General features: G+C 68.3%; 57 protein-coding genes (2 of these 57 running past the window's edge). 22 read left to right on the top strand and 35 right to left on the bottom strand.

Annotated elements, in window-relative coordinates:
• Positions 1–47: the start of an S-(hydroxymethyl)mycothiol dehydrogenase gene (locus EV646_RS26085; RefSeq protein ID WP_132152966.1), read on the bottom strand. Its footprint begins 1,048 nt before the window's first position; the window shows 47 of its 1,095 coding nt (coding positions 1–47); the start codon lies at positions 45–47; its stop codon lies off the left edge, out of view.
• A gap of 131 nt (positions 48–178) precedes the next feature.
• Between EV646_RS26085 and EV646_RS26080 the strand changes: the two genes are divergently transcribed.
• From EV646_RS26080 to EV646_RS26065, 4 genes are read left to right on the top strand one after another with little or no spacing between them, the layout of a single operon-like run.
• A complete protein-coding gene (locus EV646_RS26080; RefSeq protein ID WP_132152964.1) occupies positions 179–1,069 on the top strand; it encodes an ABC transporter ATP-binding protein in 891 nt (296 codons plus the stop codon).
• Positions 1,066–1,887 (top strand): ABC transporter permease, encoded by an 822-nt coding sequence (locus tag EV646_RS26075; RefSeq protein WP_132152962.1) that lies wholly within the window; start codon positions 1,066–1,068, stop codon positions 1,885–1,887. The genes EV646_RS26080 and EV646_RS26075 overlap by 4 nt, the downstream gene beginning before the upstream one ends.
• A gap of 35 nt (positions 1,888–1,922) precedes the next feature.
• A complete protein-coding gene (locus EV646_RS26070; protein ID WP_241996326.1) occupies positions 1,923–3,137 on the top strand; it encodes a sensor histidine kinase in 1,215 nt (404 codons plus the stop codon).
• Positions 3,134–3,775: a response regulator gene (locus EV646_RS26065; RefSeq protein WP_132152958.1), complete on the top strand. Its 642-nt coding sequence runs from the start codon at positions 3,134–3,136 to the stop codon at positions 3,773–3,775. Before EV646_RS26070 ends, EV646_RS26065 begins: the two co-directional genes overlap by 4 nt.
• On the opposite strand, the gene EV646_RS26060 is transcribed toward EV646_RS26065, so the two are convergent.
• Complete coding sequence (locus tag EV646_RS26060; RefSeq protein WP_132152956.1) at positions 3,759–4,598, bottom strand: isoprenyl transferase; 840 nt, start codon at positions 4,596–4,598, stop codon at positions 3,759–3,761. The two genes, EV646_RS26065 and EV646_RS26060, sit on opposite strands and share 17 nt — an antisense overlap.
• A gap of 67 nt (positions 4,599–4,665) precedes the next feature.
• Between EV646_RS26060 and EV646_RS26055 the strand changes: the two genes are divergently transcribed.
• Both EV646_RS26055 and EV646_RS26050 read left to right on the top strand, forming a co-directional pair.
• The gene (locus EV646_RS26055; RefSeq protein ID WP_132152954.1) at positions 4,666–5,094 is read left to right on the top strand and encodes a hypothetical protein; all 429 of its coding nucleotides are present in this window, start codon (positions 4,666–4,668) and stop codon (positions 5,092–5,094) included.
• Positions 5,091–5,846, top strand: a complete 756-nt coding sequence (locus tag EV646_RS26050) for a PIN domain-containing protein (RefSeq protein ID WP_132152952.1) — start codon at positions 5,091–5,093, stop codon at positions 5,844–5,846. Before EV646_RS26055 ends, EV646_RS26050 begins: the two co-directional genes overlap by 4 nt.
• Here the strand turns inward: EV646_RS26050 and recO are convergent.
• From recO to EV646_RS26035, 3 genes are read right to left on the bottom strand one after another with little or no spacing between them, the layout of a single operon-like run.
• Positions 5,843–6,577 (bottom strand): DNA repair protein RecO, encoded by a 735-nt coding sequence (gene recO, locus EV646_RS26045; RefSeq protein WP_132152950.1) that lies wholly within the window; start codon positions 6,575–6,577, stop codon positions 5,843–5,845. The genes EV646_RS26050 and recO overlap by 4 nt on opposite strands.
• 12 nt (positions 6,578–6,589) lie before the next feature.
• On the bottom strand, positions 6,590–7,420 hold the full coding sequence (locus tag EV646_RS26040) for an SDR family oxidoreductase (protein ID WP_132152948.1): 831 nt from the start codon (positions 7,418–7,420) through the stop codon (positions 6,590–6,592).
• On the bottom strand, positions 7,417–8,406 hold the full coding sequence (locus tag EV646_RS26035) for an aldo/keto reductase (RefSeq protein ID WP_132152946.1): 990 nt from the start codon (positions 8,404–8,406) through the stop codon (positions 7,417–7,419). Before EV646_RS26035 ends, EV646_RS26040 begins: the two co-directional genes overlap by 4 nt.
• Before the next feature lie 97 nt (positions 8,407–8,503).
• Between EV646_RS26035 and EV646_RS26030 the strand changes: the two genes are divergently transcribed.
• Genes EV646_RS26030 through EV646_RS26020 form a run of 3 tightly spaced genes read left to right on the top strand, consistent with a single transcriptional unit; the run spans position 8,504 to position 13,076 of the window.
• The gene (locus EV646_RS26030) at positions 8,504–11,599 is read left to right on the top strand and encodes an FtsX-like permease family protein (RefSeq protein WP_132152944.1); all 3,096 of its coding nucleotides are present in this window, start codon (positions 8,504–8,506) and stop codon (positions 11,597–11,599) included.
• Entirely contained in the window at positions 11,596–12,432 is an 837-nt protein-coding gene (locus EV646_RS26025) for an ABC transporter ATP-binding protein (protein ID WP_132152942.1), read from the top strand. Before EV646_RS26030 ends, EV646_RS26025 begins: the two co-directional genes overlap by 4 nt.
• Positions 12,429–13,076, top strand: coding sequence for an ATP-binding cassette domain-containing protein (locus EV646_RS26020; protein WP_132152940.1), 648 nt, complete (start codon positions 12,429–12,431; stop codon positions 13,074–13,076). Before EV646_RS26025 ends, EV646_RS26020 begins: the two co-directional genes overlap by 4 nt.
• Here EV646_RS26020 and EV646_RS26015 read toward each other — a convergent pair.
• The 8 genes from EV646_RS26015 to leuA form a co-directional block, all read right to left on the bottom strand.
• Positions 13,071–14,429, bottom strand: a complete 1,359-nt coding sequence (locus tag EV646_RS26015; protein WP_132152938.1) for a GNAT family N-acetyltransferase — start codon at positions 14,427–14,429, stop codon at positions 13,071–13,073. The genes EV646_RS26020 and EV646_RS26015 overlap by 6 nt on opposite strands.
• A 46-nt stretch (positions 14,430–14,475) precedes the next feature.
• Complete coding sequence (locus EV646_RS26010) at positions 14,476–16,341, bottom strand: ABC transporter substrate-binding protein (RefSeq protein ID WP_132152936.1); 1,866 nt, start codon at positions 16,339–16,341, stop codon at positions 14,476–14,478.
• A gap of 72 nt (positions 16,342–16,413) precedes the next feature.
• Positions 16,414–16,617 carry a hypothetical protein gene (locus EV646_RS26005; RefSeq protein ID WP_132152934.1) on the bottom strand — a complete coding sequence of 68 codons (204 nt, stop codon included), beginning with the start codon at positions 16,615–16,617 and terminating at the stop codon, positions 16,414–16,416.
• Positions 16,617–17,666: an ABC transporter ATP-binding protein gene (locus EV646_RS26000; RefSeq protein ID WP_132152932.1), complete on the bottom strand. Its 1,050-nt coding sequence runs from the start codon at positions 17,664–17,666 to the stop codon at positions 16,617–16,619. Before EV646_RS26000 ends, EV646_RS26005 begins: the two co-directional genes overlap by 1 nt.
• Positions 17,663–18,751 carry an ABC transporter ATP-binding protein gene (locus tag EV646_RS25995; protein ID WP_132152930.1) on the bottom strand — a complete coding sequence of 363 codons (1,089 nt, stop codon included), beginning with the start codon at positions 18,749–18,751 and terminating at the stop codon, positions 17,663–17,665. The genes EV646_RS26000 and EV646_RS25995 overlap by 4 nt, the downstream gene beginning before the upstream one ends.
• A 2-nt stretch (positions 18,752–18,753) precedes the next feature.
• Complete coding sequence (locus tag EV646_RS25990; protein ID WP_132152928.1) at positions 18,754–19,659, bottom strand: ABC transporter permease; 906 nt, start codon at positions 19,657–19,659, stop codon at positions 18,754–18,756.
• A gap of 4 nt (positions 19,660–19,663) precedes the next feature.
• Positions 19,664–20,626 carry an ABC transporter permease gene (locus EV646_RS25985; RefSeq protein ID WP_132152926.1) on the bottom strand — a complete coding sequence of 321 codons (963 nt, stop codon included), beginning with the start codon at positions 20,624–20,626 and terminating at the stop codon, positions 19,664–19,666.
• Positions 20,627–21,070: 444 nt separating this feature from the next.
• The gene (gene leuA, locus EV646_RS25980) at positions 21,071–22,744 is read right to left on the bottom strand and encodes a 2-isopropylmalate synthase (protein WP_199237209.1); all 1,674 of its coding nucleotides are present in this window, start codon (positions 22,742–22,744) and stop codon (positions 21,071–21,073) included.
• Positions 22,745–23,051: 307 nt separating this feature from the next.
• On the opposite strand from leuA, the gene EV646_RS25975 reads away from it, so the two are divergent.
• Positions 23,052–23,477, top strand: coding sequence for a PPOX class F420-dependent oxidoreductase (locus EV646_RS25975; protein WP_132152922.1), 426 nt, complete (start codon positions 23,052–23,054; stop codon positions 23,475–23,477).
• Here the strand turns inward: EV646_RS25975 and katG are convergent.
• Together katG and EV646_RS25965 are read right to left on the bottom strand one after the other, a co-directional pair.
• Positions 23,464–25,677 (bottom strand): catalase/peroxidase HPI, encoded by a 2,214-nt coding sequence (gene katG, locus EV646_RS25970; protein ID WP_132152920.1) that lies wholly within the window; start codon positions 25,675–25,677, stop codon positions 23,464–23,466. The genes EV646_RS25975 and katG overlap by 14 nt on opposite strands.
• A 2-nt stretch (positions 25,678–25,679) precedes the next feature.
• Positions 25,680–26,105 carry a Fur family transcriptional regulator gene (locus tag EV646_RS25965; protein WP_199237208.1) on the bottom strand — a complete coding sequence of 142 codons (426 nt, stop codon included), beginning with the start codon at positions 26,103–26,105 and terminating at the stop codon, positions 25,680–25,682.
• Positions 26,106–26,246: 141 nt separating this feature from the next.
• Between EV646_RS25965 and EV646_RS25960 the strand changes: the two genes are divergently transcribed.
• Positions 26,247–27,236 carry a GNAT family N-acetyltransferase gene (locus tag EV646_RS25960; RefSeq protein WP_241996325.1) on the top strand — a complete coding sequence of 330 codons (990 nt, stop codon included), beginning with the start codon at positions 26,247–26,249 and terminating at the stop codon, positions 27,234–27,236.
• On the opposite strand, the gene EV646_RS25955 is transcribed toward EV646_RS25960, so the two are convergent.
• The gene (locus tag EV646_RS25955; RefSeq protein ID WP_199237196.1) at positions 27,233–29,710 is read right to left on the bottom strand and encodes a LuxR C-terminal-related transcriptional regulator; all 2,478 of its coding nucleotides are present in this window, start codon (positions 29,708–29,710) and stop codon (positions 27,233–27,235) included. The two genes, EV646_RS25960 and EV646_RS25955, sit on opposite strands and share 4 nt — an antisense overlap.
• 5 nt (positions 29,711–29,715) lie before the next feature.
• On the bottom strand, positions 29,716–29,961 hold the full coding sequence (locus tag EV646_RS39510; RefSeq protein WP_199237195.1) for an AAA family ATPase: 246 nt from the start codon (positions 29,959–29,961) through the stop codon (positions 29,716–29,718).
• Positions 29,962–30,075: 114 nt separating this feature from the next.
• Between EV646_RS39510 and EV646_RS25950 the strand changes: the two genes are divergently transcribed.
• Both EV646_RS25950 and EV646_RS25945 read left to right on the top strand, forming a co-directional pair.
• Positions 30,076–31,083 carry an aldo/keto reductase gene (locus EV646_RS25950; RefSeq protein ID WP_132152916.1) on the top strand — a complete coding sequence of 336 codons (1,008 nt, stop codon included), beginning with the start codon at positions 30,076–30,078 and terminating at the stop codon, positions 31,081–31,083.
• Between the two features lie 24 nt (positions 31,084–31,107).
• Positions 31,108–32,139 (top strand): DUF4331 family protein, encoded by a 1,032-nt coding sequence (locus EV646_RS25945; RefSeq protein WP_132152914.1) that lies wholly within the window; start codon positions 31,108–31,110, stop codon positions 32,137–32,139.
• Positions 32,140–32,142: 3 nt separating this feature from the next.
• Here EV646_RS25945 and EV646_RS25940 read toward each other — a convergent pair whose 3' ends face one another.
• From EV646_RS25940 to EV646_RS25915, 6 genes are read right to left on the bottom strand one after another with little or no spacing between them, the layout of a single operon-like run.
• Positions 32,143–32,808, bottom strand: coding sequence for a GNAT family N-acetyltransferase (locus EV646_RS25940; protein WP_132152912.1), 666 nt, complete (start codon positions 32,806–32,808; stop codon positions 32,143–32,145).
• 4 nt (positions 32,809–32,812) lie between these two features.
• Positions 32,813–33,742, bottom strand: coding sequence for a GTPase Era (gene era, locus EV646_RS25935; RefSeq protein WP_132152910.1), 930 nt, complete (start codon positions 33,740–33,742; stop codon positions 32,813–32,815).
• Positions 33,726–34,058: a cytidine deaminase gene (locus EV646_RS25930; RefSeq protein WP_132152909.1), complete on the bottom strand. Its 333-nt coding sequence runs from the start codon at positions 34,056–34,058 to the stop codon at positions 33,726–33,728. The genes era and EV646_RS25930 overlap by 17 nt, the downstream gene beginning before the upstream one ends.
• Positions 34,059–34,092: 34 nt before the next feature.
• Positions 34,093–35,397 carry a hemolysin family protein gene (locus tag EV646_RS25925; RefSeq protein WP_132152907.1) on the bottom strand — a complete coding sequence of 435 codons (1,305 nt, stop codon included), beginning with the start codon at positions 35,395–35,397 and terminating at the stop codon, positions 34,093–34,095.
• A 7-nt stretch (positions 35,398–35,404) separates the two neighbouring features.
• A complete protein-coding gene (gene ybeY / locus EV646_RS25920; protein WP_132152905.1) occupies positions 35,405–35,887 on the bottom strand; it encodes an rRNA maturation RNase YbeY in 483 nt (160 codons plus the stop codon).
• On the bottom strand, positions 35,884–36,810 hold the full coding sequence (locus EV646_RS25915) for a PhoH family protein (RefSeq protein ID WP_241996338.1): 927 nt from the start codon (positions 36,808–36,810) through the stop codon (positions 35,884–35,886). The genes ybeY and EV646_RS25915 overlap by 4 nt, the downstream gene beginning before the upstream one ends.
• A gap of 326 nt (positions 36,811–37,136) precedes the next feature.
• Here EV646_RS25915 and EV646_RS25910 point away from each other — a divergent pair, with 326 nt between their 5' ends.
• Together EV646_RS25910 and EV646_RS25905 are read left to right on the top strand one after the other, a co-directional pair.
• Positions 37,137–37,646 (top strand): SigE family RNA polymerase sigma factor, encoded by a 510-nt coding sequence (locus EV646_RS25910; RefSeq protein WP_199237193.1) that lies wholly within the window; start codon positions 37,137–37,139, stop codon positions 37,644–37,646.
• Positions 37,643–38,728 (top strand): Gmad2 immunoglobulin-like domain-containing protein, encoded by a 1,086-nt coding sequence (locus EV646_RS25905; protein ID WP_132152901.1) that lies wholly within the window; start codon positions 37,643–37,645, stop codon positions 38,726–38,728. Before EV646_RS25910 ends, EV646_RS25905 begins: the two co-directional genes overlap by 4 nt.
• Here EV646_RS25905 and EV646_RS25900 read toward each other — a convergent pair.
• The 10 genes from EV646_RS25900 to EV646_RS25855 form a co-directional block, all read right to left on the bottom strand.
• Positions 38,715–40,052, bottom strand: a complete 1,338-nt coding sequence (locus tag EV646_RS25900; protein ID WP_241996324.1) for a sensor histidine kinase — start codon at positions 40,050–40,052, stop codon at positions 38,715–38,717. The genes EV646_RS25905 and EV646_RS25900 overlap by 14 nt on opposite strands.
• A gap of 44 nt (positions 40,053–40,096) precedes the next feature.
• Positions 40,097–40,762 carry a response regulator transcription factor gene (locus EV646_RS25895; RefSeq protein WP_132152899.1) on the bottom strand — a complete coding sequence of 222 codons (666 nt, stop codon included), beginning with the start codon at positions 40,760–40,762 and terminating at the stop codon, positions 40,097–40,099.
• 15 nt (positions 40,763–40,777) lie between these two features.
• Positions 40,778–40,987, bottom strand: a complete 210-nt coding sequence (locus EV646_RS25890; protein WP_132152897.1) for a hypothetical protein — start codon at positions 40,985–40,987, stop codon at positions 40,778–40,780.
• Positions 40,987–41,385 (bottom strand): hypothetical protein, encoded by a 399-nt coding sequence (locus EV646_RS25885; RefSeq protein WP_132152895.1) that lies wholly within the window; start codon positions 41,383–41,385, stop codon positions 40,987–40,989. Before EV646_RS25885 ends, EV646_RS25890 begins: the two co-directional genes overlap by 1 nt.
• Positions 41,386–41,474: 89 nt before the next feature.
• On the bottom strand, positions 41,475–41,810 hold the full coding sequence (locus EV646_RS25880) for an ArsR/SmtB family transcription factor (protein WP_132152893.1): 336 nt from the start codon (positions 41,808–41,810) through the stop codon (positions 41,475–41,477).
• Between the two features lie 121 nt (positions 41,811–41,931).
• Complete coding sequence (locus EV646_RS25875; protein WP_132152891.1) at positions 41,932–42,648, bottom strand: 16S rRNA (uracil(1498)-N(3))-methyltransferase; 717 nt, start codon at positions 42,646–42,648, stop codon at positions 41,932–41,934.
• 6 nt (positions 42,649–42,654) lie between these two features.
• Positions 42,655–43,800, bottom strand: a complete 1,146-nt coding sequence (gene dnaJ / locus EV646_RS25870) for a molecular chaperone DnaJ (RefSeq protein ID WP_132152889.1) — start codon at positions 43,798–43,800, stop codon at positions 42,655–42,657.
• Between the two features lie 24 nt (positions 43,801–43,824).
• Entirely contained in the window at positions 43,825–44,847 is a 1,023-nt protein-coding gene (gene hrcA / locus EV646_RS25865; protein WP_132152887.1) for a heat-inducible transcriptional repressor HrcA, read from the bottom strand.
• Positions 44,848–44,955: 108 nt separating this feature from the next.
• The gene (locus tag EV646_RS25860) at positions 44,956–46,059 is read right to left on the bottom strand and encodes a Gfo/Idh/MocA family protein (RefSeq protein ID WP_132152885.1); all 1,104 of its coding nucleotides are present in this window, start codon (positions 46,057–46,059) and stop codon (positions 44,956–44,958) included.
• Positions 46,044–46,685 carry a ThuA domain-containing protein gene (locus EV646_RS25855; protein ID WP_241996323.1) on the bottom strand — a complete coding sequence of 214 codons (642 nt, stop codon included), beginning with the start codon at positions 46,683–46,685 and terminating at the stop codon, positions 46,044–46,046. Before EV646_RS25855 ends, EV646_RS25860 begins: the two co-directional genes overlap by 16 nt.
• A 139-nt stretch (positions 46,686–46,824) precedes the next feature.
• Here EV646_RS25855 and EV646_RS25850 point away from each other — a divergent pair, with 139 nt between their 5' ends.
• The 5 genes from EV646_RS25850 to EV646_RS25835 all read left to right on the top strand — a co-directional run bounded on the left by EV646_RS25850 (position 46,825) and on the right by EV646_RS25835 (position 51,459).
• A complete protein-coding gene (locus EV646_RS25850; protein ID WP_132152883.1) occupies positions 46,825–47,163 on the top strand; it encodes an EF-Tu/IF-2/RF-3 family GTPase in 339 nt (112 codons plus the stop codon).
• 9 nt (positions 47,164–47,172) lie between these two features.
• Positions 47,173–47,940 (top strand): MBL fold metallo-hydrolase, encoded by a 768-nt coding sequence (locus EV646_RS25845; RefSeq protein WP_132152881.1) that lies wholly within the window; start codon positions 47,173–47,175, stop codon positions 47,938–47,940.
• 108 nt (positions 47,941–48,048) lie between these two features.
• Positions 48,049–49,584, top strand: coding sequence for an NCS1 family nucleobase:cation symporter-1 (locus EV646_RS25840; RefSeq protein WP_132152879.1), 1,536 nt, complete (start codon positions 48,049–48,051; stop codon positions 49,582–49,584).
• 127 nt (positions 49,585–49,711) lie between these two features.
• Positions 49,712–49,861, top strand: coding sequence for a hypothetical protein (locus tag EV646_RS38960; RefSeq protein WP_158291017.1), 150 nt, complete (start codon positions 49,712–49,714; stop codon positions 49,859–49,861).
• Positions 49,862–50,634: 773 nt separating this feature from the next.
• Complete coding sequence (locus tag EV646_RS25835) at positions 50,635–51,459, top strand: DUF3097 domain-containing protein (RefSeq protein WP_132152877.1); 825 nt, start codon at positions 50,635–50,637, stop codon at positions 51,457–51,459.
• On the opposite strand, the gene EV646_RS25830 is transcribed toward EV646_RS25835, so the two are convergent.
• A complete protein-coding gene (locus EV646_RS25830; protein ID WP_132152875.1) occupies positions 51,434–54,016 on the bottom strand; it encodes a DUF3376 domain-containing protein in 2,583 nt (860 codons plus the stop codon). The genes EV646_RS25835 and EV646_RS25830 overlap by 26 nt on opposite strands.
• Before the next feature lie 84 nt (positions 54,017–54,100).
• On the opposite strand from EV646_RS25830, the gene EV646_RS25825 reads away from it, so the two are divergent.
• Both EV646_RS25825 and EV646_RS25820 read left to right on the top strand, forming a co-directional pair.
• Positions 54,101–54,724, top strand: coding sequence for a hypothetical protein (locus EV646_RS25825; RefSeq protein ID WP_132152873.1), 624 nt, complete (start codon positions 54,101–54,103; stop codon positions 54,722–54,724).
• Between the two features lie 3 nt (positions 54,725–54,727).
• Positions 54,728–55,564 (top strand): hypothetical protein, encoded by an 837-nt coding sequence (locus EV646_RS25820; RefSeq protein WP_132152871.1) that lies wholly within the window; start codon positions 54,728–54,730, stop codon positions 55,562–55,564.
• Here the strand turns inward: EV646_RS25820 and EV646_RS25815 are convergent.
• Positions 55,561–56,013, bottom strand: partial view of a LacI family DNA-binding transcriptional regulator gene (locus tag EV646_RS25815; protein WP_132152869.1) — the final stretch only. It continues 555 nt past the right edge of the window; 453 of the gene's 1,008 nt are visible here — the last part of the coding sequence; the start codon falls outside the window, past its right edge; the stop codon is at positions 55,561–55,563. The genes EV646_RS25820 and EV646_RS25815 overlap by 4 nt on opposite strands.

Raw genomic sequence — 56,013 nt, 5'->3', positions numbered from 1 at the left:
GGCTCGCCTTTGCCCCTCGCCACCACACCACGCACCGTCTGACCCATCCCCCGAACCTAACCGCATCCGCCGTACGACGTCAGCCCCTCGCGCGCGGCGCGTGTCCACCGGTTGGGGGACACGGGGTCCGCCGGGTGGTGCTCCCAGGCGGCGGGCTGTGGACGAGAGGCTGGACGGCATGACGACAGATGAGGCTGTGAGGGTGCGGGGGCTGGTGAAGCGGTACCCGGACAAGGTCGCCGTGAACGGGGTGGACCTGGACATTCATCGGGGTGAGGTCTTCGCGCTGCTCGGACCGAACGGCGCCGGCAAGACGACGACCGTGGAGATCCTGGAGGGGTATCGCCGGGCCGACCTCGGTGAGGTCACTGTGCTCGGGGTGGACCCGGCACGCGGTGATCGGCACTGGCGGGCGCGGCTCGGGATCGTGTCCCAGACCTCGCGCGACGAGGCCGAGCTGTCCGTCGCCGAGCTGGTGAACCACTTCGCCGGCTACTACCCCGCGCCGCGCGACCCGGACGAGGTGATCGCCGCGGTCGGTCTGGACGAGAAGCGCCGTACGCGGACTCGCAAGCTCTCCGGCGGTCAGCGGCGCAGGCTGGACGTCGCGCTGGGCGTGATCGGGAACCCGGAACTGCTGTTCCTGGACGAGCCGACCACTGGATTCGACCCGGAGGCGCGCCGGCAGTTCTGGGCGCTGATCGAGAACCTGCGGACCGAAGGCACCACCATCCTGCTCACCACCCACTACCTGGACGAGGCCGAGCACCTGGCCGACCGGGTCGGGGTGATCGCCGACGGCCAGATGGTCGAGGTCGGTACGCCGGAGACGCTCGGCGGCCGCGGTGCCCGCACCGCGCGGGTGTCCTGGCTGTCCCCGGACGGCATGCGCGAGGTCCGCACCGACGAACCGACCGCGGAGGTCGCCCGGCTGATGGCGCAGTACGGCGGTGAGGTCCCGGAGCTGGAGGTCCGGCGACCGAGCCTGGAAGACATCTACCTCGAACTGATCGGCCGGCCCGCGGTCGCTGCCGAGCCCACCTCTCTCACCGCTGGAGCCGTCCGATGAGTGCCGTCGCCACCACCACCCTGCCGTCGCCCCTCAAGGTCGGGCTCTCCCGGACTCGGCTCGAGGTCAAGCAGTTCTTCCGCGAGCGGGAGCAGTTGATCTTCACCTTCTTCTTCCCGATCATCTTCCTGGCCATCTTCTCGGCCGTGTTCAGCGGCACCGACTTCTCCGGCGGCGTCACCGCCGCCACCTACTTCACCCCCGGGATGATTGCCTCCGGCATCTTCCTGACCAGCTTCCAGTCGCTCGCCATCACCATCGCGATGGAGCGCGACGAGGACCTGCTGAAGCGGTTGCGCGGTACGCCGATGTCGCCGCAGTCGTACTTCATCGGCAAGATCGGGCTGGTCCTGACCACGTCGATCCTGCAGTTCGGGTTGCTGCTCGCGATCGCCGGGCTGCTACTGGGCGTCGACATTCCGACCGAGCCGTCGAAGTGGCTGCACTTCCTGTGGATCTTCGTGCTCGGTACGGCGTCCGGGTCGGTGCTCGGGATCGCGTTCTCCGTCGTACCGAAGTCGGGCAAGGCCGCGTCGGCGGTGGTGACGCCGGTGGTCCTGCTGCTGCAGTTCATCTCCGGGGTGTACTTCGTGTACAGCAGCCTACCGGCCTGGATGCGGACGGTGTCGGAGTTCTTCCCGCTGAAGTGGCTGGCGCAGGGGATGCGGTCGGTGTTCCTGCCGGACGGATACGAGGTGAACGAGCCGGGCGGTTCGTGGCAGCTGGGGACGGGCGCGATCGTGCTGTCGATCTGGCTGGTCGTCGGACTCGTCGTCGCCCAGCGCGTCTTCCGGTGGACCCGGCGCGACGCCGGCTGATTGTCGACAATCTTCGGTAGAGGAAGATGGGCCCCGTGGAACACAGGAATCTGCGCACCGACCAGCCGGTCTGGACCCGGACGCTGGTCGGCTGGCACATCGTGTTCTGGGTGCTGCTGGGCATGACGCTGGCGATCTCGTTCACCACCGAGCTCGGCACCACGCGCCGGATCGTCTACACCGGTGCCGTGGTGCTGCTCGGAGCGGCGTACCAGTTCATCGGGCTTCCCGCGGTCAGGTCGCGCCGGCGACTGCCGTCGTACCTCTATCGGATCCTGCTGATCGGCTGCCTGATGGTGCTGGTCGGGCTTTATCCACAGTCGGTGTTCCTGATGTTCATCGCGTCGGCGCAGATCTGGCTGCTGTGCGAGGACGTCCGCGAGGGTGCGGCGTTCAGTTTGCTCCTGGTGATCGGAGTCGGAACCGCGCAGCTGTGGAGTGCCGGGTGGGGCTGGGACACGTTCTGGTCGGTGCTGCCGTGGATGGCGGTCAGCCTGGTCGTGAGCCTGCTGTTCGGGATCTGGATCGAGAAGGTGATCACCCAGAGCGAGCAACGCGCGGAGCTGATCGAGCAACTCGAGTCGGCCCGGGACGAGCTTGCCGAGGCGCACCACACCGCGGGCGTGATGGCCGAGCGGGAGCGGATGGCGCGTGAGATCCACGACACCCTCGCGCAGGGCATGACCAGTATCGTGATGCTCGCCCAGACGGCCGCGGTCGAGCTCCAGCGCGGCGGTACGGACGGGGCCGCGGCCCGGCTGGCGGCGATCGAGGACACCGCGCGGGAGAACCTGGCCGAGGCCCGCGCGCTGGTTGCAGCGTTCACCCCAGTCGCGTTGTCAGAGGCAACGTTGACCGAGGTGCTGCGCCGGCAGGCCGAACGATTCGCGGCCGAGACGGGCGTCGACGTTCAGGTATCGCTCGATCTGCCGGACGAGGAGGTCGCCGCGCTGCCGCAGGGGCAGCAGGTGGTGCTGTTGCGGGCGGCGCAGGAGGCGCTGGCGAACGTACGCAAGCACGCCGGTGCGACGCAGGTGCTGATCACGTTGGGGATCTCGGACGGCGGGGTGTGGATCGAGATCCGGGACGACGGATCGGGGTTCTCGCCATCGGTGTCGTCGGGTGGTTTCGGGCTGGCGGCGATGCGGGGGCGGGTCGAGGAGTCGGGTGGTTCGGTGCAGGTGGAGAGCGCGCCGGGTCAGGGGACTCGGGTGCAGGTGTTGATCCCGTCAGCTCAGGAGGATGCGTGATTCGGGTTCTGGTGGTCGACGACCATCCGGTGGTGCGGTCCGGGCTGATCGGGATGCTCGCGGTGACCGACGACATCGAGGTGGTCGGAGAAGCCGGCGACGGCGCCGAGGCGTTGGCGCTGGTCGAGACGACGCGGCCGGACGTCGTACTGATGGATCTGCGGATGCCACGCAAGGACGGGGTGGCTGCGACCGGGGCGATCGTGTCCGGGTATCCGACGACCCGCGTGCTGGTGCTGACGACGTACGACACGGACACCGACATCCTGCACGCGGTCGAGGCCGGGGCCGCCGGGTATCTGCTGAAGGACACGCCGCACGCGGACCTGCTGGACGGGATCCGGGCGGCTGCCCGCGGTGAGACCGTCCTCGCTCCCCCGGTCGCGGCGCGGCTGATGTCTCGGTTGCGTACGCCGGCCACCCCGGCTGCTGCTCAACCGTCGCCGCGGGAGCTGGAGGTACTCGCGGCAGTCGCCCGCGGACTGAGCAACGTGGAGATCGGGCGCGAGCTGTTCATCGGCGAGGCGACTGTGAAGACGCATCTTCAGCGGCTCTTCGCCAAACTGGATGTCGACGACCGCACCCGGGCGGTGACCGTGGCGATCGAGCGCGGCCTGCTGCCTAACCCTCGTTCGTAGCGACCGGGTTCGGAATCGCGCCGCCGTAGCGGCGGTCGCGCTGGGCGTAGAGCTCGATCGCGCGCCACAGGTCGCGACGGTCGAAGTCCGGCCAGAGCGTGTCGAGGAAAACCATCTCGGCGTACGCGAGCTGCCAGACCAGGAAGTTCGAGGTCCGCTGCTCGCCGGATGAGCGCACGAACAGGTCCACCTCCGGGATGTCCGGCGCGTACAGGTGCCGCGCGACGGTCTTCTCGGTGATCCGGTCCGGGTTGAGCTTGCCCGCGGCAACCTCTTTGGCGATCGACTTCATCGCGTCGGCGATCTCCGCCTGGCCGCCGTAGTTCACGCAGAACTGCAGCGTGATCGTGTCGTTGTGCTTGGTCCGCTCCTGGGCGTACTCCAGCTCCTCGATCACGCTCTTCCACAACCGCGGCCGCCGCCCGGACCACACCACCCGCACACCCATCGCGTCCAGCTCGTCGCGCCGGCGGTGGATCACCTCACGGTTGAACCCCATCAGGAACCGCACCTCGTCGGGCGACCGGGCCCAGTTCTCGGTCGAGAACGCGTATGCCGAGATGTACTTCACCCCGACCTCGATGCCGCCCTTGATCACATCCAGCAGCGACGCCTCCCCGGCCTTGTGCCCCTCGGTCCGCGGCAACCCCCGCTGCTTGGCCCACCGACCGTTCCCGTCCATCACGATCGCCACATGCCGCGGCACCAGCTCCGCCGGAATCACCGGCGGCCGCGCCCCCGACGGATGCGCATCCGGCGGCACCACCACCTTGTCCCGGCTACTCGCGATCTCCCGACTCCGGCGACGACCCAACGGCGACATGCCCCGAGTCTCTCGCACCGCCCCGCCTACCCGGCAACTGGCCGGTACCGGCCATAGACTCAGGGACATGCCTGGACCTACCACCGATGCGCGGATCTATCTGCTGGACCCGGATGAGCGCCACCTCCTGCCCGACGGGCCCGCGGTGGTCGGCCCTGACGGCGTACGCGAGGAGATCCCGCCGCTGGTGTTCAACGCGATCCAGCACGTACTCGCGGCGATGCGGGCCGGCCAGGCGGTGAAGATCTCGCCGTACCGGCCGGAGCTGCCGATCGACGAGGCGGCCGACGCGATCGGGATGGCCCGCGACGACCTGCGCAAGTATGTTGCCGAAGGCGCTGTTCCGTTCCGGTCGTCGGAGTACGTCGACTGGGTCCGCCTCGCCGACGTGATCGCCTGGGACAACAAGCGCCGGGAAGAGCGCAGCGCGGCGCTCCAGGAGCTGCTGGACGAGGAGCCGTGGGACGAATCGGACGCTGATGGGAGGCCGTCGTGACAGAGTCGCGCTCACCCAGCTCGAGCCGCCCGGAGCGCGCGTTTCTGGACGCCAACGTGATCGTCGGTCAGCTGACCACCAACATCCTGCTGTCGCTGGCGGAGCATGACGTCCTCGATCCCCGTTGGTCCCAGGGCGTCATCGAAGAGATGCGCCGGCACACGCCTAAAGCCGTTCCGGCAGACAGGATCGACCGGCGCATCGAGGCCATGAACGGTGCGTTTCCGCACGCGATGACCGGCGACCACCCCAAGGGTCTGGAGGACCAGATGGTGGCCGACGCGAAAGACAGGCATGTGCTGGCAGCGGCCGTGTACAGCGAATCGGACGTCCTCGTGACAGAGAACGTCAAGGACTTCAAACCGCCGGCGAACGGCCCGCACGCGATGCGGGTCGAGAAGCTCTCGCAGTTCCTCGTCCGCAAGCTCACGGAAGACACCGAGCGCGTCACAGCGGCGATGCAGCAAATGGTGGCCAACAACCGGTTCGACCCACGCACTATGCCCGCTCTGCTCGACAAAATGGCCCGCCTGCGGGAGCTCCGCGCCTTTGCGCAGAAGCTGAACGACAAGGTGCCGGACGAGCAAAAGGGCACCGCGCCGGTCCTGACAGCCAACGTACGAGGCTCAGCACACCACGCCGCCCTCACGGCAGTGGTCCCGCCTGGCACGCCGCACGCACCCGAGGCCACGCCAGAGGCCAGCAAGCCCACCGGACAGAGCCAAGAGAAGTCCAGCCAGCAAGAGCTCTAGGACGTCAGGTCCAGGTGAGGTAGGGACCTGAGCTGGTGGTCTTGGTGGTAGGTGAAGAAGGCGGCCACTAGACCGGTGGCTTCGCGGCGGGTTCTGGGGTCGGCTTGGAGGGCGGTGGGCCAGTCTCCGGTGAGGAGGGCGGCCAGGTGGGCGACCGTGGCTGGGGATGGCATCGCTGAGGCCGGAGGGCGGCAGGTGGAGCAGACGACGCCGCCGGCGCTGGGGCTGAAGGCGCGGTGTGGGCCGGGTTCGCCGCAGCGGGCGCAGTCGCCGAAGGAGGGGGCGTAGCCGGAGATCGCCAGTGAGCGGAGCAGGAAGGAATCGAGGACCAGGGCGGGTTCGCGTTCGCCGGTGGACAGGACGCGGAGGGCACCGGCCAGGAGCAGGTGTTGCTGGGTGGCGGGTTCCTTCTCCTCGACGACCAGCCGGTCCGCGGTCTCCAGCAGGACGGTGCCAGTCGTGTACCGGGCGTAGTCGCCGACGATCCCCTCGCCGTACGCCTGGATCGAGACGGCCTGGGTGACGACGTCGAGGGTCCGGCCGGTGGCCAGTTGCAGGTCGACGTGGCTGAACGGTTCGAGCCGGGCGCCGAAGCGGGACGACGTACGGCGGACGCCCTTCGCGACGGCGCGGATCTTGCCGCGACCGCGGGTCAGCAGCGTGGCGATCCGGTCCGCCTCACCCAGCTTCTGGGTGCGCAGCACGATCGCCTCATCCCGGTAGAGCGGCACCCCACCAGTCTCTCATCCGCGGGCCAGGTAATCCTCGAGGCTCAAGGGTGGTTGACCGGTGATGTCCTGTACGGCGGTCGAGACCTGACTGAGCTCGCCGCTGGCGATGGCGGCGTACGACGTGACCCAGCCGGCCACCTCCCAGGCCGGAGCGCCGTAGACCTCGCGCGACCGGTACGCCTCGTCCAGCGTCTCCGCCTCGTAGCGGACCTTGCGGCCCCACAGCCGGCTGATCAGCTCCGCGGCCTCGGCCATGGTGAAGGCGACCGGCCCGGTCAGGTCGTACGTCGCTCCGGAGTGCGCCCCGCGGTCCATCAGAATCCGCGCCGCCACCGCCGCCACGTCGTCCCGGGCGACCGCCGCCACCCGGCCGTCGCCGGCCGGGCCGCGGATCACGTCGTCCGCGCCGACGAACCCGGGGATGAAGTCGAGGTACATGTTGTCCCGGAGGAAGGTGAAGTCGACGCCGCTCCCCCGCAGGTGCTGCTCGGTGTGCCAGTGGTCCCGGGCGAAGGTGAACGTCGCCCCCGGCGCCGCGCCGGCGAACGACGTGTAGACGATCCGCCGCACCCCGGCCGCGACCGCCGCGTCGACCGTTGCCTTGTGCAACGCAACCCGATCGGCCGACTCCGACGCACTGATCAACATCAAGGTGTCGATCCCGTCCAGCGCGTCCAGTAGCGCGGCATGATCGCCGTACGACGCCTGTGCCACCTCGGCACCGGGGAGCTCCGGCGCCCGGGCCGGATCCCGGACCAGCAGTCGCTGCGGTACGCCGGAATCCGCCAGCCGGCGGGCGATCCGGGATCCCAGCTGACCGGTCGATCCGGTGACGCCGATCACTGGCCCACCAGGTCCAGCCCGCTCTGTGTGTACCGCTGTCCGGCGATCGCGTCCGCCGGGAACGCCTCGTCCAGCGCGGCCAGCTCGTCCGCGGTCAGTTCGACGTCGGCGGCGCCCAGGTTCTCGGCCAGGTACTTTCGCCGCTTCGTGCCCGGGATCGGTGCGATGTCGTTGCCCTGCGCAAGCAGCCAGGCGAGTGCGAGCTGACCGGGGCTGATGCCCTTCGACGCGGCCAGCGACTTCACCTTGTCCACCAGGTCGAGGTTGCGCTGGAAGTTCTCACCGCTGAACCGCGGCAACCCGCGCCGCATGTCGTCCGGCCCGAAGTCGTCCGGCGACTTGAGCTGCCCGGTCAGGAAGCCGCGGCCGAGCGGGCTGAACGGTACGAACCCGATGCCGAGCTCACGCAGCGCCGGCAGTACGACGGTCTCCGGGTCGCGTGTCCACAACGACCACTCGCTCTGCACCGCGCTGATCGGGTGCACCGCGTGCGCGGCCCGGACCGTGTCGCCGTTCACCTCGGACAGCCCCAGGTACCGGACCTTGCCGGCGGCAACCTGCTCGGCCATCGCGCCGACGGTCTCCTCGATCGGGATGTTCGGGTCCTTGCGGTGCAGGTACCACAGGTCCACATGATCGACCCCGAGCCGGCGCAGTGACGCGTCGATCGCTGTCCGTGCGTACTCCGGACTGCCGTCGACGACGGTCGGCGGGTCGTTGGAGTTGGTCGGCCTCTTGAAGCCGAACTTGGTCGCCAGCACCACCTGGTCGCGGCGGCCGGCCAGCGCGCGACCGACGAGCTCCTCGTTCGCGCCGTCGCCGTACACGTCGGCGGTGTCGAGGAAGGTACAGCCGGCGTCGATCGCGGCGTGCAGCGTCGCGATGGACTCGTCCTGGTCCGTCGTGACGCCGTACGACTGGGACATCCCCATGCAGCCGAGACCGAGGCAGGAAACGTTCAGATCACCGAGCTGGGATTCACGCATACCCCCGAACCTACACAACAAGTCGGTTTCGAGTGAGCGGAGTAGACCACAATTGACCGCCTGCTGTGCGTATCTTCGGGCGGGGCGAGGGGGTGGCATGTTCCTACCACAAGCGCTGCGGTACAGGTGGTCGCAGGCACTGGTGCTGGCTGGGATCAGCCTGCTGATCGGGACCTGCGCGGTGTTCGCGCCCTGGTTCGCGCGGGCCGTCGAGCAGACGGTGATGACCGAGACCTTGGCCGGGCAGCCGTTGACGGCTGCGTGGCAACTCGAGGCGCGGCCACCCAGAAGCACCACCGGCGCCGCGACAGCCGCGAAACCTGAGGACCTGGACCGGCTGATCCCGGCTGACCTCAGGCCGATCTTCACCCCGCCGTCGTATGGCCTGTACGCCGACGTCAACTGGCGGCGGCCGAGCGATCCTCCGCAACAGCAAATCGTCGGACGGTTGTTCTGGCGGGACGGGTACTGCGCCCAGCTCGTGCTGGTGGCAGGCCGCTGCCCGCAGAGCGCCAACGAGGTCGCGGTGTCCACCGTCGACCAGACGAACTACGGCTTGAAGGTCGGCACTGCCTTACGTGCCACGCCGCAGGGCTACACCGGCGGCGGCAAGCTCACCGTGGTCGGTCTCTACAAGCCCGCGGACCCACAGTCCACCTACTGGTTCGGCCGCGCACCGATCGGCTACTCCCACCTGGTGGAGTACCCGGACCCCAGTACGTCGGACTTCCTCCTCACCGACCGTACGACGTTCAACGCCGTCTGGGGGCAGCGGTCGACGCTCGACACCAGGCCGATCCCGAGCGTGGCCCGCATCGACGACCTGCAGCGGCTCCGCGACGCCACCTCCACCGTCAACGGCAACGCCGTCGAGGCGGGGCTGTTCGCTCAGAACACCTCCGGACTGATCGGCCTCGTTGACCGGGTGCAGGAGGAGCGGAAGCAGGCGACGACGATCATCCCGCTGGTGATGGTGCAGGTCGCTTTGTTCGGCGTCGTCGTACTGGCGCTGGCATTGGCCGCTGTGGTCGACCAGCGCCGTCCGGAGCTTGCAATCGCCCGGCTGCGCGGCTCCACTGCCGGACGAGCCGGCCGCTCGCTGTCTGTCGAGCTGGGGCTACCTGTCGCCGTCGGAACCCTTGCGGGCGCACTCACGGGATTCGCCCTATTGCTGATCGTACGGGCGACCTGGCTGCATCACGGAGCTCCTCTGGAACTCCCCTGGACAGTCCCGGCTGCCCTGGCGCTCGCACTGGTTGTGGGACTCGCAGTGGTGCTCGTACAGGTCCGGAACGTCGTACGGCAGCCGATCTCCGGTTTGCTACGCCGGGTCGTGCCGCGGCGGCGTAGCCGGGCTCTCGGGCTGGTAGACCTCACCATCATCGTGATGGCGTTGGCCGGGCTGGTCGCAGCGCTGACAGGTGGAGGGCGTGGGCCGCTGCCTGTCCTCACGCCGACCCTGTTGGCGCTCGCGGCTGGGTTGGCCTTCGCACATCTGCTTCTGCCGACGGCCGGTCTCGTCAGCCGGCAAGCCTTGCGGAGTGGGCGGTTTGGCCTTGCGCTGGGTGCGTTGCAGGTGTCACGCCGTCCTGCTGTCACCCGGATCGTTGCTGTCGTCGCCGTGGCCGCCGCACTGGTGTCGTTCGCCGGACAGGCCGCGTCCGTTGCCGAGCGCAACAGGGACTCACGCGCCGGGTACGAGACCGGCGCCGAGGGAGTCCTGGCGATGAACGCGGTGAGCCTCGGCGACTTCAGCGAGGCGATCGACCGAGTCGACCCGGAGCGGCGCTGGTTCACGCCGATGGTGATCTCCCGGCCGCCGTCGCCCGACTCGCTCAAGACGATGATGATCGAGCCGGACAGCTTCCGGCGGATCGCGTACCGCGGCAATCAGCTCACGGACGAATTCGGCACGCTGAAGGCGCCGAGCGAGCCCAAGCCGATCGAGATCCGCAGCGCGCAGCTGACCGTGACCGCCGCGACCAGGCCGATGAAGACCGTTGTCCCGGGGACGAGCAACGGCCAGGTCCCGCCGCCGCAGGAGCCGCCGAAGTCCGTCGTCCTGCAGGCCAATCTGGTCAGTCTGCGCAACGGCGCACGGTATCTGGTCCGCTTCCCGGCGCTGCCGCTGGTCCCGGGCAAGCCGGTCGAGCTGCGGACCCAGGTCGACTGTCTCGGGGGCTGCAGCCTGCTGAGGCTCGGGATCGGTCGCGAGCCCAACGACATGACCGGGGTTCGCGGCGACGTCTTCATCAGCAAGGTCGCCAGTGACGACCAGCCGTCGATCGCGCTCGGCCGTGCGGAGGACTGGCAGCCGGTCAAGCAGCTCGGCGCGGACCAGGGCACGATCGCCGCAACCTCTGCAGGTCAGGGCCTCACGCTCGCTGTGACCAGCCTCGGCAATGACCAGTTCCTGCAGTACGCGACCGTGCCTCAGGTCGTGCCTGCCCTGGTCACGCCCGACTTCGCGTACAACGACACGTCCACGAGCCCGGCGCTCGACGCCAGCCCGCTGCCGCTGCGCAAGCTCGACCTCAACGGCCCGGTGAACCGCTACCCCGACCACACCGCCGTCGTCGACCTGGAGACAGTACGACGTCTCGGCGGCACCGTGGACGAGTCGACGACGGACTTCGAGCTCTGGCTGAACGCCGAGGGACTGGCCAACGCTCAGAACATCATCGACCAGCTCGGCAAGGCTGGGTTCGCTGCTGAGCTCGCGGATCGCCGGGCGGACCGGATCGCGTCGTACGGGCGTTCTGCGAGTGCGCTGGCGTTGCAGCTGACGCCTGTGGTCGGTGTGGCCGGGTGGGCGCTGGCGATCGTCGTACTGCTGCTCATGGTGGTGACGTCGTGGCGGTCCCGGGCGCAGGACTACGCGAGCCTGCGTATTACCGGCGTACCGGCCAGCACGACGGGTAGGGCGGCTCGGTGGGAGCAGACCGGGCCGGTGGCGCTGGCGGTGCTGCTGGGGTCAGTGTGTGGGGTGGTCGGGGCGCAGGTCGCGTTGCCGATGATCCCGCTGTTTGCCGATGCGGGCGGGCCGATACCGCTGGAGCTGGACACCAACTGGCTGGTCGCAGTGGTGCTCTGGTTGGCCGGGACGGTGGTGCTGACCACTGCGACGCTGCTGCTGGGCACTGGGGTCAACAGACGTGCCGGCTACAGCCGGATCCGGGAGGAGCTGACGTGAGCGGTTTGGCGATCAGTACGACGGGTCTGGTGCATATCTACCGGGCTCACGGGCATGACGTGGCGGCCCTGTCCGGCATCGGCATCACTGTCCGCCCTGGCGAGCTCGTCGGATTGCTGGGGCCTTCTGGTGCCGGCAAGTCGACGCTGCTGCAACTGTGTGGCGGTCTGCTGACGCCGAGCGCTGGGCGGCTGCAGATCGGTGAGCACAACGTCGCGACGATGACTGAGGCTGAGCTCGACCGCATGCGTGCGGGCGACGTCGGCATCGTGTTGCAGGGTGCCGGACGGAACCTGATCCCGTACCTGACGCCGGCGGACAACGTGCGGTACGCACAACGCGCCGCACCTCGCGACCGCCAGCTGCCGAGCCCAGCCGACGTACTGGAGCTGGTTGGACTGCGGGAGCATGCGGATGCGGCGCTGACGTCGCTGACGCCTGGGCAGATCCAGCTGTGCGCGGTGGCGGTGGGTATCGCCACGTTCCCGGGATTGCTGCTCGCGGACGAGCCGACGAGTCAGCTGGATCATCATGCGCGGGATGAAGTACTCGCGGCGATCCGGACGATCAACGCCGAGACCGGCATGACGGTGCTGTTGATCACGCACGACCCGGAGGTGGCGGCGACACTGCCGCGCACCATCACGATCCGGGACGGCCGGATCGCATCGGAGGGTCGGTCGGGTGAGGAGTACGCCGTGGTCGCGAGCGACGGATCGTTGCCGCTGCCGCCGCACGTCGCCGAACTGCTCCCGGCTGGGACGTTGGTCCAGGTCACCACGGACGACGGTGAGATCCGGCTGACCGCGGTCGAACAGGAGGGCACGCAATGATCAGCGTCAAGGACGTGACGGTCGCGTACGGCGAACTGGTCGCGGTGGCGGACGTGTCGTTCGACGTCCCGCCTGGGTTCGTCCTCGCGGTCAGCGGGCCGTCCGGCGCCGGGAAGAGTTCGTTGCTATGGGCAATCGCCGGAGCGGTCCCGGTGCGATCGGGCAAGGTCGTCGTGGACGGGCTGGTGATCGCGGACCGCCCGTCGGCCGCGGCGCATGGCGTCGTACTGATTCCGCAGGGGAACGGGTTGGCGCGGGTGCTGACCGCGCGGGAGAACCTGTCGCTGCCGCTGCTCACCGAACGCAAGCCGGCCGAGGATGTCGAGCGGGTGATCGAGAAGTCGCTGACCGACGTGGGACTGGCCGAGAGCGGGGATCACCTGGTCGAGGAGTTGTCCGGTGGTGAGCAGCAGCGGGTCGCGGTGGCCCGCGGAATCGCTCAGCAGGGCAAGGTGATTCTGGCCGACGAGTCCACCAGCGAACTCGACGGCACCAATCGCGAACGCGTCGTCGACCTGCTCCGTGCGGAGGCGCACCGCGGCGCCGCCGTCGTCATCGCCACCCACGACTCCACCGTCGCCGACTCCGCCGACGGCCACGCTGTGATGGACGAGGGCCGCCTGACCTGGGTACGGCGGCTATAGGCCTAGGGGCACGGGGGTTGTGGGTGGGCCATGCTGTAACAGCTCCTGGACCAGCGCCGGGAGGGAGCGCGGTGAGAAGCGGCCGTCGTGGGTCTGTAATTCCTCCAGGGTCCACCAGCGGTCGCCGTGGAAGTCTTCGGCGGTGAAGGGATCGGTGCGGACGAGGAAGTAGTCGTTGATGACGCCGTCGTAGCCGGCAGCGTGGCCCTCGGCAACTACTTCCTGATGCCAGAGGTGCGGTGCGTCGGGGGGTGCTTCCAGGCCGGGTGTAGCCCAGATCGGGCCGCTGGGGAACTCGAAGCGGACCAGCAGGATGCGGTCGTCAGGATCGAGTACGACGGCCCGCGCGGCTGGCCGCAGTCGGGGATAGGTGAGCTCCAGCTCGCGGTGCTGTTCGACCACGCGGAAACCGAAGCGGTTGTTGACCTTCTGCATCGCCGTGTTCGACAACGCGGTCCAGGTGTGCAGGAAGCGCTGGCCCTTCCGGTGCTTTGCCAGCTGATCGAGGTTGGCCAGCTTCAGCTGCGTGCCGAGGTTGTGCCCGCGATGCTCGCGCAGGACCAAGGTGTCGTCTTGCTGCGCATGCGCCGCGTCCGCCCGCGGCAAGTAGATCAACGTGTACCCGGCCGGCGCGCCGTCCGAAGTGTGCGCCATCGTGACGAGAGCGAGGTAATTCCGGTCGATCCTTTGCTCACTCGCCTCCAGCTTCTCCACCGTCCACGGCACGTTCTCCCGCGTCATCCCACCCGTGGGTACGTCGAGATCCATCGCCGTGTGCAGATCGGCGTACGCCTGCTGATGCTCCGGCGGACACATCCCCGCCCAGGACGTGAGCCGATAGCCCTTCAACGGGCCGGCTTCAGCTCTCAGATCGTCCAGGCGTAGCTCGTCGTACGGCAGCGGTACGACGAGATGGTCCTCGACATGCTCGACGGTGAAGCCGATGCGCGCAGCGAACGACGCACCAGGCCATGGGTCAGCGGGGACGCCGAGTTCGGCCTGGAAGATGGTCCGCCCGAGAGTCGCCGCCCGCGTGACGGCCCACTGCCACAGTGCCCGGCCGATACCGCGACGCCGATGCTCCGGCGGTACGTCGATCTCGACCTCGACCGTGTCCAGGTTGTCGCTCAGCCGGTACTCGAAGAGCATCGCGCCGAGCACCCTGTCGTCCTCGAACGCGCCGACCGCCAGCCGCCGCTTCAGCGGTCCCGGATTGCGCAGCGACCAGCCGAGCGTCTCCCGCCCGACCACCAGCGCCGCTTCGCGTCCCGCGACCGCGCCGGCCCGGAGTACGTCGTACCACTCGTCGAACAGGGCCAGGTCGGCCGGGTCGATCTCGCGCACGATGATCACCCGGCCGACCCAACCAGACAAACGGGTCAGCCCGCCAGCCGGTAACTCAGACGGGGGTGACCTTGCCCTGGTACATGTACATGATGACGAAGTTGTCGGCGTACGGTGCGTTCTTCAGGATCGGGTCGTCGTCCGCCGGGAACTTAGCGACCCGCTTCCCTTCCAGCGCCGGGTTGTTACCGTAGCGCTCCCAGAGCGGGATGATCGGGAGCAACTCGTTGAACGCCACCGCCGCGGCGGTGATGTTCTTCTTCTGCTCGTCGAGGTTCAGGCCCTGGGCCGACTTGTCCACCACGGACTGCATGTCGATCGGACCGGCCGCAGTGGTCTGCTTGAGCGGGAAGTTCATGCCCTTGCCGCCCGTGTTCGCCGCGATGACGTAGTTGAACGTGTACAGGTCCTGGACGTACGCGAAGTACGGGTGCGGGTGGCTCGAGGCGCCCCAGCCCTGAATGGCGATGTCGAACTTCCCGGCCAGCACGTCGGGGTTCAGCTGGGTGAAGGTGATGCCCCGCTTGGTGATGTTGAACCCGAACTTGTTCAGCTGGTCGGCCGCGTTGGTGGCGGCCGGGTTCCAGTCGGCGAACTCGGTCGGGAACTTGAGGTCGTACGCCGCGGGCTTGCCGGACGGCAGCATCCACTTGTCGCCGGACTTCTTCCAGCCGGCCGCCTGCAGCAGCTGGGTGGCCTTGGCCTCGTCCTTCTCGTAGGCGTTCAGCTTCTTCTGGTCGGCGTCGGAGATCCAGTCGGGGACGAGGATGTCGGAGAAGCCGGCCATGAACTTGCAGGCCTTGCCCGAGTCGCCGAGCGCGACGGTGCCGTTCTCGTTGCGGTCGAGCACGTAAGCGATCGCCTGCCGCACCCGCGCGTCGGCGAGCTCCGGGTGCGTGGTGTAGTTGAACACCAGCGCGGGACCCGAGTACACCGGTGGGCGGAGGATCCGGAACCCGTTGGACTCGAACGTCTTCTCGCTGGCCACCGCGAAGCCGTGGGTGGCGTAGTCGACGTCCTTGTTCATCACGACCGGCGTGACGTCGGAGGTCTCGCCGTTGTACAGAACGACCTTGGTGAAGCCGATCTTGTCGGCGAACAGGCCCTTGTCGTTCTTGACCAGGGTCATCTGGGCGTTGGTCATGCTCTTCGGGTCGTAGTTGAACGGACCCGACACGGGCGGGTTCTCCGGCCGCAACTTCTGGAAGTCGCCGTTCAGCTTCTTGCCCTCGGCGCTGTCCAGGCTGGTGTTGGCCTTCCGCAGGGCCTCGGCCTTGGTGGCCCACTCACCGTAGACGGAGCTGGGCAGGATCGGTGCCCGGAGGATGAAGCGCTCGAGCACCGTCGACGGGGTGCCGATGGTGAACAGCACTGTGGTGTCGTCCTGGGCCTTGACGTCGGACAGGAATGTCCACGACTGCTGGCGCATCAGCCAGTGCAGGTTGAACGTGTCCACGACGTCCTTGGCGGTGACCGGCTTGCCGTCACTCCAGGTCAGGCCGGAGCGGAGCTTCATGGTGTAGGTGTTGGCCGCCGCGTCCAGCGAGCTGGACTCGGCCATCATGTATTCCCACTTCTTCTCCGCCCAGTAGTACAACCCGCCGCTCGGGTAGATCAGGTCCTGGTACGGGCTGTTCGTCATCTGGATGCCGTCGGTGACGCCGGGGCCCATGTTGAAGTGGCCCTTCGGCGGCAGCTGGTAGGGATACGCGCCGTGGAATTCCTTGTCGCCGCCCTTGTTGCCGCCCCCTTCGTTGCTGTTCGGGGAGCTCGGCGAACACGCCGTCAGCGACCCGATGCCGGCCGCGCCGACACCGGCGATACCGAACAGCTGGAGCACGTGCCGGCGGGAGATCGCGTTGGACAGGGCGCTGACGCCCGGTCCGTCGGTGCCGGAATCGTTGGTGCCGGTGGGACTCATTCCTTCGTCCTTTCTGATCTGACCGCACGCCCATGCGGGTCAGGCACTACTGGTTTGAGGTACTGCTGATTGCTAACTGCCCTCGCGTTTTTCCCGCCGCCGGGTCAGGAGGACCGCGGCGACGACGATCAGGCCCAGTAGCAGGCCCAAACACAAGGTGAACAGGGTGACGACGAACTCCGGCGTACCGGGCGTCAGCGTGAACAGCAGAACCACGCTGGCCAGCACCAGGAACGTCGCCCAGCCGAGCGCGACCCGGCCGATCTGGGAGGTCATCAGGTCGCCGGCGGATCCGGCCGGAGTACGTCGGCGCCGTCGCGGGCCACCACATGGCACGCGGCCGACTGCCCGGACCGTATTTCGACCAGTTCGGGTACGACGCCGTCGCACAGACCGCCCTCGAACAGCGGGCAGCGCGGATGGAACGAGCACCCGGGTGGCAGGTGCGCCAGGCTCGGGATCTCCAGGCTGCGCAGCGATCCCAGGCCCTTGGTCTTCGTCAGGTCGGGATCGGGTTCGGGGATCGCGTCGATCAGCGCCCGGGTGTAGGGATGGGTGGGCGCGTTGATGATCTTCGGGGTCGGGCCGAACTCGACGATCCGGCCCAGGTACATCACCGCGGTCTTCCCGTGCCAGCCGAAGTACTTCGCGATCGCCAGGTCGTGGGTGATGAACAGGAAACCGACGCCGAGGTCGTCGCGCAGCCGTCCGAGCATCGCCAGCACGCTGATCCGGATCGACACGTCCAGCATCGAGGTCGACTCGTCCGCGATGATGATCTTCGGGTCCAGCGTCAGCGCTCGGGCCACCGAGGCCCGCTGTCGCTGGCCGCCGGACAACTGGTGCGGGTACTTCGTCAGGAAGTTCTCGGGCGGCGTCAGGTCGACCTTCGTCAGCAGTTCCGCAGCCCGGGCGGCGGCTGCCTTGCCGCCCTTGACCACACCGTGCTTGAGCAGCGGCGCGGTGAGCGTCTGCTGGACGGTCCGGGTCGGGTTCAGCGAGGCGTACGGATCCTGGTGGACGTACTGCACGCTGCGCCGGAACGTGCTGAAGTCACGCCGGTTCATCGACCAGATGTCGGTGCCATCGAAGTCCACCTGACCGTTGGTCGGCTTGGCCAGCCCGGCGGCCATCCGCGCCGCGGTCGTTTTGCCGGAGCCGCTCTCGCCGACCAGGCAGAGCACCTCGCCGGGGTTGATCGACAGGTCGACCTGGTTCACGGCGTGGATCGGTCCCGCCTTGGTGTCGAACACCTGGCTGACACCCGCGAGCGTCATCAGTGGCGTGCGTCCCTCGGCCGCCGGGGCGGTCTCCATCGCGCTCATGAGGCTGTCCCCAACTCGTTGTTCGGCGCCGGTCGATCTAGGTGCACCTCTTTGTAGTGAATGCAGGCCACCTCGTGGCCGTCACCCGGCTGATCGCTGACCGGGACCAGCGGCGGATCCTCGGCTTTGCACTCCTCGGTGGCGTACTTGCAGCGCGGGTTGAACTTGCAGCCCGGCGGCAACGCGGCAAGGCTGGGCGGACCGCCCGGGATCGACTCGAGGTCCGGCAGGTCGCCGACGATCGGCGGCACCGCCTTGATCAGGCCCAGCGTGTACGGGTGCCGCGGTTTGTAGAACATGTCCCGGACGCCACCGGTCTCGACGATGCGGCCGGCGTACATGGTGGCGACCCGGTCGGCGAGCTCGGCGGCGAGCGACAGATCGTGGGAGATGAAGATCATCGAGAAGCCGAGCCGCTCGCGCACCTCGTGCAGGACGTCGACGATGGATCGCTGGGTGAGGATGTCGAGGGCCGTGGTCGGCTCGTCCAGGATCAGCACCTCCGGCTCGAGCAGCAGGCTCATCGCGATCAGCACGCGCTGCCGCATCCCGCCGGACAGTTCGTGCGGATAGCAGTCCATCACCCGCGCCGGCTCCAGCCGCACCAGGCGGAGCAGCTCTGCGGCCCGGTCCTCGATCTCCTTGCGGGTGGCCTTGGTGTGTGCGCGCATCGTGTCGTGCATGTGCGCGCGAATCTTCAGCACCGGGTTGAACGCGTTCATCGCGCCCTGGAAGACCATCGCCGCGTCCCGCCAGCGGAACTGCCGCAGGTCGCGCCCGTCCAGGCCGAGGACGTCGATCTCCGTGCCGTCGCCGCGGTTGAAGGTGACCTTGCCGGAGGCGTGGCCCAGCCGCGGCAGCAACCGCAGCAGGCCGAGCCCGAACGTCGTCTTGCCACAACCGCTCTCCCCGACCAGCGCCAGGCTTTCGCCGGGGTAGAGATCGAGGTCGACACCGCGGACAGCCTGCACCGTGGTGCCGGCCCCGGTCCGGTACTCGACGTTGAAGTCGCGGACGGACAGCAGTGGCTTGCCCTGGCCGCCGCGGACGGCGCGGGGGGCGCTCGGAGAGGTCGTAGTCACCATGCTCACCGATCCCGGAGTCGTGGGTTGAGGATTTCCTCGAGGGATCTCGTCATCATCACCAGTCCGAGCAGCAGCAGGATGATCGCGATGATGGGGCTGAGGATCCACGCCAGGCTGTTGTCGTTGAAGATTGCGCCGGCGATCCAGGCGCGGTTGAGCATGATGCCCCAGTTCGACCCGGTCAGCGGCGCGAGACCGAGCAGGTAGAGGCCGACCAACTGGTAGATCGCATTCGTCACGCCGATCATGAAGTTCATCAGGATGAAGCTGGCCATGTTCGGCAGGATCTCGACGAACACCACCCGGGGCGTCCCGAGATCCAGCAGCCGGGCGGCTTCGACGAACTCACGTTCTTTCAGCGAGAACACCTGGGCTCGCACTGCCCGGGTCAGGACCGGCCAGGCCAGGCCGCCGACCAGCAGCGCGAGCAGGATCGGCGAGTCGAGCTTGAAGAACGCGCCGAGCACCGCGAGCAGGACGATCTGTGGGATCGTCAGGAAGACGTCGGTCAGGGTGACCACCACCGAGTCGACCCAACCGCCGAGGTAGGCGGCCAGCGAACCGAGGACGATCGCCAGCGCGGTGGAGATCGCCGCGGCGACGAAGCCGACGAAGATCACGGTCCGGCCGCCGCCGATCATCTGGATCAGCACGTCCTTGCCCTCGTTGTCGGTGCCGAGCAGATGCCCGGGCGTGCCGGCCGGGAGCAGGATCTCCTTGACGTTCGGCGCCACTTCCGGGGTGAAGAAGGGCACGATCGCGGTGATCAGCACCATCAGGGCCACGATCACGAAGCCGATGAACCCGGCCGGGCTGCGGCGCAACGAGCTGAGGATGCCGCCGAAGCGGGAGACGCCGGTCGTCCCGATAGCGGACGCCGCGTCAGTGGCGGCTATGGTGTCTGCCATCTCGTCACCCCTTGGCCTTGCCGCTGACCCGGATCCGCGGATCGAGCCGGCTGTAGAGGAGGTCGGCGAGCAGGTTCGCCGCCACCACTGAGATCGTGATGACCAGGAAGATCCCCTGCAGCACCGGGTAGTCGCGACCGTTGACCGCGTTGAAAAGGATGAATCCGATGCCCTGGTAGCCGAAGATCTTCTCCACGAAGATCGCGCCGCCGACGACGAACCCGAGCGACACGGCGAGCTGGCTGAACAACGGCAGCACGGCGTTGCGCCCGACGTACCCGGTCCGGATGCGGGAGTCGGACAGGCCGCGGGCCCGCGCGACGGTCACGTAGTCCTCGCCAAGGGTCTCCACCGTGGACGACTTCATCACCAGAGCCCAGGAACCGACCGTGGTCAGCGTGTAGGCGAGGATCGGCAGCGTCGCGTGGTACAGGATGTCGTTCAGGAAGCTCAGGCTGAACGAGGGTTCCACACCTGCTGTGTACGAGCCGCGGGCCTCGGTCAGGTTGAACCACTGCAGTTTCACGCCGAGGAAGACCACGATCAGGATCGCGAGGATGTAGTTCGGGATCGCGTGCAGCAGCGCACCCAGTCCGCTGAGCAGGTGGTCGATCCAGCTCTCCCGGCGGTAGGCCATGATCATGCCGGCCACGATGCCGATGATGAAGCTGATGATCGTCGCGACGCCGACCGAGAACAGCGTCCACGGCAGGTAGGTCTTGATCACCTCGGCCACGCTGGTGCCCGGTGACAGGAGTGAGTTGCCGAAATCGCCGTGCAGCAGGTTGAGCATGTACGTGACGTACTGCTGGATCAGCGGCTGATCCGGATCCAGCGAGAACAGGTTCTTGGCCTGCGCGGCGGCCGCGTCGTAGGAGATACCGGTCTGCGCGATCTGGGTCTGGATGTAGGTGTCGACCGGGTTGCCCGGTAGCAACCGGACCATGAAGAACGTCCCGGTCGTCATGATGAAAACGGTCAGGACCGCTTTCGCGATTCTTCGGACCAGCCAGGCCTGCAGGAAACGCTTCGCGGGCGACGGTCTCGGTTCTGCGACCGGCCCTTCGATCAGCTTCCTAGCCGGTGTCTCGACCGCACCGCCCACTGCTCACCTCCAAGGACTACTGAACGACCTGGCCCCCGGTGACACGCTTTAGTAAGAAACACTGCCTTGCAAGGATCTGCGCACAGTGTGGTCAGTCTGCGCAACGACATACACCGAGTCAACAGATTCGCTCGACTCGTTGTCACGTGTATCGAATCGTGAATATTCGGTTGCCCTGTGCATTAAGGACGCGACACTCCGTACGTATACCGGCATAGCCCACCGGCAAAGATGGTGGGCTACGAGCGGCCTATACCGGCATAGCCCGCCACCTTCAAAAGGTGGCGGGCTATGGGAGGTAGGTGGCTAACGGGTGGCGCGGTTGATGGCGGAGACGACTGCCTTCAGGGAGGCGGTGAGGATGTTGGCGTCGCGGCCGACGCCCCAGTAGACGTCGTCGCCGACCTCGCACTCGACGTACGCCGCGGCGAGTGCGTCACCGCCGGCCGAGAGGGCGTGCTCGTGGTAGTCCAGCACGCGTACGTCGTACTTCAGCGGCTTGATCGCGTCGACGAAGGCCGACACCGGGCCGTTGCCCTCGCCGGACAGCTCGTGCGGGACGCCGTTGGAGTAGACCTGGACGCGGAGCTGGTCGCCCTGGCCCTCGCCGGAGGACGAGTTGACCGTCAGCAGCGACAGCTTGCCCGGGGCAAGGTACTCGGCCGCGAAGATGTCCCACATCTGCTGCGGGCCGACCTCGCCGCCCTCGGAGTCGGTGTGCTGCTGGATCACCCGGCTGAACTCGATCTGCAGCCGGCGCGGCAGGTCGAGGCGGTGCTCCGACTTCATGATGTACGCGACGCCGCCCTTGCCGGACTGCGAGTTGACCCGGATGACCGCCTCGTACGACCGGCCGACGTCCTTCGGATCGATCGGCAGGTACGGCGCCTCCCAGGTGATCTCCGACACCGGTCGGCCCTCGGCCGCCGCCTGCTTGTCCAGCGCCTCCAGGCCCTTCTTGATGGCGTCCTGGTGCGAGCCGGAGAAGGCGGTGTAGACCAGGTCACCGGCGTACGGCTGCCGCTCGGGGACGCGCATCTGCGTGCAGTACTCGACCGTACGGCGGATCTCGTCGATGTCGGAGAAGTCGATCTGCGGGTCGATGCCCTGGCTGAACAGGTTCATCCCCAGGGTGACCAGGTCGACGTTGCCGGTCCGCTCGCCGTGGCCGAACAGGCAGCCCTCGACCCGGTCGGCGCCGGCCATCAGGGCCAGCTCGGTCGCGGCGACCGCCGTACCGCGGTCGTTGTGCGGGTGCAGGCTGATGGTGCTGTGCTCGCGCCGGGTCAGGAAGCGGGCGAACCACTCGATCTGGTCGGCGTACACGTTCGGGGTGGACATCTCGACCGTGGCCGGCAGGTTCAGGATGATCTCCCGGCCCTCGGCCGGCTGCCACTGGTCGCTGACCGCCTCACAGACCTCGAGCGCGAACTCCAGCTCGGTGCCGGTGAAGATCTCCGGGCTGTACTGGTAGCCGAACTCGCAGTCGCCCAGCATGTCGTCGGCGTACTTCATCACCGTCTCGGTGCCGCGGACCGCGATCGCCAGGCACTCGGCCTTGTCCACGTTGAAGACGACCCGGCGGAACAGCGGCGCGGTCGCGTTGTAGAGGTGGATGGTCGCCTTCGGCGAGCCCTGCAGCGACTGCACGGTCCGCTCGATCAGCTCCTCGCGCGCCTGGGTCAGCACCGAGATGGTGACGTCGTCGGGGATGACGTCCTCTTCGATCAGGCTGCGGACGAAGTCGAAGTCGTACTGGCTGGCACTCGGGAAACCGACCTCGATCTCCTTGTAGCCCATCTTCACCAGCAGGTCGAACATCCGCCGCTTGCGGGCCGGCGACATCGGCTCGACCAGCGCCTGGTTGCCGTCGCGGAGGTCGGTGGACAGCCAGCGCGGGGTCCGGTCGACCGACTTGGCAGGCCAGGTGCGGTCCGGCAGGTCGATCGGGGGGAACGGCCGGTAGCGCTGGATCGGCATACCGGACGGTTGCTGGACGGGCTTGGGCTGGTTCTGGGGTGCCACTGGAGTTCTCCTCGGGAGGGGTGCTACTGCTCAGGGTCGCTCGGACGACCGGCGCACGACCAAACTCCGCGGCGAGGGAACCGGCCTTGTCAGGCCTCGCCGCGGCAGCGAAGGAGGAGAAGCTGGTGCCGCATGATGCCAGGCAGTTTATGCACAACCGGGGCGCGGCGTCGAACTCGGGGTCTCGACCGGCGAGACCCTGCGGGAGATGCGGGAGTGATCACTTGCGCTCAAGAGCACTTGAATTCCTAGGCTGACGGGCATGACTGATTCCCTTGCGGACCGGCTGGGCGGGCACGGTCTGGGTGTGCTCGTGACCATCAAGCGCGACGGCCGGCCGCAGTTGTCGAATGTGACCTATGTGTACGACCCTCCGCGGCGGCGGATCGTCGTTTCGCTCACCGACGACCGGGCCAAGACGAAGAACCTGCGGCGTGATCCGCGGGCCAGCCTGTACGTCGACGGGCCGCGCGGGCGCTCGTACGTCGTACTGGAAGGCAAGGCGGAGCTCAGCCCGGTGGCTGCCGATCCGTACGACGAGGTGGTCGAGCAGCTCGTCGAGTACTACCGGACGGCCTCCGGCGAGCACCCGGACTGGGACGACTACCGGGCGGCGATGGTCCGCGACAAGCGGCTGGTCTTCTCGATGACCATCGACCACGCGTACGGGATGCCTATGCCCTCCTGAGGTCGAACCGGTCGAGCTCCATCACCTTGACCCAGGCCGCGACGAAGTCCGCCACGAACTTGTCCTGAGCGTCGGCGCTCGCGTACACCTCCGAGAGGGACCGGAGCTGCGAGTTGGCGCCGAAGACGAGGTCGACGGCGGTGGCCGTCCACTTGAGCTCGCCGGTGGCGACGTCCCGGATCTCGAAGACGTTCTCCTCCGACTCCGATGCCTTCCATTCGGCGCCGGCGGCCAGCAGGTTGACGAAGAAGTCGTTGGTCAGCGTGCCAACCCGGTCGGTGAAGACGCCATGCTGCGCACCACCGACGTTGGCGCCCAGCGCACGCAGGCCTCCGACCAGGACCGTCAGCTCCGGGGCAGTCAGGGTCAGCATGTACGCGCGGTCGAGCAGCAGCGTCTCCGGCGAGAGCTTCTCCTCGGCCCGGAGGTAGTTGCGGAAACCGTCCGCCCTCGGCTCGAGTACGGCGAACGAGTCGACGTCGGTCTGCTCCTGGGACGCGTCCGTCCGGCCAGGGTGGAACGGGACGGTGATGCTGTGCCCGGCATTGCGCGCAGCCTGCTCGACGGCCGCCGTACCGCCAAGGACGATGAGGTCGGCCAGCGAGACCTGCTTGCCGCCGGTCTGTGAGCTGTTGAAGTCCTGCTGGATCTGTTCGAGGGTCTGCAGCGCCTTGTCCAGCTCGGCCGGCTCGTTCACCTCCCAGCTGCGCTGCGGCTCCAGCCGGATGCGGGCTCCGTTGGCACCACCGCGCTTGTCGGTCCCGCGGAAGCTCGCGGCGGCTGCCCACGCGGTCGACACCAGCTGCGAGACCGACAGGCCGGAGGCGAGGAGCTTCTCCTTGAGTGCCGCGATGTCGTCGGCATCGATCAGCTCGTGGTCGACGGCCGGGACGGGGTCCTGCCACAACTGCGGCTCGGGAACCCACGGACCGAGGAAGCGCGACACCGGACCCATGTCGCGGTGGAGCAGCTTGTACCAGGCCTTCGCGAACGCCAGTGCGAACTCTTCCGGGTTGTCCCGGAAGCGCTGCGAGATCGGCCCGTAGACAGGGTCGAGGCGCAGCGACAGGTCGGTCGTCAGCATCGTCGGCTCGCGCTTCTTGGACGGGTCGTGCGCGTCGGGCACCGTCTCCTCGGCGTCCTTCGCGACCCATTGGTGAGCTCCGGCCGGGCTCTTGGTCAGCTCCCACTCGTGGCCGAACAGGTTCTCGAAGAAGCCGTTCCCGAACCGGGTCGGCGTGCTGGTCCAGGTCACCTCGAGACCGCTGGTGATCGCGTCGGCGCCCTTGCCGGTGCCGTAGGTGCTCTGCCATCCCAAGCCCTGCGCCTGGAGCGGCGCGGCCTCGGGCTCGGGACCGACGTTCTCGGCCGGACCGGCGCCGTGGGTCTTGCCGAACGAGTGCCCGCCGGCGATCAGAGCCACCGTCTCCTCGTCGTTCATCGCCATCCGGGCGAACGTGTCGCGGATGTCGCGCGCCGCGGCGAGCGGGTCCGGGTTGCCGTTCGGGCCTTCCGGGTTCACATAGATCAGACCCATCTGGACAGCACCGAACGGTTTGGCCAGCTCCCGGTCGCCGCTGTAGCGCTCGTCGCCGAGCCAAGTGTCCTCCGGGCCCCAGTAGATCTCCTCCGGCTCCCAGACGTCCTCCCGGCCGAACCCGAAGCCGAAGGTGCGGAAGCCCATGTCCTCCAGGGCTACGTTGCCGGCCAGCACCAGCAGGTCGGCCCAGGAGATCTTTCGCCCATGCTTCTGCTTGACCGGCCACAGCAGCCGGCGGGCCTTGTCCAGGTTGGCGTTGTCGGGCCAGCTGTTCAGCGGCGCGAACCGCTGGGCGCCGTCACCCGCTCCACCGCGGCCGTCCTCGATCCGGTAGGTGCCGGCCGCGTGCCAGCTCATCCGGATGAACAACGGGCCGTAATGACCGAAGTCGGCCGGCCACCAGTCCTGCGACGTACGCATCACCTCCACGATGTCGCGTTTGAGCTCGTCGACGTCGAGCTTCTTGAACTCCTCGGCGTAGTCGAAGCCGTCTTCCATCGGATTCGACCGGGTCGCGTGTGGGTGCAGAACCGAGAGGTCCAGCTGGTTTGGCCACCAGTCCCGGTTCGTCCGCGGCCGGCTCACCTTGGGAGTCGGTGAATCGATGGCAGGGTTTTCGCTCTCGCTGCCGTGGGGGGTAACGCCGGACGTGTCGGACATGCTCAACCTTTCCGTGCGGTTGCTGGTTCATCGGTGCTGGCGGAACAAGCGGGACACAAGCCCCAGTAGACGACTTCGGCCTCGTCGACGGAGAAACCGTGGCGGTCCGACGGGTGCAGGCAGGGCGCCTCGCCGACGGCGCAGTCCACGTCTTCGATCGCGCCGCACGACCGGCACACCACGTGGTGATGGTTGTCCGCTACCCGCGCCTCGTAGCGCGCGACAGAACCGGCCGGCTGGATCCGCCGCAGCAGCCTGGCGTCGGTCAGCGCGCGCAGGACGTCGTACACCGCTTGATGGGACACTTCGGGCAGTTCCCGGCGGGTGGCCTGGATGATTGTGTCGGTGTCGGCGTGCGGATGCGCGTGGACAGCGTGGAGTACGGCCACCCGTGGCCGGGTGACGCGGAGCGCGACCTCGCGCAACATCTGGTGGAGGTCGGAATCGACTGCCACTCCACGCAGTCTTCTCCCCGTTCTGGACTCGGTCAAGATTCCTCCCTGGACGGTCAGTGCCCAACCGGGGATAAATCACTCGCGCCAAACGGTGGGTGGGAGGAACCTGAGGGCGTGGAGATTACAAGGCTGTCCCCCGACGACGAGGTCGGGTGTGCGGATGCCGTGGGTCTGATGAACGCGGCGGCGAAGCTCGACTGCCCGGAGGCGTTGCTGCCGACGCCGCGGGGCTATGCCGCGCACCTGAAACACGGCTGGGATGGGGATCCGGGTCAGGCCTTCTTGGCTCGCGACGAGGACGGTGTGGCCGTCGGCCTGCTCGGGCTGCACACGCCGACGTACGACAACACACACCTCGCGTGGGTCGACGCGGGGGTGCATCCGGACCACCGCGGTCGCGGGATCGGCTCGACGCTGATCGCGTACGGCGAAGAGCTGGCTCGTGAGCTGGGCCGGACCTCGCTGGGGACGGACAACTGGGACCTGCCGAAGGCGAACGCGTTCTCGCTGAGGCACGGGTTCGAGCAGAAGGCGATCGAGGTGAACCGGCGGCAGGACATCGCCGGCCTCGACTGGTCGGTGGTCGATCGCTTGTACGACGAGGCCGCGCAGGCGTCGACGGCGTACGAGCTGGTCCGGGTGGCCGGGCGGGTGCCGGAGGAGATGCTCGACGGCATGGTCGGGCTGACCGCGTCGATCAACGACGCGCCCAAGGACGACCTGGACATCGAGGACGACGTGTTCACGCCGGACCGGCTGCGCAAGTACGAGGCGGCCCAGGAAGCGCATGACCGGAAGATCTACCGGGTGATCGCGCGGGAGCGTTCGACCGGCGCACTGGCCGGGCACTCGACGATCGTGGTCGAGCGCGAACGACCGCACATCGCCGAGCAGCACGACACCGCCGTCGACCGAGCCCACCGCGGCCACCGCCTCGGCGCCCTGGTCAAAACCGACATGCTCCGCTGGCTCCGCGACAACGAACCCGCCGTCACCCAGCTGGACACCTGGAACGCCGAATCCAACACCCACATGATCGCCATCAACGAACAGCTGAACTACCGCATCGTCGCCCGAGTCATCGCGTACCAGAAGTCGCTCTAGGTCATCGGGCCGAGGGCATCGCGCAAGGCGGCTCGGGTGGTGATGCCGAGCTTGGGAAAGATCCGGTAGAGGTGACCACCGACCGTTCGGTGTGACAGGTACAGCTGGGCGGCGATCTCCTTGTTCGTCAACCCCGAGGCGGCAAGCCGGGCGATCTCGAGCTCCTGGGGCGTCAGTTCGGCAGCGTGCTGTTGTCGACCGGAGTCCGCGGCGAGTCCGGTCGCCCGCAGCTCTCGCTCGGCTCGCGCGATCCACGGATCGGCCCCGAGCGTCCTGAACGCGGTCAGGGCCGCCTGGAGCTGGAGCTTGGCCTCGGTGACCGCTCGAGCGCGCCGGAGCCGCTCGCCGTACAGGAGACGGATTCGCGCGACATCGAACGGCCACTGGTCGACAGTCGGCAGCCTCAATGCCGCGTCGAAGTGCGCGCCGGCATCCGCTTCCGTCGCGGCCGCCAGCCCGGCTGATCCAGCCACCAGGATCGCCAGGCGAGGGGACAGGTCCGCCAGCCTCGCCTCGTGCATGGCCATCACATGGCGCTCCGCCTCCGCGGCCCGGCCGGTCCGCACCGCGGCCTCGACCAGATCCATCGCCATCCACAGGCAGTGCGGGACATGGGAGGCCAGGATCCCGGCCGGGCTGATTGCCGACGCATGCCGGTACGCCGCCTCGAAGTCACTTCGGCCCAGATCGGCCAGCACCAGCGCGTGGTGTGCGAATGCCCGCGCGGTTCCGACACCCCGGGGACTGGCCCAGCCGACAACCTGGTCGACCAGCGCCAAGCACTCGTCGTACCTCCCCTGTACGGCGGCCAGCAGCGCCAGGTGATACCGCGGATACCAGCTGAAGAAACCGGCGGCCCGCTCCTCGCTCACCGTCAGAGCTTCCGACGCCAGTACGCCGGCTTCATCCCACTTGCCCCGGTGGAAGTCGTCGACGCAGAGGTCGAACAGCGATACGAGGTGCTTGCGCGCCGGTCCGCCGTCGCGGCCTTGCAGGACGATGCGCCAGAGTGGTTCGCGCACCTCGGCCAGCCGATCGGCGTACATGGCGGCGCCGGCAACGTTCTGGACGGTGTCGGGATCCAGCTCATGATGGACCGCTTCCAGCGCGGTCAACAGACGCGGCAAAGCGGCGACTCCGGTGCGGGCCGGGTCCGCGAACATGTCCAGCGTCAAGGAAAGCAATGCCGGAGGTCCGTCCGAGAGCCGACCCATCGCGGCGTACAGCGATTCCCACAACTCCCGGCGCCCGCCTACGAAGCAAATCAAGGCCAGTGTCCAGAGCGCGTTCACAACCTCTGGGTCGTTCGAGTCCTCCCGCTGCGGACTGGCCTCGAGGGCTCCGGACAGCAGACGGTGCGCGGTATCCACGTGTCCGTCGCCGGTGAGCATGACCAGCGCCGCGGCCGAGGCGTAGTGCAGCGATGCGCTCGCCTGCCCTACTGCCTGCCGGCTACCTTCGAGCAGTTCGGCCGCGCTCTTCATCTCACCCATGGCCTCGGCGCCGATCAACGCGGCCTGCGCCAGCCGGCGAGCACGATCAGCCGGGTTCGGACTGAGGCCGGCCGCGCGGGTCAGCAGCGCTACCGCGGACGGAGCGTCCCCCCGCACCAACAGACGCCGCACGGCGATCTCGAGTACGGCGGCCACCTGCTCGTCGGGCTCGGTCGTCGCCTCGCCGAGGTGCAGCGCCCTGCGTTCCGGCTCGTCGGCGAAGGCTTCCGCCAAGGCGCTGTGTGCCTTCCGACGTTCGGCCGAGGTCGTCGCCGCGACCACGGCGGACCGAATCAGCGGATGCCGGAACGCGAGCCGGTGATCGCTCACCCGGACCAGCCCGTCCTGCTCAGCGGGCGCGAGATCGGCCAGCTCGTAGCTGCCGGCGCAGGCTGCCTCGAGCGTGCGCAGCTCGCCGGTGCCTTCGAGCGCGGCCAACACGAGCAGTGCCCTGGTCGCCTCGGGCAACGACTCGACGCGGGACGCGAAGTACCGCCCCAACTGCTGGCCCAGTGGAAGCACTGCCGGCAGCGGCTCGGTCGCGGCACGCTGCGACTGGCGCAACGCCCGGGGCAACTCGAGCAGGGCGAGCGGGTTTCCTTGTGCGGTCTGCAGAAGCCGCGACCTGACAGCCGGGCGAAGGTCCGGGAACTGGAAGGTGAGGAGCCGATCGGCCGCTTCGTCGTCCAGCGGTTCGACGTCGTACCTGCGCAACCCGGCCCGGTCGAAGAAGCCCTGTTCCTCACCCGTCCGGCTCGCTGCGAGGAACGCCGTACGGCTGCCTGAGAGCCGTCTGGCGACGAAGCTCAGAATGCCGGCGCTGGCCCGGTCGATCCATTGGATGTCGTCGACGATCAGCAGCAGGGACGATCGAGCGGCGGCCTTCCGGAGCAGGACGGTGACCGCGTTGGACACCAGCAGTCGGCCAGGCGGCGGACCGTCGCCGAAGCCGAGTGCCACCTGTAGCGCGTCGCGCTGCACGGTACTCAGCTCCTCGACTTGCCGAGGAGCGGATACAACAACTGGTTCAGCGCGGCATGGCTGATCTGGCCTTCGAGTTCAGTACCGGCCGCTCGCAGGACAGTCGCACCGGACGCCTCGCCGTACTCCTGCGCGGCGTCCAGCAACGCCGTCTTGCCCACACCGGGATCACCCGACAACAGCAGCGCTCCGCCGGCCTGGTCCACGAATCCCCGGAGCACCTCGAGCTCCCGCAGCCGCCCGACCAGCATGCCCGGAGTCTACCGACGCCGTACTCGAAACGCCGCGATCGAGTCAGATGACTCATCCGAAGTGGCGACCTCTCAGCCGACAGTAGTGCGGACCCCAATCACTGGAGAATGACGATGAGAGTCGGGAAGCGCACGCTGGGCCGTCGGGGCCTGGAGGTGTCGACGATCGGGCTCGGCGCGCTCGGGATGTCGGACCTCTACGGGCCGGCCGACGAGCAGGAGTCGATCGCGACCCTGCACGAGGCGATCGACGCCGGTATCACCTTGATCGACACCGGCGACTTCTACGGATCCGGGCACAACGAGATGCTCATCGGCCGGGCCTTGGCGGGCCGGCGGCGCGAGGACATCGTCCTGAGCGTCAAGTTCGGGGCGCGGCGGGGACCGGACGGGAGCTTCCTGGCGGCCGGGTACGACGTCTCGCCGGCCGCGGTGCTGGATCGGCTCGCGTACACGTTGCGCCGGCTGGGGACCGACTACGTCGACATCTACCGGCCCTCCCGGTTCAACCCCGAGATCCCGGTCGAAGACACCGTCGGCGCACTGCTGGAGCTGCGGACAGCCGGCTACATCCGGGCCATCGGACTCTCCGAGGCGGGAGCCGGCACGATCAGGCGGGCCGCCGCGGTGGCGCCGATCAGCGACCTGCAGATCGAGTACTCGCTGCTCTCCCGTGGACCGGAGCAGTCCATCATTCCCACCCTCCGCGAGCTCGGCATCGGCCTGACCGCGTACGGCGTCCTGTCGCGCGGCCTGCTCAGCGGCCACTGGACCAGCGACCGCCGGCTCGGCGCCACCGACTTCCGGGCCGTCAGCCCTCGGTTCCAGGGCGACAACCTGGCGGCGAACCTCCGCCTCGTGGACGCCCTCACCGGCGTCGCGCAGCGGCTCGACGCGACCACCGCCCAGGTCGCGATCGCCTGGGTCGCTGCCCAGGGCAACGACATCGTGCCGCTGGTCGGCGCCCGCCGGCGCGACCGGCTGGCCGAAGCTCTCAGCGCGGCCGAGCTGGTGCTGGACGCCGAGGACCTCCGCGCGATCGAGGCCGCCGTACCCGCGGGAGCCGCGGCCGGCGACCGCTACCCACCACAGGCGATGGCAGCACTCGACAGCGAACGCTGAACCATCCGAGCAGAAAGAAGAACCATGTCGCACCACCTGGATTCACCACTGGCCCGGCAGGACGTCCGGCTCGACATCACCGACCTGTACGTCTTCCGCGGCGAGACCGGAACCGTCCTCGTCCTCAACGTCTGTCACTCGCTGGCCGGCGATATCCCGACACCCGGCTTCCACCCCGAGGGCAGGTACGAGTTCAAGCTCGACCTGACCGGCGACAGCGTCGAGGACCGCACGTACCGCTTCGTCTTCGGCGACCGCGACGAGTCCGGGGTTCAGGCCGTCACCGTCCACCAGCTCGACGACGAGGCGGCAGCCGATCCGTTCGCAACCGGCACAGTACTGGCGACGGGCAGCACCGAAAGCATGATCACGAGCGCCGGAGTGCGGGTCTGGGCAGGCAGGGCAGGCGACCCGTTCTGGATCGAGCCCGACGTCCTGCACGCTGTCGGGCACGCCTTCCAGGACGCTACGACGATCGACCTCGGAACCTGGACACCAGACCGTGCGAAGAACCTCTTCGCCGGTCACACTGTCTACTCGATCGTGCTCGAGATCCCCGACACCGACCTCCTCGAGCCCGGGCGGACAACCCGTCCGATCGGCGTCTGGGCCGTCGCCAGCCTCGCCACCGACGCGGGCGGCTGGCGCTCGATCAACCGGGTCGGGCTGCCGATGATCCATCCCTTGTTCACCCAGTTCAACGAGCAGCTGGGCGACGATCTCAACGCCGGCCGGCCTCTCGACGACCCGATGACTTACGGCGATCTGCTCACCCGCGAGATCGCCGGTGTCGTCAGCGCCTACGGCACGGCCGAGGACCCCGGGGCCTACGCCGCCGACGTAGTCGACCGCTTCCTGCCCAACGTGCTGCCGTACATCGTCGGTACGCCGGCGTGCTTCGGCTTCAGCTCCTGGAACGGCCGGACGCTCACCGACAACGCGCCCGACGTGATGTTTTCGATCGCGGCCAACACCCCGGTCTCGCTCGGCATCGGCAAGGAGTCGGTCACCGCCAAGCCTCGCGCGTTCTTCCCGTACGTCCCAGAAGCGAGCTAGGGCCTAGACCGGCTCGACGATCGTCACCATCATCTCGTTGGAGAGGGTGAAGCCGAGGGACTTGTAGAGGCGGATCGCGGTGGTGTTGGTGCCGCCGGTGTGCAGGAACGGGGTCCGGCCGGTCGACGTGATGTGAGCGGCCACCACTCGGATCAGCCGGCTGGCCAGGCCCTGGCCCTGATACAACGGGTGGGTGCAGACTGCGCTGATCTCGGTATGAGTGGGCAGCGCGAAACGGGTGCCGGCCATCGCGATCAGTTCGCCATCGCGGCGGATGCCGAGGTAGGTGCCGAGCTCGATGGTGCGGCTGCGGAACGGACCGGGGTCGGTCAGCGCGACCAGCGCCAGCATCTCGGGTACGTCGTCCAGCCCGAGAACGACCGCTTCGTCGTCGACGGCGGCCAGGGTCGGCGGTGCGACGAACTGGACCAAGTCGAATTGTCGGTCCAGCTTGAAGGCGTCGGGGATCGGCAGGTCCGGGCGCATCAGGGCCGCGCTGGTACCCGGGCCGAGCAACACAGCCGCATCCGCCCAGTCCTGATCAGTCGGGTTGCCGGGCAGGCCGAGAAACGGCGCGATGGCCGTCGGATAGCGACGGGCATTGCCCCGGACCTCCGCGATGGTCGAGTGCGGGCCGGTCAGAGCGGCGTACACAGGGTTGGTCAGCACCGGATCAGAAGCCCAGTTTGCGGAGGTGCTTGGCGTCGGTTTGCCAGTTCTTGGCGATCTTGACGTGCAGGTCGAGGTAGACCGGCGTACCGAGGAGGGCCTCGATCTGGCGGCGGGCGGCGGCGCCGACCTCGCGCAGGCGGGCGCCCTTGTGGCCGATCACGATGCCCTTCTGGCTGTCGCGCTCGAGGAAGATGTTCGCGTAGACGTCGAGCAGCGGCTTGTCGTCCGGGCGACCTTCGCGCAGGTTCATCTCGTCGATGGTGACGGCGATCGAGTGCGGCAGCTCGTCGCGGACACCCTCGAGTGCGGCCTCGCGGATCAGCTCGGCGACCAGGGTCTCCTCGGGCTCGTCGGTGATGTCGCCGTCGGGGTAGAGCGCGAAGCCCTCCGGCAGCAGCTTGACCAGCTCGTCGGCGACCAGATCCACCTGGAATCCGGAGGTCGCCGACACCGGCACGATCGAGGCCCACTCGATGCCGGCGGACTCCCCCAGCGCGGCGATCTCGGCGAGGTGCTCGACCATGCGGTCCGGTTCGACCAGGTCGGCCTTGGTGGCGAGCGCGACCTTCGGGGTCTTCGCGACCTTCGCCGCCTCGCTCACCAGGAACCGGTCGCCCGGCCCGATCTTGTCGCTGGCCGGCAGGCAGACCGCGATCACGTCGACCTCGGCCCAGGTGGTCTTGACCAGGTCGTTCAGCCGCTCACCGAGCAGGGTCCGCGGCTTGTGCAGCCCGGGGGTGTCGACGAGCACGAGCTGCGCGTCCGGCCTGTGCACGATCCCCCGTACGGCGTGCCGCGTCGTCTGCGGTTTCGACGAGGTGATCACGATCTTCTTGCCGACCAGAGCGTTCGTGAGAGTGGATTTGCCGGCGTTGGGGCGCCCGACAAAACAAGCGAAACCGGACTTGAAGACCTCAGGTGTGGACGACATCGCGGACCTCTCCGGTGCCTTGGGCAACTACTACGGGGATGGCGGCGCCGGCGAAGTGGCGGACGACGTTGACGTCGACGTCGGACGAGTCGGTGACCACCGCGGCGGCCTCCAGCCCCTTCACCCCGGACGACAGCGCCATCGCGACCGCCAGCTGCAGTGCGGTCAGGTCGACGGTGTCGAGCGCCACCGTGCAGGCGGCATACGTGCGACCGTCGGAGTCGCGGACAGCGGCGCCCTCGGCCGCCCGGGTACGGGCACGCGCCGTGCGGGCCAGGGTGACGAGTTTGGCGTCCTCGGCCGAGAGGTCTGACAAGAAGTGCTCCTAGGCGATCAGGGCGATGGAGAGATCAGGCGTGCTGGTGGTTCTGGTCTTGCGGCTGGCCGGCGGGCTCTTCCCGTCGTACCAGCACAGTACCGACCTGGTTGCGGCGGCCGGACGGCCGCTCCGCGGTCAGCGACAGTCCAGCGATCTCCACTTCGGCGCCGGGGATCGGCACCTTGCCCAGGAGTTTGGCCATCAGGCCGCCGACCGTGTCGACGTCGTCGTCGTCCAGCGGTACGCCGAACAGCTCGCCCAGCTCGTCGATCGGCAGCCGGCTGGACACCCGGTAGGCCCCGTCGGACAGCTCCTGCACCGAGTCGGGCACCTCGTCGTACTCGTCGGTGATCTCGCCGACGATCTCCTCCAGGATGTCCTCGATAGTGACCAGGCCGGCGGTTCCGCCGTACTCGTCGACGACGATCGCGACGTGCATCCGGGCCGCCTGCATCTCGCGCAGCAGCTGGTCGACCGGCTTGGAGTCCGGGATGTACATGCACGGCCGCATCACCGACTCGACCCGCTCGGTCGATTCGGCCTGCGCGTTGTCGTAGACGCGGCGCATCACGTCCTTGAGGTAGACGACCCCGAGGATGTCGTCCAGCGACTCGCCGATCACCGGGATCCGCGAGTACCCGGAGCGGAGCGCGAGCGAGGTGAGCTGGCGCAGCTTCTTGTGCTTCTCGATGTAGACCATGTCGGTCCGCGGCACCATCACCTCGCGGACGATGGTGTCGCCCAGCTCGAACACCGAGTGGATCATCTGCCGCTCGCCGGACTCGATCACCGCCGACTTCTCCGCGTAGTCGACCAGCGCACGCAGCTCGGCCTCGGTCGCGAATGGGCCCTCGGCGAAGCCCTTGCCCGGGGTGAGCGCGTTGCCGAGCATGATCAGCACCTTCGGCAACGGCCCGAGTACGCGCGTCAGCGCCATCACCGGACCGGCCGAGACGATCGCGAACCGGTCCGAGTGCTGCCGGCCGAGGGTGCGCGGCGCGACGCCGATGATCACGTACGAGACCAGCACCATCACCACGGCGGTGATCAGGATGTGCTCCCAGGTGACCGAGAGGACCTCCGACAGCGCCTGGGTGACCAGCACGATCGCGGTGATCTCGCAGATCAGCCGGACCAGCAGCAGCGAGTTCAGGTAGCGCGGCGCGTCCGACAGCAGGTCGCGCAGCCGCACCGCGCGCAGGTTGCCCAGCTCGACCTGCTCGTTCGCGCGCACCTTCGAGTACGACGACAGCGCCGCCTCCGCACCGGCGAACAACCCGGCGAGCAGGACCAGCACCGCAGCCACAACCAGCAGAACGAGGTCGTGGGAGCTCACCGCAACGTCACTCCTGTCCGAGCCTGTTGGCTGGGGCTCGCCATGCTTCGAGTAGCCGGCCTTGGATGTCCCACATCTCCGCCTTCTCGGCGGGTTCGGCGTGGTCGTAGCCGAGCAGGTGCAGGATGCCGTGCACCGTCAGCAGCTCCAGCTCCGCCCACGTGCCGTGCCCGGCCTTCGCGCCCTGGGCGGCTGCGACGGTCGGGCACAGCGCGATGTCACCAAGGTGCCCGAGGGGAAGCTCGGAGTCGTCGCCGTTGTCCGACGAACCCGGCCGCAGCTCGTCCATCGGCCACGACATCACGTCGGTCGGACCCGGCAGGTCCAGGAACTCGACGTGATAACGCGCCATGGTGTCCTCGTCGACCAGCTTGATCGACAGCTCACACTCCGGGTGCAGCCGCAGCGACGACATCACGAAGCGGCTCAGCCGCATCAGTCCGTGTGCGTCGATCTCGACCCCGGACTCGTTGTTGACCTCGACGTTCATCTCTTGCCGTCAGAGCTGCCTTCGTAGTTCTCGTACGCCGAGACGATCCGGCCGACCAGCTTGTGCCGGACCACGTCGTGCGAGGTCAGCCGGCAGAAGGTCAGGTCCTGGACACCCTCGAGGATCTCCTGGACGACGCGCAGACCGGAGTTGGTGCCGGTCGGCAGGTCGACCTGGGTGACGTCGCCGGTGACGACCATCTTGGAGCCGAAACCGAGGCGGGTGAGGAACATCTTCATCTGCTCCGGCGAGGTGTTCTGCGCCTCGTCCAGGATGATGTAGGCGTCGTTCAGGGTCCGGCCGCGCATGTACGCCAGCGGGGCGATCTCGATCGTGCCGGCCGTCATCAGCCGCGGGATCGATTCCGGGTCCAGCATGTCGTGCAGGGCGTCGTACAGCGGGCGCAGGTACGGGTCGATCTTCTCCGACAGGGTGCCGGGCAGGAAGCCGAGCCGCTCACCGGCCTCGACGGCCGGCCGGGTCAGGATGATCCGGGTGACCTCCTTGGCCTGCAGCGCCTGGACCGCCTTGGCCACCGCCAGGTAGGTCTTGCCGGTACCGGCCGGGCCGATGCCGAAGACGATGGTGTTCTTGTCGATCGCGTCGACGTACCGCTTCTGGTTCAGCGTCTTCGGCCGGATGGTGCGGCCGCGGCTGGACAGGATGTTCTGGGTCAGGACGTCGCGCGGGCTCTCGACGGTGGCCGCCTTGATCATCGCGATGCTGCGCTCGACCGAGTCGCCGGTCAGCCCGTGGCCGGTCCGGACGACCGCGATCAGCTCGTCGATCAGCCGCTCGGCCAGGGCCAGCTCGGCCGGCTCACCGGTGAGGGTGATCTCGTTGCCGCGGACCATGATGTCGGCGGCGAACTCCTTCTCGACGATGCGGAGGAACTCGTCCCGGGCTCCGAGCAGGGCCACCATGTCGATGCTGTTCGGCACGACGATCTTGTGCGACGCCTGCGTGGTGGTGGCGGCCGCCCCGTTCGCGCGCGCCTCCGGTTCGATACTGCGTGGCCTGGACAGGCTCTTCCTCCTGATGCCGATGATGTTGACCCACCCATGCTAGCCGTCCGCACCGACACGCTCACTTGTAATTCGCCCGGACACGCTGGGTCACCAGCCATATCGGGCCGGCTCCATGACCCGCCGAGCCGGAAGCGAGGCCAAAAGCACTGTGTTGTCAACCTGGGATGTGGTCTCCGCGTCGTCGTTCTGTGGGTCAGCCGGCCGTGGTGTACGAAGAGTGCGTGACACATGAGTCCTCGTGGGATGCGGACGAGGCGCTGACGGCTGTCTACACGGCGCACTACACGTCGTTGGTCCGGCTCGGCGCCTTGCTGCTGCGTGACACCGGTACGGCGGAGGAGATCGTGCAGGACGCGTTCGTCGCGATGCACGGCCGCTGGAACCGGCTGCGCGACCCGCACCAGGCACTCGCGTACCTGCGGACGGCGGTGGTGAACCGCTGCCGCTCCCGCCAGCGCCATCTGGTGGTGGTCGACAAGCACACCCCGCGCTCGCTCCCGGACGAGCCGAGCGCGGAGCACGCCGTACTGCGGACCGCCGAGACCGACCGGGTGATCGAGGCGATGCGCACCCTGCCGGAGAAACAACGCACCGTGATGGTGCTGCGGTACTACGGTGACCTGTCGGAGGCGGAGATCGCCGAGGCGATGGGCATCAGCCGGGGATCCGTGAAGAGCCATGCGGCGCGCGCGACCAAGTCGCTGCGCCAGGTCCTGGAGCAGAGCCTATGAACGACCATTCGAACGACCCGTTCGACGAGTTGATGCGGCGGGCGCTGGCCGAGGAGGGCGACCGGATCGAGCCGGCCGACGCGCTGCCGGAGATCCGGGCCCGCGCGCATGCCCAGCGCCGGCCCGCGACCCGGCGCCCGTGGGTCGTCACCGCCGGCGCGGCCGCGCTCGGCACCGCCGCGGCGATCGGCGCGTTCACCGTCCTCGACGACAACGGCAAGAGCGCGACCGACGACCAGATCGCCGGACCGGGTACGACGACCAGCGCGTCCGGCGTGCCGCTGTCGACGACTCCTGGTCCCACCACCGCCACTCCTCTGCCGCCGACCGTCGTACCGTCCGCGAGCGGAAAGCCGGAGCCGGCAGTGAAGGGCGCGCTCGTCCCGGTGTACTGGCTCGGCGACCGGGTCGGCGTCACCAGGGAGCCCACCGTCCGGCTGTACCGCACCTGGGCCAAGGTCCAGGGCCGCCCGGCGGTCGAGGCGGTCCGGATCATGACGTCGAAGCAGCCGCCCGACCCCGACTACTACTCGGTCTGGCGCGGTGCGGAGGTCAACTCCGTCACCCGCGGCAACGGCGTGGTGACGGTCGACTTCAACCAACTCCCGAAGACCCGCCTGGACCCTGCGGTGGCCGATGTCGCCGCCCAGCAGCTGATCTACACCGTTCAGGGCGCCCTCGGCGACTCGTCCGAGCAGGTCCAGATCACCCAGCAGGGCCGGCCCGGCGGCATGCTCTTCGGCCAGGTCGACACCAGCCGTCCGCTCAGTCGCGCCCAGGCCGCGAACGTGCAGGCCCTGGTGTGGATCAACTCGCCCATGGACGGCCAGATCACCAAGAGTCCGGTCACTGTCGAAGGCATTGCCGCGGCGTACGAGGCGACGGTGAACTGGCGAGCCGTCAACCTCAAGACCCGGGCAACTCAGCAGGGCTTCACGAACACCAAGGAAGGCCAGAAGCTCTCGCCGTTCGCCGTCACGCTCAAGCTCACTCCGGGGCAGTGGCGGATCGAGGCCTATTTGATCTCCGCCGAGGACGGCCGGATCACCGACACGGATTCGAAGACCGTCATCGCCAAGTAGCCGGCAACATCACGGTAAAGGCAGCGCCGCCTTCCGGAGCCGGCCCGGCGGTGATCGTGCCGCCGAGTCTGCTGACGAGACCGTAAGCGAGCGCCAGGCCGATCCCTGACCCGACCGGTCGCCGGCCGCGGTATTTCTCATGGAGTACGCCGCGCTCGAACGCGATGGCGTAGTCCTCGGGATCCAGCCCCGGGCCGCCATCGCGGACCTGGAGCGCGGCCGTCTGCGGCCCGGCCTGGCCCAGGGACAAGGTCAGCTGCGAACCGGCCGGTGTCACGCGAAGTGCGTTCTCCGCCAGGCCGTCCAGGACTTGGCGGATCCGCCGCGGGTCGGTCGTCGCGATCGCCGGGTCGGGCGGCAACTCGAGCCGGAGCTGAACGCTCCGGCGCTCGCAGCGCACCCGCCAGACCTCCGCACACGCGCTGAGCGTCTCCCGAAGATCCACCGCGGTCAGGTCCAGCCGGAACTGGTCCGCGCCGATCCGGGCGAGGTCGAGGAGGTCGCTGACAAGTCGCTCAAGTCGCTGCGACTCCTGCTGGATCACCTGACCGGCGCGCTGAGCTTCCGGCCCGGTGACCACGCCATCGGCGAGCGACTCGGCGAATCCGTGTACGGCGGTCAATGGCGTCCGGAGCTCATGCGAGACCGACAACAGGAACTCGCGTTGCCGCTCCTCACTGTGCCTGAGTGCGACCGATAGCTCGTTGACCGCTTCGGCCACTTCGGCGACCTCGGCCGGACCTTCGACCGGGACGCTCAGGTCCCGTCTGCCGTGCCGCATCGCTGCTGCGACATCCGCCGTACGGCGAAGTGGACGGGCGAGCAGGCGGCCAAGGAGGCCACCGGCCAAGGCTGCGACCAGGAGGCCGGCGCCCAAGGCGAACAGGATGTTCCGTATCAGGATCCGTTGGGTGCCGGCCACCATGCGTACGGGCTCGACCAGGGCGAAGCCTGACTTGGGTCCTACTCCCCTGGCCTCGACGAGGTAGTCCTTGCCGTCCACAGCCACTGTCGTAGAGATGCTTTGCCCGCTGCTGATCTGGGTCAGGCCGGCGGTGGTCGCGGCCTCGACGGATCCCTGGTCGGTGGGCTGGATACCGCGACGAGGCAACAAAATCACCACGACGATGCCTTGGCCGCGGACAACCTCGGCGGTGCGTCCCAGACCGGCCGCCCGCGAACCCAGGCCGCGTTCGTCCAACTGGCTGGCCAGTACGTCGGCCTGCGCGGACAGCGAATCCTGGAGCACGCCCTGCGCCGACCGCCGGGCGAGGCCCGCCATCACCAGTCCTGCCACCAGGACCGCGATCCCGGCGACCGCCACGCACACCAGGACAATTCGCGTCGCCAAGGACGCGCGCCCGCCCATCATTGGTCAGCCGAGTAGCCGACCCCGCGAACGGTGCGGATCGGGCTGGACGGGCCGAGCTTGGCGCGGAGCTGAGCGATGTGAACGTCGACAGTGCGAGTCCCGGCCGAGCTCTGGTAACCCCAGACGGAGCTGAGGAGTTCGTCCCGCTCGAACACCCGGCCTGGCCGGCGGAACAGCTGAGCGAGCAGGTCGAACTCCGTGGACGTCAGCGCCACCTCGGCCTCACCCGCCCAGGCTCGCCGGCGGCTCAGGTCGACCCGGACCTCGCCCACGCTCAGGACGTCGGTGGTCAGGCCGCCACTACGACGCAGCACAGTCCGCACGCGCAGGGCGAGCTCCCGGGGACTGAAGGGTTTCGTGATGTAGTCGTCGGCGCCGAGCTCCAGGCCGAGCAGGCGGTCCACCTCGTCGTCCCGGGCGGTGACGAACAGGACCGGAGTCCAGTCGTCGGCGGCGCGCATCGTGCGGCAGATCTCCGCGCCATCCCGCCCCGGCAGGCCGATGTCGAGGATCACCGCGACCGGCCGCAGCTTCCGCCACGCTGCCAGCGCAGCCTCGCCATCGGACTCGACCTGTACGGCGAAGCCGTCGCGCCGCAGGTACAGCGAGATCACCTCGGCGATCGCGGCCTCGTCCTCCACCACCAGCACCAGACCGCGCATGTTCTGCTCCTGGGCTCAGGGTGAGCCGTCCGACGCCAGCTCCGAATCAATGGCGTCCAGGGTAGACCCGATCCCCGACAGCTCGTCGGCCGGCGACACAGCCCGCTTCCCCGCGCCGGACTGCCCTGCCGTCGAACCACCCGCGGGCTGCTCGGTTGACCCGCAAGCAGTCAGGCCGAACGCAAGTGCCGCCGTACTCATCAGGACGACCACCAGCCTGCGCATCACTTCACCACCTGGCAGTGCTTGGTCTTGAACGCCTCGAGTTCGGTCTTGATCTTGCCGAGCTGCTCGAGCCGTGCGCCTCGGCGTTCGGCCCGCTTCTCCAGCTTGTCGGCGACCTTCTCGTGCCCCTTCGCCCGCTGCTTCGCGGCCCGGGCCTTCAACCACGCCGCCGAACCCTTCACGTCGGCCCCACCGCTGATCCGGGTCGCGAGCTTCTCCCGCCGCGCGATCAGCTTCGGCAGTACGTCGGCACACAAACGCTGCGACTCCTCCGGGCTCAACGTGATCGGTGCGTAGCTCGGGCTCGGCGTCGGATCGGCTGCCTGGGCCGTCGTACTTCCCGCCAAACCGCTCATCAGTACGACGACCGACGTACCCAAGGCCATGGACCTGCGCATCTTCGCCACTCCTTCGTTCTCGGAACTGACACCACTGTCGGCCACCGGCATTCGAGAACGATCGCCCTTGTGTTCGGGCTTTGTAAGGATCAGTCGGCCTGGCGGTCGATGGTCGCCGCGAGCAGTCCCGGGAAGGCCGCGTCGAATTCGGGGCGGCGAAGGCGGTTGAGCCGGCGGGCGCCCTCGTCGCGCTGCTCGATCAGCCCCGCCGCCCGCAGGATGCTGAAGTGGTGACTCCGGGTCGCCTTGGTCACCGGCAGGTCGAAGGTCCCGCAAGCCCGGGTCCAGTCGTCGTGCGCAGCAAGATCCCGCAAAATGCTCCGCCGAACCGGATCAGCCAACGCATCCAACGCCACCTGCAACGACACCTCGACCGGATCAACGTGCGTGAGCGTCCGAGCCCGCGCGGTCTCAGCCGATGCCATCAGTGTTCGATCCTCGTCGTACAGTTGTGTTCGGTTGCCAACGAACAGTCTAGCGAGGAGCGACGATGATCGAACTGGTCGCCTACGGCTTCGGGCCGGGCGCGCGGAAGGCGGTGCGGGGCTAGCTCCAGCGGGTGCGGGCGAGGAGGGCTGAGGCGGCGGCGACGCCGGCGGTTGAGGTGCGGAGGACGGTGTCGCCCAGGCGCACCGGCTCTGCGTCGAAGGCGGTGAGTTCGGCGGGCGCGATGCCGCCTTCGGGGCCGATGACCATGACGATGTCGCCGGACGCCGGGACCTCGAGAGATGCCAGCGGGGTCTTGGCTTCTTCGTGGAGTACGACGGGGAGCGCGGCACCCGCGACCAGTTGAGCAACCTCGGAGGTGGACGCGATCGGTTCAACGACTGCGAACCAGGACCGGCGGGACTGCTTGCTCGCCTCGAAAGCCCAGGCCTGCCATTTCGCAAGAGTTTTCGCGGATCGCTCCGGGTTGCTGCGGAACTGGCTCCGCTCCGCGTTCCACGGCACGATCACATCCGCGCCGACCTCGGTGAGCATCTCCACCGCCAGCTCAGCCCGCTCGCCCTTCGGCAGCGCCTGTACGACGACCAGCCGCGGGCTCGCCGCCGGCACCGACCCACGGTTGTCGACGGCAACAGTCACCCCACTCTTCGACGCGCCCGTCACCGGACCCTCGGCGTACGAACCACGTCCGTCGGTCAACCGGATACGCTCCCCTGGACCGATCCGCCGTACGACCGCAGCATGCCGGCCCTCGGCACCGTCCAGCGTCAGCTCGTCACCGGACAGCTCCTCGAGGAAGAAAACAGCGACGCCCATCGAGAGCTAGTGGTTGCCGAAGGCGTCGCGGAGGCGGCCGAAGACGGACTTGTGGGCGGCCTGGACCTGACCCTGCGGGCGCTCCTCGCCACGGAACTCGGCGAGCTGCCGGAGCAGGCCGGCCTGCGCGTCGTCGAGCTTGGTCGGGGTCTCGACGATGACCTGGATGATCAGGTCGCCGCGACCGGCGTGGCGCAGCCGCGGGACACCCCGAGCGGTCAGGGTCATCGCCGTACCGGACTGGGTCCCCGGCCGGATCTCCAGTGGGGTCGTCTCGCCCTCCAGCGTCGGCAGGTCGATCGTCGTACCCAGCGCGGCCGCCGTCATCGGCAGCGTCACCGTGCAGTGCAGGTCGTCGCCGTTGCGGGTGAAGATGTCGTGCGGCTCGACCTCGATCTCGACGTACAGGTCGCCGGCCGGACCGCCGCCGGGGCCGACCTCGCCCTGGCCGGACAGCTGCACGCGCGTACCGGTGTCGACGCCGCCGGGGATCTTCACGGTGACGGTACGACGGGACCGGACCCGGCCGTCGCCGGCGCACTCGACACACGGGTTCGGGATGATCGTGCCGAAGCCGCGGCAGTTCGGGCACGGGCGCATCGTCCGGACCTCACCGAGGAAGGACCGCTGGGTGTGGGTGACCTCGCCACGGCCGTGGCAGATCTCGCAAGTGACCGGCTCGGAACCCGCCTCGGCGCCGGACCCCGAACAGGTCGGGCACAGTACGGCGGTGTCGACCTTCAGCTCGCGGGTCGTACCGAAGGCCGCCTCGGCCAGGTCGATCCGCAGCGGGATCAGCGCGTCCTGACCGCGCCGGGTCCGCGGCCGCGGCCCGCGGGTGGCCCCGCCGGTCTGGCCGAAGAAGGCGTCCATGATGTCGGTGAAGGTGAAGGCCTGGCCGAAGCCACCGGGCCCGCCCGCCGCACCGGCGCCGGTCGCGAACGGGTCGCCGCCGAGATCGTGCAGCTGCCGCTTCTGTGGATCGCTGAGCACCTGGAAGGCGCGGCCGATCTCCTGGAACTTGTGGTGCGCGTCCTCGGAGTCGTTCACGTCCGGGTGGTACTGGCGGGCCAGCTTGCGGTACGCCTTCTTGATCTCGTCCGGTGAAGCGTCACGGCTGACGCCCAGGACGGCGTAGTAATCGGTGCTCATACTCCAGACCAGGGGTTGGTGTTGTTAGGAGTCGGCCAGGATCTGGCTGACGTAGCGCGCGACGGCGCGGACAGCGCCCATCGTGCTCGGATAGTCCATGTGGGTCGGGCCGACGATGCCGAGCGTGGCCAGCGCCTCCGACTTGGACCCGTACCCGGTCGCGACCACCGAGGTGGTGGCCAGTTCCTCGTACGGGTTCTCGTGGCCGATGCGGACCGTCAGGGTCTGCGGGTTGGTCGCCTCGCCGAGCAGCTTGAGCAGGATGACGTGCTCCTCCAGCGCCTCCAGCACCGGCTTCACGTTCCGCTCGAAGTCGTCGCCGTACCGGGTCAGGTTGGCCGCGCCGCCGACGGCGATCCGCTGCTCGCCGACCTCGTCGGTGAACGCCTCCAGCAGCGTCGTCACGATCGCCGACACCAGGTGCCGGTCGTGCGGCGGGAAGGTCTCCGGAACAGCTGCCAGCGAGGTCGCCGCCTCGGTCAGCCGCTGCCCGGCCAGTGCGGTGTTCAGGCGGGACCGCAGGTCGCCGATCAGCTGCTCGTCGACGTCGTGCGGCGCCTCGACGATCCGCTGCTCGACCCGGCCGGCACTGGTGATCAGCACGAGCAGCAGCCGCCGCGGCGTCATCGTGACCACCTCGATGTGCCGCACGTGCGACCGGTTCAGCGACGGGTACTGCACGATCGCGACCTGACGCGTGATCTGGGCCAGCAGCCGGACAGTCCGTCGTACGACGTCATCCAGGTCGACGGCACCGGCCAGGAAGGAGGTGATCGCCTTCTTCTCGGCCGGGGACAGCGTCTTGACCGTGCTCAGCTTGTCCACGAACAGCCGGTAGCCGGCGTCGGTGGGGATCCGGCCGGCGCTGGTGTGCGGCTGGGTGATGTACCCCTCCTCCTCCAGCGCGGCCATGTCGTTGCGCACGGTGGCCGGCGAGACGCCGAGGTTGTGCCGGTCGACGAGTGTCTTCGAGCCGACCGGCTCATGGGTCGCGACGTAGTCCTCGACGATGGCGCGGAGAACATCCAGCTTGCGTTCGTCCAGCACGCGCACCACCTCTCTCGCCGTCTCATCGACCCCTGGCACTCCAGCGTTCGGAGTGCCAGTCTACCGAGCCGTAGTGCCCGGTACCGACGTATTACGGCGTGGGACGGGTCATGCCTGCTCGGGAGACGCCCCCAACGGTACGGCGGCCGGACGCTCGACCGTACTCGCGACGTCCACCGGCTGGTCCTGCGCCGCCGCCTCCAGGAACGACTCCAGTACGTCGAGCACGTGGAAGGCCAGGGCACCGTCGGCCCGGTGTGGCTCGCCGTTCCGGATCGCCCGGGCCATGTCCGCGACGCCGACACCCCGGCCGGCTCCGGCGTACCCACCGGCTACCGGGAGTTCCGTCCAGTCACGGTTCGTGGCGGTGGCGATCTCGACCGTGCCGTCGAAGCCGTTCGGGTCCGGCACCGACAGGCTGCCCTCGGTGCCGTGGACCTCGATCCGCGGCAGCCGCGCGGCCCACACGTCGAACGACATCAGCACAGTGGTCAGCGCACCCGACTCGTGCTCGAGCACGCCGGTCACGTGCGTCGGCACCTGGACGGGGAAGGTCTCACCGGCCCGCGGACCGGTGTGGATCTTCCGTTCTTGCTTCGACTGCCCGGCGCGCGCCGTGACCCGTCGTACTGGACCGAGCAAGGTGATCAGGCTCGTGACGTAGTACGGGCCCATGTCGAGGACCGGGCCGCCGCCGGGCTGGTAGTAGAACTCCGGCGCCGGGTGCCACAGCTCGTGCCCCGGGGTGACGAAGGAGGCCGTCGCGGCGGTCGGTACGCCGATGTCGCCGCGGTCGATGGCTGCACGGGCGGTCTGGGTGCCGGTGCCGAGCACAGTGTCGGGTGCGCAGCCGACTCGCAGGTTGTTGGCGGCGGCGTATTTCAGCAGTGGCTCGGCTTCGGCGCGGTCCACGGCCAGCGGCTTCTCGCCGTACACGTGCTTGCCGGCTTCGAGCGCGGCCTGGTGCACCGGCGCATGCGCGGCCGGGATGGTCAGGTTGAGCACGATGTCGACGTCGTCCGCGGCGTACAGGCTGTCCGGAGTCAGTGCGCGGATGGCCGGATTCTTGTCGGCGATCGCCTGCGCGCGGCTGACATCGAGGTCGGCCACCGCGACCACCTCGACACCGGGCAGCTTGGCCAGGTGATCCAGGTAGGTCCCGGAGATGACGCCCGTACCGACAATGCCGACGTGTGTCACTTGCTCGCCCACAGCAGCCCCCGCTCGATGATCGTCTTGACCTCCGGTACGGCGAGGTCGTCCAGCTTGTGGCCCACCGTGCAGACGAAGACCTTGCCCTCGCCCCAGGTCCGGGTCCAGATGGCCGGCATCGTGGCGCCCTCGATCCACGGGTAGTCCGGATGCGACTCGAAGGTGGTGGTGGCCAGGACGGTGTTGGTGGGGTCGTAGTGGATGTAGTACTGCTCGGTGTGGACGTCGAAGTGCTTGATGCCCTCGACGATCGGGTGCTCGGCGACGATGTCGACGCGGTAGTCGGTGAAGCCGTGCGGGTGCGAGATGAACTGGCCGCCGACGATGAAGTTGTAGTCGGCGCTGTTCCGGAACGAGTCGGCGATTCCGCCGTGCCACCCGGCCAGGCCGGTGCCCTTGCGGATCGCGGCGTCCAGGCCCTTCAGGTGCTCGTCGGGAATCTGGCTCATCGTGACGCACTGCAGTACGAGGTCGACGCCGTCCAGGTCGAGGTAGCTCTCGGTGGTGTCCGACACCGTGACGTCGAAGCCGTTGTCCTTGAGGAACGGGATGAACAGCTCGGTCGCCTCGACCGGGGAATGTCCTTCCCAACCGCCCCTGACCACCAGTGCACGTCGTGTCGTCACGCCGTCCTGCCCTTCGAAAGTTTCGGTGTCGCGATCGGAACATTTGCGAGTCGCTCCTGTGACATTAGGCCCCGCCCGACCGGCCTTCAAGTGCGATTCCGTCCTCTGGATAGGGCTTCCCTGTCGTTAGCGTGGGTGTATGGGATGGAAGTTCTGGAAGCGGCCGGTGAACACCTTTCCCGGGAAGAGGCCGCAGGACACGTTGCCGGTCGGGGCGTTCGGGCTGACGGTCGAGGACGTGTTCTCGATCACCGGACGCGGGACCGTCGTCACCGGCCGGGTGATCGCGGGAACGGTCGCGGTCGGCGAGCAGGTGCTGCTCAGCCGCGCCGGTACGCCGCTGCTGCAGACGCAGGTGACCGGGATCGACATGTTCCGCAAGACCACCCAGGTCGCGAAGGCCGGCGACAACGTCGGCCTGCTGCTCCGCGGCGTCGAGCGGGACCAGGTCCTCAAAGGGGATGTGCTCAGCAAGTAGGGTCGTGGCATGCCTTGGACCGAGTTGGGGGACCGCTGCTGGGTCCGCCGGTACGACGAATGGGACCTCAACGTCGGCCTGGTCGTCGGCTCCGACGGCGCGCTGGTGATCGACACTCGTGCGACCGTTGAGGAGGCGACTGAGCTGCTGGCACACATCCGCGAGCTCACCGACGCGCCGGTCCGCTGGGTGGTGAACACTCACTCGCACTTCGACCACGTCGTCGGCAACAGCGTCTTCGACCAGGCCGAGGTCTATGCGCAGGAGAACACGGCAACCGCGGCGAAGCTGACGGCCACCACCTTCGCCGTTGCCAAGGTCATCGATCTCGGCGACCGCCGGGTGGAGCTCCTGCACCTGGGCAACGCTCACACCTCCGGCGACGCCGTGGTCGTCGTACCGGATGTGGATGTGTTCTTCGTCGGCGACCTCATCGAGGAGTCGGCGCCACCGTCGTACGGCGACGACTCCTATCCGCTCGAGTGGCCCGACACGATCGACCGCGTGATCGGTCTGCTCTCGGACACCGCGAAGGTCGTCCCCGGCCACGGCGCAGTCGTCGACGCGGAGTTCGTACGCACGCAAGCCGGCGACCTGGGCACAGTCGCCAACACCATCTCCGGCCTGCACCACGCCGGCACTTCGCTCGACGACGCCCTCAAACACCCCGACGACTGGCCCTGGCCCCTCGAGCACCTCCAGGACGCGATCAAGCGCGGCTACGAATCTCTCGGCACTCCCCGCAGACCCACCCTCCCCCTCCTCGGCCCCAGCTGACCTGCTGGGCTGTCCGGTCGTTCGGTAATTGTCCGTTGACATGACGTGAGCTCGTGACGCAACTTGTTGCGAGGTGCTTGTCCTCGACCGGATGGGGTGGTGGGACCGATGGCCACGACTGAGCAGACTTTCCATCCCGACGGGCGAGTCGAGCTGACCGACCCGGCCGCGCTCGCGAACAGCCCGTACGCCAACGCGGAGCTCGCGCCGACCCGGCTGCCCGAGCGCAACTGGACGACGTACAACTACGCCGCTTTGTGGATGGGGATGGCGCACAACATCCCGAGCTACCTGCTCGCCGCGGGTCTGGTCGCGCTCGGGATGAACTGGCTGCAGGCGTTCATCACCATCACCCTCGGGAACCTCATCGTCCTCATCCCGCTGCTGCTGAACAGCCACGCCGGGACGAAGTACGGCATCCCGTTCCCGGTCTTCGCCCGCGCCTTCTACGGCGTCCGCGGCGCGAACTTCCCGGCCTTGCTGCGCGCGTTCATCGCCTGCGGCTGGTTCGGCATCCAGACCTGGATCGGCGGCCAGGCGATCTACGTGATCGTCGGGGAACTGGCCGGCTCCGGTTGGACCGACGCGTCCGCGATCGGCGGGCACCCGTGGACGGTGTGGCTGAGCTTCGCGTTCTTCTGGGTGATCCAAATGGTCCTGATCTGGCGCGGCATCGAAGGCCTGCGCCGATTCGAGAACTGGGCCGCGCCGCTCGTCACGGTCGCCTTCCTCGCGCTGATGATCGCGATCCTGGTCAAGGCCGGCGGCCTCGGCCCGATCCTGGACCAGCCGTCGAAACTCGGCTGGGACGCCGACTTCTGGAAGATCTTCGCGCCGTCACTGATGGGCATGATCGCGTTCTGGGCGACCCTGTCGCTGAACATGCCGGACTTCACCCGGTTCGGGAAGGGTCAGCGCCAGCAGGTCTGGGGCCAGATCATCGGCCTGCCGACGACCATGTCGTTCATCGCGCTGGTCTCGATCATCACCACCTCCGGCACCGTGCTGGTCTACGGCTCCGCGATCTGGGACCCGGTCGAACTCACCCGCCGGTTCGAGAACCCGGTGATCGTCACCATCGGCCTGATCATGGCGATCCTGGCGACCATGTCGTGCAACGTGGCCGCGAATGTGGTCAGCCCGTCGTACGACTTCGCCAACGCCCTCCCCCGCTGGCTGAACTTCCGCACCGCGGGACTCCTCACCGGCGTGATCGGCATCGTCATCCAGCCCTGGCGGCTGATCTCCGACCCGTCGATCTACATCTTCGTCTGGCTCTCCTTCTACGGCGGCCTGCTCGCCTCCGTCGCCGGCGTCCTGATCGCCGGCTACTGGCTGATCGACCGCACCAACCTCTTCCTCGCCGACCTCTACCTCCCCGGCCGCCGCTACTGGTACGCCGCCGGCTGGAACTGGCGAGCCGTGGTCGCCACCCTCTTCGGCTCCCTGCTGGCCGTAGGTGGCGCCTACTCCAACCCCGGCGCCGGCCCCTTCCCCACCGACGGCCTCATCCCCTTCCTCAAACCCCTCTACGACTACTCCTGGGCCGTAGGCCTAGCCGCCGGCCTCCTCTCCTACCTAGCCCTGACCATCACCTCCCCCACCCGCTCCCCCTCCGCCACCCACGCAGCCCCCACCTTCTGACGTCCCCGCGGCACGACGGTGTGCCGCAGAATCCGAAGGTGATTGGGCTGCCGCTGCTCCGGGCGTATGGCGGGGTGTCGCCGAAGACCAAGGTGGTTGCGGGGCGCTGCTCCGGGCGTACGACGGAATGCGCGAGACGAAGGTGCGGTCGAGGGCGCGGCTCCGGGCGTACGACGGATCGCCCGAGGCGAAGGTGTGGTCGAGGGCGCGGCTCCGGGCGTACGACGGATCGCCCGAGGCGAAGGTGTGGTCGAGGGCGCGGCTCCGGGCTGCGTGATGGTGCTAGTCCGGCCGGCGGGTGTCAAGGGCGCCTCCTTCGTCGGCGTCGCTGCGCGATCTTCGACCCTTGACACCCACCACCCGAACCAGGGAAGGACGCAGCTATCCCGGAGCTGCTCACCCGAGTGGTCGCGTGCCGGAGGTGGATACGGGTGGTGCGGCCGTGAAGCGTGCGGACCGGGTCGTGCGGCACCGGAGGTGGCTGTCGGGCCGGGCCCGATAGCGGGTTGTGTGATGGCTGGCGGCTTACTTGCCGCTATCGATCAAACAACCCGCTATCGAGCCGGCGAATCAGCCCTGGTGCCCGCGATATGGCCGGTTTCGTCCGCATGCCGGGATCGGCCGGGCCTGGCACAAGAAGCCGGGGCCCGACACAGGTTATTTCCTGTGTCCGCCCCCCAGTACCTGTGTCAGCCCACCAGCACCTGTCCCAACCCACCCAGGCGACCCCACCCCGACCCCGCCAACACACAAACCACCCGCAGCCGAAACCATCCACCCCGGCCCCGGGCTACAGCTCCCCGCGGGCTTCGCATAGCTGCGTCCTTCCTGGTCGGGGTGGTGGGAGTCAAGGGTCGAAGATCGCGCAGCGACGCCGACGAAGGACGCGCCCTTGACGCCCACCACCCCGACCAGCACACTCACGCAGCGAAGCCCGCGGCAAATCACCTCCATCTAAACGCGAGACAAACCCGCACCAAACGAGCAAACAGCACCCCAGACGTGTGTGGCTGACCAGTAAGCCAGCCGTCGAAGACATACGGTTGTCCGGTGGCTGATCGGTATGGGAACGACGTGCTGTCCGGGGACTGGCGGAAGCCGAAGAACGGCCGGACCGTCGAGGTCGAGCTAGAAAAAGGCATGGTCGTCGAAGAGCCGAGCTCCGGCTTCGTAGGCGCCGTAGTCCGCTGGGAGCACGGCGTGGTCGACCTAGAAGACCGCCACGGCAGAATCAAGACCTACCCCCTAGGCCCCGGCTTCTGGCTCGACGGCAAACCCGTCAGCCTCAAAGCCCCGAAGAAAGCCGCCCCAGCCAAGAAGACCCGCACTGCATCCGGCTCGGTGGCCGTCGACAACGTACGCGCGAAGGTCGCCAGAGCCAGCCGCATCTACGTCGAAGGCCGCCACGACGCCGAGCTGGTCGAAAGGGTCTGGGGCGACGATCTGAGGATCGAAGGCGTCGTCGTCGAGTACCTAGAAGGAGTCGACGACCTCCCCGGCATCGTCAACCGCTTCCAGCCCGGCCCCGGCAGGCGTCTCGGCGTACTGGTCGACCACCTGGTCGAAGGCTCCAAAGAGTCGAAGATCGCCGCGCAGGTGACCAACAAGCACGTGCTCGTCGTCGGCCACCCGTTCATCGACATCTGGGAGGCGGTCAAGCCGTCTTCGGTCGGGATCAAGGCGTGGCCGAAGATCCCGCACGGGCAGGACTGGAAGAAAGGCGTGCTGCAGACGTTCGGCTGGCCCGCGACCGACCAGGCCGACGTCGCCGCGGCGTGGAAGCACATCCTGTCCAAGGTGAACAGCTTCGCCGACCTGGACCCGGCCCTGCTCGGCCGGGTGGAGGAGCTCATCGATTTCGTGACTCTGGACTGATCGGCGGCATCCGGATCTCGATCCAGGCCCGGATCCGGTCCCGGGTCCGGCCGATGAACCACGTCACGACCCCAAGCACCGCGCCCAGAGCAATCACCAGCCCGGCCAGCAGAGCCGCGATGATCCGTACGACGGCCACGTCGACGACCGCAGCCACCACCAGCAGCACCACGCCCAGGCCGATAGCTGCCAACGGCAACCACTGCTGGAAGAGCAGCGGGCGTCGAGCCGGCGTCAGTTTCGGGCTGCGCACGACCCGGCTCCACATGGTGTCACGAGCGGGTTCGGTGAACCATCGCGCACTCCGCAGCAACCACGACCCGGGCTGATGTTTCCGGCCAGCTGTCGCCTTGATCCAGTCGCCCACCTGCGGCCCGAGACCGCCGGACACCTCGACCATCCGGTCGGCCAGGCCCTTGGTGGTGGCGCGGCCTTCGGTCGACTGGTTCAGCTCGTCGCGCATCGTCGTCAGCGCGGCGAGACCGGCGTCGGCCGGGAAGTCGTCGGCCAGCCGCTGGATCCGCTCGGCGACCTTCTCGATCTTCCAGTCCTCGGCCTCCAGCACCTGCCGTTGCGTCTCCCGGATCCAGTCCGGATCGGCGCCGAGCATCGCGCCCAGGTGGGCGACGCAATGCAGCCGGCCCATCAGCCAGTCCCACCGCCGCCAGTCCGCCGCGCCGAACGCACCGAAGTGCCCGACCTGCGTCCCGTACAGGATGCGGTCCTTCAGATCGTTGGCGATCGACCCTTCCTGCAGCTCGTCCAGCAGCGTCAGCGGGATGTCCGGCCCGAGCCGGAGGAACTGGAACGGCGCACTCCGCTGCTGCGGCGTCCGCGCCGACGTACACCGCGACACGATCTCGACCTCGAGCGCGGTGTCGACCAGCTCCCAGCCGACGGCCGCGATCAGGTCGGCGAAGGCATCGCCGAGCGCTCGCTGGATCTGCAACTCCTTGAAGATGTCGTTCAGCCCGACCGCGACCGCCTCGGCACCACCGGCCGGGCGCAGGTCGAGGTCGGCCTTCGCCAGCTTCTCGTTCAGCGCGTCCCGCACCGCCTGCGTCTTCAGCAGACAGTCGCTGGTCGCCTTCAGCCGCCGCTCGAGCTCGTCCCGCTCCGATGGCGGTGTCGCGCCGATCCGCGTCCGCAGCGACCGAAGGATCAGCCGTACGACGCGCTCGGCCGCGCCGGTCCCCCACAACCAACTGGGGTTGCCTTCGGCATCATGCTGCAACGCCGCCGTCGACCCGTCCGGCGCCGGCACCCAAGGATGCTCGGTCGCCAGGATCTCGTCGATCTCGGCCTCGGACAGCGCGGTTTTCGCGTCCAGCACGGTCGCATGCTCCTCGCTCGCGATCGTCACCGCTTCCCACACGCCGCCGGCCGCCCGGCCCCGCGAGTACGTGGGCTGCAAGGCCTTGGCCGCCGCCCGCAGCCGCTCCCGCTCGTCTGGTTGCTCGATGCAACGATCGAAGAGTCGCTGGGTGTCGGACCAGGACGCGTCCGCCTCCATCAGCAACCGCTCGAGCTGCTCGACGTCGGACCGGAAGTCCACCTCGCGCGGGAACTGCACGGCAGACAACGCCGACACTCGCCAGCTGGGCTCCTTCGCACCAGGCAGCGCCGTCGACGCACTCCCGATCCCTGCCTGCGGTACGACGTACAGCACATATCGACTGGCTCGTCCGGCCACCGGACGCCGCGCCACGACATCGAGCACCGGCCCGAACGGCGCGTTGTCCAGTACGCCGCCATCGACCAGCCAGGCACCGGATTTCGCGATCGAAGGCTGCATGCGCGGCGGTGACGCAGCCAGCTTCGGCGTCTCCAGCACCGGTCCGAACGCGGCCGGGAACGATGCGGAGGCACGGGCCGCGCGGGCCAGCAGCTCGGTGTCCTTCAGCCCGTTCTTCTCGACCTCGCTGAACCTCCGGCTGACACCGTCGTACTCTGCCGCGTTCTCGCTCGTGAAGCGGAACAGGTACCGGTGATCGGGTACGACGAATCGCTGCCCGGCCGCGTCCGTGGCCTCGAACTGCTGGACGCCCAGCCCGGACGCCGTGACGAACAAGGTGACGGGTTCCTCGGCGGCCGGCTCGCCCGCGTCGGCGACGCCCTTGAGCAAGCTCTGCAGCTCTTGCAGGAAGTACTTGCCGTCGAGCACCGACGACGACTTCGCACCGGCCGACGGCACCAGCTTGCCCACCTCGAGCGACCCCAGCCCCACCCACTTCTGCCGCAGCCACGGTCCGCGCGAGCCGTCCGGGTCGAGGGTCGAGCCGTTCGAGATCGCTGTCGCCAGCAACGATCCGTTCAGGCCGCCCGCGCTCGTACCCGCGATGACGTCGACCACCACCCGCCGCCGTTCGTCACCGCGGCGGCACAGCTCGCGCCACCTTTGGGTGAGGACTTCGTCGTACGGCTGCGGCCCCGGCGCGCCCTTCGGACCGGACGCCCGGCGGATCAGGTCCAGCTCGTGAGTCACCCCACCCATCCACACGGCGAGGCTGACCCCACCGTTCAGGACCAGCGCGATCCGGATCTCGTGATCGGTCATGGATCCCCCCTCTTTGTGTCAGGGATACCACGGTGGTGACAAGGACACCACCCAGAGTCATTCTGGTGGCTAGGGGTGGTCGTCATGTTCAGGAAAGTGCTGGCGGTTGCGGCGTTCGCCGTACTGGTGGCGGGGTGTTCGGACACAACGAACGGTGGCGGTTCGACCATCGCTCCGACCGTCACGGAGTCGACCGGCGAGCCGAGCCCGGAGCCGACCACGCCGGAGTCCACGGGCACGAAGATCGACAAGCCGTCGATCAACATCGCCAACGCACCCATCGGCGGCGACAACCCCGATGTCGACGGCGTCAACCACTGCGCGATCGTCAACTGGCTCGGCCGGAAGCCGCTGCCCGACGGTACGACGATCACCGTCGAGTCGTTCCACCTCGCCGTCGAGAAGGTCTTCGTGCTCGATCAGTCGGCATGTGCGGACGACAAACGGCCGTGTACCGGCGTCAAGTGGCAGTCGGACAACTTCACACCGTGCTACGTCGGCGCCCGGCAGATCGCCAACCATGACGACGAGGTCGATCTGATCATGAAGGTGTCCGCGACCTGCGAAACCCAGAAGGACTGCGACAGTCTGGCCAAGGGTTTCGGCAAGACCCAGATCTCCTTCTTCCCGGACATCATCGAGACACCGACGAGTGAGACGCCCTCGGAGCAGCCGTCGCCGGATGACACGACTCCGACGGACGGGTGACGGATGGCGGAGGAGCGGTCCCAGGCCGAGCGCTGGGTGAACTTCGCGGCCGGGATCGTCACCCCGGTCACGCTGATCAGCGCGCTGCTGTTCTACTTCGGCTACGTCTCCGCCCGATCGCAGTACGAGTACTTCGGTATCGACGTCGACACCATCGGCCTGAGTACGCAGGACTACGTGATGCGCAGCCCGCAGCCGCTCCTGGTCCCGCTGCTCGTCATCACCCTGCTCGCGGTCGGCGGCCTGCTGCTGCACAACGCGATCCACCCGTCCGAGACCGGCGTACGACGAGCTCGCATCGTCGCGGGCGTCGTACTCCTCCTGGGTGTGCTCGGGCTGCTCCTCTATCCCTTCCTCGGTGAGATGCCGTACTACGCCCTCGTCGTACCGGGGGTGATCGGTTTGGCGGCGGCCGCGCTCGCTTACATCGCTTACCAGCGGCGCAAGCTTGATCCGGAGGGCGGCAGCCCGCGGGTCCTGATCGTGCTGCTCGCGCTCGTCACGGTCACGTGTGCGTTTTGGGCTACGGCGACGACGGCGCAGTACTCGGGACGCGGGCTGGCGAAGTCGGATGCGCGTCATTTGGACCGCTTCCCGGTGGTCATTCTGGATACGAAGGAGAAGCTGGCGCTGCGATCACCGGGGCTGGAGGAGACGGCCTTGCGGCCGGGGGCCGGTCAGACCTTCAACTACCGCTATCGCGGGCTGCGGCTGCTCGTCGTCGGGGAGAACCGGCTCTTCCTGGTCCCGCAGAACTGGACCGCGTCGAACACCACGCTCGTCATACCGCTGGACAGCTCGATCCGGGTGCAATTCCAATTCGAGAACGACCCACCCTAGGCCGAGTCGCGGATGATGAGCTCCGTGTCGTAGATCTCTGGGCTGGTCAGCTCGGCGCCGCCGATCTTCGCCAGGACGATCTCGGCCAGCCGGGCGCCCAGCTTCTCCAGCGGCTGGCGGATCGTGGTGAGCTTTGGCGTCGTGGTTGTCGCCATGACCGAGTCGTCGAAGCCGACCACCGCGACATCCTGCGGCACCCGGCGGCCGCGTTGCGACAACACGCGAAGGGCCGCGGTCGCCATCAAGTCGGACGCGACGAAGAGCCCGTCCAGGTCGGGATGCTGGTCGAACAACTGCTGAGCAGCCGCTTCACCACCGTCGGCCGTGAAGTCGCCGTAGGCAACGGCTTCGGTCAGCCCGGCCTCCGAAACAACCTCCTTGTAGCCGGTCAGCCGATCCAGTCCGGCCGTCATGTCCAGCGGGCCTGCGATGGTGCCGATCTTGCGACG

Origin of the sequence: Kribbella antiqua (genome assembly GCF_004345665.1) — a bacterium.
GTDB lineage: Bacteria > Actinomycetota > Actinomycetes > Propionibacteriales > Kribbellaceae > Kribbella > Kribbella antiqua.
This window is presented reverse-complemented; position numbering and strand designations above follow the sequence as displayed.

Coding starts and splice junctions, on each gene's coding strand:
- EV646_RS26080 (WP_132152964.1), top strand. CDS start 179: ATGACGACAGATGAGGCTGTGAGGGTGCGGGGGCTGGTGAAGCGGTAC.
- EV646_RS26075 (WP_132152962.1), top strand. CDS start 1,066: ATGAGTGCCGTCGCCACCACCACCCTGCCGTCGCCCCTCAAGGTCGGG.
- EV646_RS26060 (WP_132152956.1), bottom strand. CDS start 4,598: ATGTCGCCGTTGGGTCGTCGCCGGAGTCGGGAGATCGCGAGTAGCCGG.
- EV646_RS26055 (WP_132152954.1), top strand. CDS start 4,666: ATGCCTGGACCTACCACCGATGCGCGGATCTATCTGCTGGACCCGGAT.
- EV646_RS26035 (WP_132152946.1), bottom strand. CDS start 8,406: ATGCGTGAATCCCAGCTCGGTGATCTGAACGTTTCCTGCCTCGGTCTC.
- EV646_RS26030 (WP_132152944.1), top strand. CDS start 8,504: ATGTTCCTACCACAAGCGCTGCGGTACAGGTGGTCGCAGGCACTGGTG.
- EV646_RS26020 (WP_132152940.1), top strand. CDS start 12,429: ATGATCAGCGTCAAGGACGTGACGGTCGCGTACGGCGAACTGGTCGCG.
- EV646_RS26010 (WP_132152936.1), bottom strand. CDS start 16,341: ATGAGTCCCACCGGCACCAACGATTCCGGCACCGACGGACCGGGCGTC.
- EV646_RS26005 (WP_132152934.1), bottom strand. CDS start 16,617: ATGACCTCCCAGATCGGCCGGGTCGCGCTCGGCTGGGCGACGTTCCTG.
- EV646_RS26000 (WP_132152932.1), bottom strand. CDS start 17,666: ATGAGCGCGATGGAGACCGCCCCGGCGGCCGAGGGACGCACGCCACTG.
- EV646_RS25995 (WP_132152930.1), bottom strand. CDS start 18,751: ATGGTGACTACGACCTCTCCGAGCGCCCCCCGCGCCGTCCGCGGCGGC.
- EV646_RS25990 (WP_132152928.1), bottom strand. CDS start 19,659: ATGGCAGACACCATAGCCGCCACTGACGCGGCGTCCGCTATCGGGACG.
- EV646_RS25985 (WP_132152926.1), bottom strand. CDS start 20,626: ATGACGACCGGGACGTTCTTCATGGTCCGGTTGCTACCGGGCAACCCG.
- leuA (WP_199237209.1), bottom strand. CDS start 22,744: ATGCCGATCCAGCGCTACCGGCCGTTCCCCCCGATCGACCTGCCGGAC.
- EV646_RS25975 (WP_132152922.1), top strand. CDS start 23,052: ATGACTGATTCCCTTGCGGACCGGCTGGGCGGGCACGGTCTGGGTGTG.
- katG (WP_132152920.1), bottom strand. CDS start 25,677: ATGTCCGACACGTCCGGCGTTACCCCCCACGGCAGCGAGAGCGAAAAC.
- EV646_RS25965 (WP_199237208.1), bottom strand. CDS start 26,105: ATGTTGCGCGAGGTCGCGCTCCGCGTCACCCGGCCACGGGTGGCCGTA.
- EV646_RS39510 (WP_199237195.1), bottom strand. CDS start 29,961: ATGCTGGTCGGGCGGCTGCGGGAGCTCGAGGTGCTCCGGGGATTCGTG.
- EV646_RS25950 (WP_132152916.1), top strand. CDS start 30,076: ATGAGAGTCGGGAAGCGCACGCTGGGCCGTCGGGGCCTGGAGGTGTCG.
- EV646_RS25945 (WP_132152914.1), top strand. CDS start 31,108: ATGTCGCACCACCTGGATTCACCACTGGCCCGGCAGGACGTCCGGCTC.
- era (WP_132152910.1), bottom strand. CDS start 33,742: ATGTCGTCCACACCTGAGGTCTTCAAGTCCGGTTTCGCTTGTTTTGTC.
- ybeY (WP_132152905.1), bottom strand. CDS start 35,887: ATGAACGTCGAGGTCAACAACGAGTCCGGGGTCGAGATCGACGCACAC.
- EV646_RS25915 (WP_241996338.1), bottom strand. CDS start 36,810: ATGGTGGCCCTGCTCGGAGCCCGGGACGAGTTCCTCCGCATCGTCGAG.
- EV646_RS25905 (WP_132152901.1), top strand. CDS start 37,643: ATGAACGACCATTCGAACGACCCGTTCGACGAGTTGATGCGGCGGGCG.
- EV646_RS25895 (WP_132152899.1), bottom strand. CDS start 40,762: ATGCGCGGTCTGGTGCTGGTGGTGGAGGACGAGGCCGCGATCGCCGAG.
- EV646_RS25890 (WP_132152897.1), bottom strand. CDS start 40,987: ATGCGCAGGCTGGTGGTCGTCCTGATGAGTACGGCGGCACTTGCGTTC.
- EV646_RS25885 (WP_132152895.1), bottom strand. CDS start 41,385: ATGCGCAGGTCCATGGCCTTGGGTACGTCGGTCGTCGTACTGATGAGC.
- EV646_RS25880 (WP_132152893.1), bottom strand. CDS start 41,810: ATGGCATCGGCTGAGACCGCGCGGGCTCGGACGCTCACGCACGTTGAT.
- EV646_RS25875 (WP_132152891.1), bottom strand. CDS start 42,648: ATGGGCGTCGCTGTTTTCTTCCTCGAGGAGCTGTCCGGTGACGAGCTG.
- dnaJ (WP_132152889.1), bottom strand. CDS start 43,800: ATGAGCACCGATTACTACGCCGTCCTGGGCGTCAGCCGTGACGCTTCA.
- EV646_RS25850 (WP_132152883.1), top strand. CDS start 46,825: ATGGGATGGAAGTTCTGGAAGCGGCCGGTGAACACCTTTCCCGGGAAG.
- EV646_RS25845 (WP_132152881.1), top strand. CDS start 47,173: ATGCCTTGGACCGAGTTGGGGGACCGCTGCTGGGTCCGCCGGTACGAC.
- EV646_RS25840 (WP_132152879.1), top strand. CDS start 48,049: ATGGCCACGACTGAGCAGACTTTCCATCCCGACGGGCGAGTCGAGCTG.
- EV646_RS38960 (WP_158291017.1), top strand. CDS start 49,712: ATGCGCGAGACGAAGGTGCGGTCGAGGGCGCGGCTCCGGGCGTACGAC.
- EV646_RS25830 (WP_132152875.1), bottom strand. CDS start 54,016: ATGACCGATCACGAGATCCGGATCGCGCTGGTCCTGAACGGTGGGGTC.
- EV646_RS25825 (WP_132152873.1), top strand. CDS start 54,101: ATGTTCAGGAAAGTGCTGGCGGTTGCGGCGTTCGCCGTACTGGTGGCG.
- EV646_RS25820 (WP_132152871.1), top strand. CDS start 54,728: ATGGCGGAGGAGCGGTCCCAGGCCGAGCGCTGGGTGAACTTCGCGGCC.